The organism is Streptomyces lacaronensis (genome assembly GCF_047337785.1).
Classification (GTDB): domain Bacteria; phylum Actinomycetota; class Actinomycetes; order Streptomycetales; family Streptomycetaceae; genus Streptomyces; species Streptomyces lycopersici.
In genome coordinates, this window is record NZ_JBLHDK010000003.1 from 6,369,651 (window position 1) to 6,425,347 (window position 55,697).

Annotated in this window: 53 protein-coding genes (2 of these 53 cut by a window edge); 34 read left to right on the plus strand and 19 right to left on the minus strand. The window is 71.6% G+C overall.

From position 1 onward, the window contains the following. The 6 genes from ACMTAK_RS27850 to ACMTAK_RS27875 all read left to right on the plus strand — a co-directional run. A protein-coding gene (locus ACMTAK_RS27850) for an aldehyde dehydrogenase family protein (protein ID WP_413808715.1) crosses the window boundary here: on the plus strand, positions 1 to 364 show its 3' portion. The gene continues 1,094 nt to the left of window position 1, outside the view; only the last 364 of its 1,458 coding nucleotides appear in the window; its start codon lies off the left edge, out of view; it ends in the stop codon at positions 362 to 364. Positions 365 to 478: 114 nt separating this feature from the next. Next, positions 479 to 1,045 carry a DinB family protein gene (locus tag ACMTAK_RS27855; protein ID WP_413808716.1) on the plus strand — a complete coding sequence of 189 codons (567 nt, stop codon included), beginning with the start codon at positions 479 to 481 and terminating at the stop codon, positions 1,043 to 1,045. A gap of 70 nt (positions 1,046 to 1,115) precedes the next feature. Beyond that, positions 1,116 to 1,745 (plus strand): PadR family transcriptional regulator, encoded by a 630-nt coding sequence (locus tag ACMTAK_RS27860; protein WP_413808717.1) that lies wholly within the window; start codon positions 1,116 to 1,118, stop codon positions 1,743 to 1,745. Between the two features lie 148 nt (positions 1,746 to 1,893). Next, entirely contained in the window at positions 1,894 to 2,892 is a 999-nt protein-coding gene (locus ACMTAK_RS27865; protein WP_413808718.1) for an ATP-binding cassette domain-containing protein, read from the plus strand. Continuing rightward, the gene (locus ACMTAK_RS27870) at positions 2,889 to 3,674 is read left to right on the plus strand and encodes an ABC transporter permease (protein WP_413808719.1); all 786 of its coding nucleotides are present in this window, start codon (positions 2,889 to 2,891) and stop codon (positions 3,672 to 3,674) included. Before ACMTAK_RS27865 ends, ACMTAK_RS27870 begins: the two co-directional genes overlap by 4 nt. Positions 3,675 to 3,750: 76 nt before the next feature. Continuing rightward, positions 3,751 to 5,154 carry a hypothetical protein gene (locus tag ACMTAK_RS27875; RefSeq protein WP_413808720.1) on the plus strand — a complete coding sequence of 468 codons (1,404 nt, stop codon included), beginning with the start codon at positions 3,751 to 3,753 and terminating at the stop codon, positions 5,152 to 5,154. A 123-nt stretch (positions 5,155 to 5,277) separates the two neighbouring features. On the opposite strand, the gene ACMTAK_RS27880 is transcribed toward ACMTAK_RS27875, so the two are convergent. After that, positions 5,278 to 6,690: a glutamate decarboxylase gene (locus tag ACMTAK_RS27880; RefSeq protein WP_413808721.1), complete on the minus strand. Its 1,413-nt coding sequence runs from the start codon at positions 6,688 to 6,690 to the stop codon at positions 5,278 to 5,280. Between the two features lie 53 nt (positions 6,691 to 6,743). Then, on the minus strand, positions 6,744 to 7,424 hold the full coding sequence (gene leuE, locus ACMTAK_RS27885) for a leucine efflux protein LeuE (protein ID WP_413808722.1): 681 nt from the start codon (positions 7,422 to 7,424) through the stop codon (positions 6,744 to 6,746). Positions 7,425 to 7,548: 124 nt separating this feature from the next. Between leuE and ACMTAK_RS27890 the strand changes: the two genes are divergently transcribed. From ACMTAK_RS27890 to ACMTAK_RS27900, 3 genes are all read left to right on the plus strand, one after another. Next, a complete protein-coding gene (locus ACMTAK_RS27890; protein ID WP_413808723.1) occupies positions 7,549 to 8,328 on the plus strand; it encodes a MerR family transcriptional regulator in 780 nt (259 codons plus the stop codon). Between the two features lie 153 nt (positions 8,329 to 8,481). Further along, complete coding sequence (locus ACMTAK_RS27895; RefSeq protein WP_413808724.1) at positions 8,482 to 9,189, plus strand: DedA family protein; 708 nt, start codon at positions 8,482 to 8,484, stop codon at positions 9,187 to 9,189. A gap of 153 nt (positions 9,190 to 9,342) precedes the next feature. Continuing rightward, positions 9,343 to 11,049 (plus strand): threonine/serine exporter family protein, encoded by a 1,707-nt coding sequence (locus tag ACMTAK_RS27900; protein ID WP_413808725.1) that lies wholly within the window; start codon positions 9,343 to 9,345, stop codon positions 11,047 to 11,049. A gap of 111 nt (positions 11,050 to 11,160) precedes the next feature. On the opposite strand, the gene ACMTAK_RS27905 is transcribed toward ACMTAK_RS27900, so the two are convergent. Further along, positions 11,161 to 11,652: an inorganic diphosphatase gene (locus ACMTAK_RS27905; RefSeq protein ID WP_161560824.1), complete on the minus strand. Its 492-nt coding sequence runs from the start codon at positions 11,650 to 11,652 to the stop codon at positions 11,161 to 11,163. An 86-nt stretch (positions 11,653 to 11,738) separates the two neighbouring features. On the opposite strand from ACMTAK_RS27905, the gene dacB reads away from it, so the two are divergent. The 6 genes from dacB (at position 11,739) to folE (ending at position 19,538) form a co-directional block, all read left to right on the plus strand. Continuing rightward, entirely contained in the window at positions 11,739 to 13,367 is a 1,629-nt protein-coding gene (dacB, locus tag ACMTAK_RS27910) for a D-alanyl-D-alanine carboxypeptidase/D-alanyl-D-alanine endopeptidase (protein WP_413808726.1), read from the plus strand. An 87-nt stretch (positions 13,368 to 13,454) separates the two neighbouring features. Then, positions 13,455 to 14,594 (plus strand): zinc-dependent metalloprotease, encoded by a 1,140-nt coding sequence (locus ACMTAK_RS27915; RefSeq protein WP_413808727.1) that lies wholly within the window; start codon positions 13,455 to 13,457, stop codon positions 14,592 to 14,594. A gap of 208 nt (positions 14,595 to 14,802) precedes the next feature. After that, positions 14,803 to 15,915 (plus strand): tRNA lysidine(34) synthetase TilS, encoded by a 1,113-nt coding sequence (gene tilS / locus ACMTAK_RS27920; RefSeq protein ID WP_413808728.1) that lies wholly within the window; start codon positions 14,803 to 14,805, stop codon positions 15,913 to 15,915. Positions 15,916 to 15,975: 60 nt separating this feature from the next. Further along, positions 15,976 to 16,515, plus strand: a complete 540-nt coding sequence (gene hpt, locus ACMTAK_RS27925; RefSeq protein WP_262704810.1) for a hypoxanthine phosphoribosyltransferase — start codon at positions 15,976 to 15,978, stop codon at positions 16,513 to 16,515. 245 nt (positions 16,516 to 16,760) lie between these two features. Further along, positions 16,761 to 18,803 (plus strand): ATP-dependent zinc metalloprotease FtsH, encoded by a 2,043-nt coding sequence (ftsH, locus tag ACMTAK_RS27930; RefSeq protein ID WP_413808729.1) that lies wholly within the window; start codon positions 16,761 to 16,763, stop codon positions 18,801 to 18,803. A gap of 129 nt (positions 18,804 to 18,932) precedes the next feature. Further along, positions 18,933 to 19,538, plus strand: a complete 606-nt coding sequence (folE, locus tag ACMTAK_RS27935) for a GTP cyclohydrolase I FolE (protein ID WP_138915003.1) — start codon at positions 18,933 to 18,935, stop codon at positions 19,536 to 19,538. Positions 19,539 to 19,592: 54 nt separating this feature from the next. Here folE and ACMTAK_RS27940 read toward each other — a convergent pair whose 3' ends face one another. The 6 genes from ACMTAK_RS27940 to ACMTAK_RS27965 all read right to left on the minus strand — a co-directional run bounded on the left by ACMTAK_RS27940 (position 19,593) and on the right by ACMTAK_RS27965 (position 24,618). Beyond that, positions 19,593 to 20,093 carry a DUF3180 domain-containing protein gene (locus ACMTAK_RS27940; RefSeq protein WP_413808730.1) on the minus strand — a complete coding sequence of 167 codons (501 nt, stop codon included), beginning with the start codon at positions 20,091 to 20,093 and terminating at the stop codon, positions 19,593 to 19,595. Between the two features lie 62 nt (positions 20,094 to 20,155). Next, complete coding sequence (folK, locus tag ACMTAK_RS27945) at positions 20,156 to 20,749, minus strand: 2-amino-4-hydroxy-6-hydroxymethyldihydropteridine diphosphokinase (protein WP_413808731.1); 594 nt, start codon at positions 20,747 to 20,749, stop codon at positions 20,156 to 20,158. After that, positions 20,746 to 21,105, minus strand: a complete 360-nt coding sequence (gene folB, locus ACMTAK_RS27950) for a dihydroneopterin aldolase (protein ID WP_413808732.1) — start codon at positions 21,103 to 21,105, stop codon at positions 20,746 to 20,748. Before folB ends, folK begins: the two co-directional genes overlap by 4 nt. 204 nt (positions 21,106 to 21,309) lie before the next feature. Then, a complete protein-coding gene (locus tag ACMTAK_RS27955) occupies positions 21,310 to 21,795 on the minus strand; it encodes a nuclear transport factor 2 family protein (RefSeq protein ID WP_037964699.1) in 486 nt (161 codons plus the stop codon). Further along, entirely contained in the window at positions 21,792 to 22,670 is an 879-nt protein-coding gene (folP, locus tag ACMTAK_RS27960) for a dihydropteroate synthase (protein WP_063790945.1), read from the minus strand. Before folP ends, ACMTAK_RS27955 begins: the two co-directional genes overlap by 4 nt. Positions 22,671 to 22,785: 115 nt before the next feature. Continuing rightward, the gene (locus ACMTAK_RS27965) at positions 22,786 to 24,618 is read right to left on the minus strand and encodes a phosphatidylglycerol lysyltransferase domain-containing protein (protein ID WP_413808733.1); all 1,833 of its coding nucleotides are present in this window, start codon (positions 24,616 to 24,618) and stop codon (positions 22,786 to 22,788) included. Positions 24,619 to 24,787: 169 nt separating this feature from the next. On the opposite strand from ACMTAK_RS27965, the gene ACMTAK_RS27970 reads away from it, so the two are divergent. Next, positions 24,788 to 25,930: an alpha/beta hydrolase gene (locus ACMTAK_RS27970; protein ID WP_413808734.1), complete on the plus strand. Its 1,143-nt coding sequence runs from the start codon at positions 24,788 to 24,790 to the stop codon at positions 25,928 to 25,930. 145 nt (positions 25,931 to 26,075) lie between these two features. Here the strand turns inward: ACMTAK_RS27970 and ACMTAK_RS27975 are convergent, their stop codons facing one another. Then, on the minus strand, positions 26,076 to 27,233 hold the full coding sequence (locus ACMTAK_RS27975; RefSeq protein ID WP_413808735.1) for a betaine/proline/choline family ABC transporter ATP-binding protein: 1,158 nt from the start codon (positions 27,231 to 27,233) through the stop codon (positions 26,076 to 26,078). A 141-nt stretch (positions 27,234 to 27,374) separates the two neighbouring features. Between ACMTAK_RS27975 and ACMTAK_RS27980 the strand changes: the two genes are divergently transcribed. The 4 genes from ACMTAK_RS27980 (at position 27,375) to ACMTAK_RS27995 (ending at position 31,164) form a co-directional block, all read left to right on the plus strand. Continuing rightward, positions 27,375 to 28,058, plus strand: a complete 684-nt coding sequence (locus ACMTAK_RS27980) for an ABC transporter permease (protein ID WP_413808736.1) — start codon at positions 27,375 to 27,377, stop codon at positions 28,056 to 28,058. Continuing rightward, a complete protein-coding gene (locus tag ACMTAK_RS27985) occupies positions 28,058 to 28,795 on the plus strand; it encodes an ABC transporter permease (RefSeq protein ID WP_413813008.1) in 738 nt (245 codons plus the stop codon). Before ACMTAK_RS27980 ends, ACMTAK_RS27985 begins: the two co-directional genes overlap by 1 nt. A 176-nt stretch (positions 28,796 to 28,971) precedes the next feature. Next, the gene (locus tag ACMTAK_RS27990; protein WP_413808737.1) at positions 28,972 to 29,931 is read left to right on the plus strand and encodes an ABC transporter substrate-binding protein; all 960 of its coding nucleotides are present in this window, start codon (positions 28,972 to 28,974) and stop codon (positions 29,929 to 29,931) included. Positions 29,932 to 30,072: 141 nt separating this feature from the next. Beyond that, on the plus strand, positions 30,073 to 31,164 hold the full coding sequence (locus tag ACMTAK_RS27995) for a hypothetical protein (RefSeq protein ID WP_413808738.1): 1,092 nt from the start codon (positions 30,073 to 30,075) through the stop codon (positions 31,162 to 31,164). 46 nt (positions 31,165 to 31,210) lie between these two features. Here the strand turns inward: ACMTAK_RS27995 and ACMTAK_RS28000 are convergent, their stop codons facing one another. Beyond that, on the minus strand, positions 31,211 to 32,353 hold the full coding sequence (locus ACMTAK_RS28000) for an NADH-quinone oxidoreductase subunit D (RefSeq protein WP_413800026.1): 1,143 nt from the start codon (positions 32,351 to 32,353) through the stop codon (positions 31,211 to 31,213). A gap of 454 nt (positions 32,354 to 32,807) precedes the next feature. Beyond that, positions 32,808 to 33,893: an SAM-dependent methyltransferase gene (locus ACMTAK_RS28005; RefSeq protein ID WP_413808739.1), complete on the minus strand. Its 1,086-nt coding sequence runs from the start codon at positions 33,891 to 33,893 to the stop codon at positions 32,808 to 32,810. A 109-nt stretch (positions 33,894 to 34,002) separates the two neighbouring features. Between ACMTAK_RS28005 and ACMTAK_RS28010 the strand changes: the two genes are divergently transcribed. Further along, on the plus strand, positions 34,003 to 35,199 hold the full coding sequence (locus ACMTAK_RS28010) for a sensor histidine kinase (RefSeq protein WP_413813009.1): 1,197 nt from the start codon (positions 34,003 to 34,005) through the stop codon (positions 35,197 to 35,199). Between the two features lie 57 nt (positions 35,200 to 35,256). Continuing rightward, a complete protein-coding gene (locus ACMTAK_RS28015) occupies positions 35,257 to 35,946 on the plus strand; it encodes a response regulator transcription factor (RefSeq protein WP_413808740.1) in 690 nt (229 codons plus the stop codon). Positions 35,947 to 36,075: 129 nt separating this feature from the next. Here ACMTAK_RS28015 and ACMTAK_RS28020 read toward each other — a convergent pair whose 3' ends face one another. Together ACMTAK_RS28020 and ACMTAK_RS28025 are read right to left on the minus strand one after the other, a co-directional pair. After that, positions 36,076 to 36,423 (minus strand): ArsR/SmtB family transcription factor, encoded by a 348-nt coding sequence (locus ACMTAK_RS28020; RefSeq protein ID WP_413808741.1) that lies wholly within the window; start codon positions 36,421 to 36,423, stop codon positions 36,076 to 36,078. A 72-nt stretch (positions 36,424 to 36,495) separates the two neighbouring features. After that, complete coding sequence (locus ACMTAK_RS28025; protein WP_413808742.1) at positions 36,496 to 37,578, minus strand: DUF5937 family protein; 1,083 nt, start codon at positions 37,576 to 37,578, stop codon at positions 36,496 to 36,498. A 99-nt stretch (positions 37,579 to 37,677) separates the two neighbouring features. On the opposite strand from ACMTAK_RS28025, the gene ACMTAK_RS28030 reads away from it, so the two are divergent. Next, complete coding sequence (locus ACMTAK_RS28030) at positions 37,678 to 38,022, plus strand: hypothetical protein (RefSeq protein WP_413808743.1); 345 nt, start codon at positions 37,678 to 37,680, stop codon at positions 38,020 to 38,022. Here the strand turns inward: ACMTAK_RS28030 and ACMTAK_RS28035 are convergent. Beyond that, positions 37,912 to 39,138, minus strand: coding sequence for a threonine aldolase family protein (locus tag ACMTAK_RS28035; RefSeq protein ID WP_413808744.1), 1,227 nt, complete (start codon positions 39,136 to 39,138; stop codon positions 37,912 to 37,914). The two genes, ACMTAK_RS28030 and ACMTAK_RS28035, sit on opposite strands and share 111 nt — an antisense overlap. Before the next feature lie 146 nt (positions 39,139 to 39,284). Between ACMTAK_RS28035 and ACMTAK_RS28040 the strand changes: the two genes are divergently transcribed. The 10 genes from ACMTAK_RS28040 (at position 39,285) to ACMTAK_RS28085 (ending at position 47,907) form a co-directional block, all read left to right on the plus strand. Beyond that, the gene (locus ACMTAK_RS28040) at positions 39,285 to 40,220 is read left to right on the plus strand and encodes a Rossmann-like and DUF2520 domain-containing protein (RefSeq protein ID WP_413808745.1); all 936 of its coding nucleotides are present in this window, start codon (positions 39,285 to 39,287) and stop codon (positions 40,218 to 40,220) included. Next, complete coding sequence (gene panC, locus ACMTAK_RS28045) at positions 40,217 to 41,188, plus strand: pantoate--beta-alanine ligase (protein ID WP_413808746.1); 972 nt, start codon at positions 40,217 to 40,219, stop codon at positions 41,186 to 41,188. Before ACMTAK_RS28040 ends, panC begins: the two co-directional genes overlap by 4 nt. Next, a complete protein-coding gene (locus tag ACMTAK_RS28050; RefSeq protein ID WP_413808747.1) occupies positions 41,185 to 42,975 on the plus strand; it encodes an L-aspartate oxidase in 1,791 nt (596 codons plus the stop codon). Before panC ends, ACMTAK_RS28050 begins: the two co-directional genes overlap by 4 nt. Continuing rightward, positions 42,972 to 44,003 carry a carboxylating nicotinate-nucleotide diphosphorylase gene (nadC, locus tag ACMTAK_RS28055; protein WP_413808748.1) on the plus strand — a complete coding sequence of 344 codons (1,032 nt, stop codon included), beginning with the start codon at positions 42,972 to 42,974 and terminating at the stop codon, positions 44,001 to 44,003. The genes ACMTAK_RS28050 and nadC overlap by 4 nt, the downstream gene beginning before the upstream one ends. Positions 44,004 to 44,006: 3 nt before the next feature. Next, a complete protein-coding gene (locus tag ACMTAK_RS28060; protein WP_020870373.1) occupies positions 44,007 to 44,804 on the plus strand; it encodes a type III pantothenate kinase in 798 nt (265 codons plus the stop codon). Between the two features lie 378 nt (positions 44,805 to 45,182). Further along, a complete protein-coding gene (locus ACMTAK_RS28065) occupies positions 45,183 to 46,007 on the plus strand; it encodes a hypothetical protein (RefSeq protein ID WP_413808749.1) in 825 nt (274 codons plus the stop codon). A gap of 103 nt (positions 46,008 to 46,110) precedes the next feature. Beyond that, on the plus strand, positions 46,111 to 46,293 hold the full coding sequence (locus ACMTAK_RS28070) for a hypothetical protein (protein WP_044573347.1): 183 nt from the start codon (positions 46,111 to 46,113) through the stop codon (positions 46,291 to 46,293). 114 nt (positions 46,294 to 46,407) lie between these two features. After that, a complete protein-coding gene (locus ACMTAK_RS28075; protein ID WP_413808750.1) occupies positions 46,408 to 46,803 on the plus strand; it encodes a BlaI/MecI/CopY family transcriptional regulator in 396 nt (131 codons plus the stop codon). 22 nt (positions 46,804 to 46,825) lie between these two features. Beyond that, entirely contained in the window at positions 46,826 to 47,347 is a 522-nt protein-coding gene (locus ACMTAK_RS28080) for an amino-acid N-acetyltransferase (protein ID WP_191064449.1), read from the plus strand. Between the two features lie 221 nt (positions 47,348 to 47,568). After that, positions 47,569 to 47,907 (plus strand): histone-like nucleoid-structuring protein Lsr2, encoded by a 339-nt coding sequence (locus ACMTAK_RS28085; RefSeq protein ID WP_413808751.1) that lies wholly within the window; start codon positions 47,569 to 47,571, stop codon positions 47,905 to 47,907. A gap of 5 nt (positions 47,908 to 47,912) precedes the next feature. On the opposite strand, the gene ACMTAK_RS28090 is transcribed toward ACMTAK_RS28085, so the two are convergent. After that, a complete protein-coding gene (locus ACMTAK_RS28090) occupies positions 47,913 to 48,506 on the minus strand; it encodes an SCO3374 family protein (protein WP_413808752.1) in 594 nt (197 codons plus the stop codon). A gap of 507 nt (positions 48,507 to 49,013) precedes the next feature. On the opposite strand from ACMTAK_RS28090, the gene ACMTAK_RS28095 reads away from it, so the two are divergent. Then, positions 49,014 to 51,539, plus strand: coding sequence for an ATP-dependent Clp protease ATP-binding subunit (locus ACMTAK_RS28095; RefSeq protein WP_020870380.1), 2,526 nt, complete (start codon positions 49,014 to 49,016; stop codon positions 51,537 to 51,539). 204 nt (positions 51,540 to 51,743) lie between these two features. Here ACMTAK_RS28095 and ACMTAK_RS28100 read toward each other — a convergent pair whose 3' ends face one another. From ACMTAK_RS28100 to ACMTAK_RS28110, 3 genes are all read right to left on the minus strand, one after another. Continuing rightward, positions 51,744 to 54,200, minus strand: a complete 2,457-nt coding sequence (locus ACMTAK_RS28100) for an NACHT domain-containing protein (protein ID WP_413808753.1) — start codon at positions 54,198 to 54,200, stop codon at positions 51,744 to 51,746. 457 nt (positions 54,201 to 54,657) lie between these two features. Then, entirely contained in the window at positions 54,658 to 54,933 is a 276-nt protein-coding gene (locus ACMTAK_RS28105; protein ID WP_413808754.1) for a hypothetical protein, read from the minus strand. A 7-nt stretch (positions 54,934 to 54,940) separates the two neighbouring features. Further along, on the minus strand, positions 54,941 to 55,697 hold the 3' portion of the coding sequence (locus tag ACMTAK_RS28110) for a hypothetical protein (protein ID WP_413808755.1). The gene runs 23 nt beyond the window's last position; only the last 757 of its 780 coding nucleotides appear in the window; its start codon lies beyond the right edge, outside the window; it ends in the stop codon at positions 54,941 to 54,943.

Sequence of the window (55,697 nt, forward strand, 5' to 3'; positions counted from 1 at the left end):
GACCGTGCTCAGCGGGGTCCCGGAGGGCTCGGCGATCCTCGGCCAGGAGATCTTCGGCCCGGTGGTGACGCTGATTCCGTTCGACGGCGACGACGAGGCCGTACGGATCGCCAATGACACCGACTACGGGCTCAGCGGGGCCGTGCACACCGCCGATGTCGAGCGCGGGGTGCGGTTCGCCCAGCGGATCCGGACCGGCATGATCCATGTGAACGACAGCACGGTCCACGACGAGCCGATCGTGCCGTTCGGCGGGGAGAAGCACTCCGGTCTCGGCCGGCTCAACGGGGAGTCGATGATCGAGGACTTCACCACCACCAAGTGGATCTCCATCCAGCACGGCCGGAGCCAGTTCCCGTTCTGAGGCGGTCGGAGACGGGGATCGGCTCGCGGACAGAAGCTGACCGCAAGCCTTCCTAACGTGGGGTTCATCGAAGGGCGCCGGACCCGGGCGCCCTCCAGATGAGAGGCGGCAGCCATGCCCGTGATCGTGAACCCCGAGGCCTGTCAGAACGAGTGCGGCGCGCTGCTGGCGTACCTGGACGCACAGCGCGGCGGCATCCGGCGCTCGGTGCACGGCCTGACCGAGGAGCAGGCCCGCAGCGTCCCCAGCGCGAGCGCGCTCTCGCTGGCCGGGGTGCTCAAGCACGTGGTCACGGGCGAGCGCGGCTGGCTGCGCGTCCTCCAGGGCAAGGTGGGGGACCCCAGGGACGAGATGGCCCAATGGGAGCACACCTTCGAGCCCACCGAGGACGAGACGGTGGAGGCGCTGCTCGCCCTGTACGACGAGGTGGCCCGCGAGACCGAGGAGGCCGTACGGGCCCTGCCGTCGCTGGACGAGACGTTCGAGGCGCTCCGGCTCCCCTGGGACGAGGGCGGTACCCGCACCTGGCGCTGGGCGGTCCTCCACCTGATCGAGGAGGTGGCCCGGCACGCGGGTCACGCCGACGTCATCCGCGAGACGATCGACGGCAAGGGCGCCTTCGACCTCGTCTTCGAGACGGGGGCGATGCCGGAGCCCGACTGGTCGGTCCTGGAGCGGTGATCCGCCCGGCCCGCCGACCCCCTAGCCTGGTCACCGCGGGGGTCGGGACCAGGATGGAGACGAGCGGGCGATGTCAGCGATCCGGCTGCTGGTGCTGGGGGCCGTGCGCCAGCACGGGCGGGCGCACGGCTATCAGGTCCGTAACGACCTGGAGTTCTGGGGCGCGCACGAATGGTCCAACGCCAAACCCGGGTCCATCTACCACGCGCTGAAGCAGATGGCCAAGCAAGGGCTGATGCGCGCGCACGATGTCGCGCCGAGCACGGTCGGCGGGCCGCCGCGGACCGAGTACGAGCTGACCGAGGCGGGCGAGGAGGAGTACCTCCGGCTGCTGCGGGAGGCCCTGCTGCGCCATGACCAGAAGATCGACGAGCTGACGGCCGGGGTGGGTTTCATCGTGGACCTGCCCCGGGACGAGGCGATCGCCCTGCTCAAGCGGCGGGTGGCGGCGCTGGAGGAGTGGCGGGCCGAGGTGGCCCGGCACTGGACGCCACCGGACGGCACCCCCGAGGAGTGGGGCCATATCGGCGAGATCATGAAGTTCTGGGTGCACTCCGCGGACAGCGGCGCCGAGTGGACCCGTGGACTGATCGAGCGGCTCGAGGGCGGGGCGTATGTGATGGCGGGCGAGGGGGAGCGCTCGGTGGAGGTGCTGCCGGACGGCGTCACCAATCCGTACGCCGCGCCCGGCGCGGACTGAGGCGCCACCATGCGGATCGAGGGCGGCTGACGGTCGCCCCCTGGGTTAATCAAGTTTGACTAGTTAGAACCCGGGCAGTACTTTCCGGCGTGCGTAGTCAAACTTGACTACATGATGCGAAGAAGAGCATGAGGGAGAGGGGAAGACCTTGGCCGACAGCGATCCCGCGATCGTCGTCGAGGGGCTGCGGAAGACCTACCGGGACAAACAGGCCCTCGCCGGACTCGATCTGACCGTCCCGCAGGGCACCGTGCACGCCGTGCTCGGCCCCAACGGCGCGGGCAAGACCACCTGCGTACGGATCCTGGCCACCCTGCTGCGGCACGACGGCGGCCGGGCCGAGGTCGCCGGGTACGACGTGCTGCGCGACCCCGACGAGGTCCGCTACCGCGTCGGACTCGTCGGCCAGCACGCCGCGGTGGACGAGGAGCTGAGCGGACGGCAGAACCTGGAGATGTTCGGCCGCCTCTACCACCTGGGCGGCCGCCGGGCGGCGGCCCGCGCGGACGAGCTGCTGGAGCGGTTCGGCCTCGCCGGAACCGGCACCAAGGCGGTCAGCCAGTACAGCGGCGGGATGCGCCGCAGGCTGGACCTCGCGGCGAGCCTCATCATGCGGCCGCGGATCCTCTTCCTGGACGAGCCGACCACCGGGCTCGACCCCCGGGGCCGTACGGAGGTGTGGAACGCGGTCCGCTCGCTGGTGGACGGCGGTACGACCGTGCTGCTCACCACCCAGTACCTGGAGGAGGCGGACCAACTGGCCGACCGCGTCTGCGTGATCGACGGCGGACGGGCCATCGCCGACGGGACCGCCGACGAGCTCAAGGCCCGGCTCGGCGGGGACCGGATCGAGGTGGTGCTGCGCGACGCGGGCCAACTGACCGCCGCCGCCTCGGTCGTGGCCAAGGCGACCGGCGCCGCCGAGGTCGGGACCGACCCCGACCGGCGGCGGCTCGGCGCGCGGGTCACCGACCGGGTGGCCGCGCTGACGGAGACCGTGAGGGCGTTGGCGGCGCACGGGATCGAGGCGGAGGACATCGTGCTGCGCCGCCCCACGCTCGACGAGGTCTTTCTGCACCTCACCGGGGAGCCGAGCACGGTGGACACGGCCACGACGGACGCTGCCGGGGAGGAGACCCTCGTATGACCACCGCGACCCTCATCGACTCCTGGACCATGACCCGCCGCGGACTCGCCCACTGGGCCCGGCAGCCCGTCCAGGTGGCCGTTCAGCTGGCCTTCCCGGTGATGATGCTGGTGATGTTCGCCTACTTCCTCGGCGGCGGGATGACCGTCCCGGGCGGCGGCGACTACAAGGAGTACCTGGTGCCGGGCACGTTCGCGCTCACCATGGTGTTCGGCCTCGAAGGGACGATGCTCGCCATCACCCAGGATCTCAACAAGGGCGTCATCGACCGTTTCCGCTCGATGCCGATGGCCCGCTCGGCGGTCCTGGTCGGGCGCAGTGTGCTGGACATGCTCCAGTCGGCGCTCGGGCTGCTCGTCCTCCTCGGGGTCGGGCTCGCGATGGGCTGGCGCTGGCACGGCGGACTCGGCGACGCCCTGCTCGCCGTCGGGCTGCTGCTGTGGCTGCGCTTCGCGATGCTGTGGCTCGGCATCTTCCTGGGCATGGCCGCCGGGCGCCCGGAGATGGTGCAGGCCGTACAGATCCTGGTCTGGCCGGTGGGCTTCCTCTCCAACGTCTTCGCCTCGACCGAGACCATGCCCGGCTGGCTCGGCGCCGTGGCGGTCTGGAACCCGATGTCGGCGACGGCCACCGCGATCCGCGAGCTGTTCGGCGGCCCCGGGGGCGGCGGTGACTCCTGGGCCGCGGACCACGCCCAACTCCTCGCCGTCTGCTGGCCGCTGGCGCTGATCGCGGTCTTCCTCCCGGTCGCGGTGCGGCGTTACGGGCGGCTCAGCCGCTGACGGCGGCCCCCGGATCCGCGAGCCGCGCGGGGTCACACCTCCACCGGTCGTCGCCGGTTGCGGATACGGTGCGGGTATGGGGAACGACAGGTCGGGCACGGGGGCGCGGACGGTGAGCGGGCCCGGATACGCCCTGCTGCTCGCCGCCGGCCCGGTCGGCAAGCAGCGACTGATGGACGCGGCCGCCGCGCTGCCCCAGCTCGCCGCCGTATCCCCGGCGGCGCTGCTGGGCACGCCCGGCGGCGCCAGCGTCGTCCAACTCGTGGACCCGGTCGACCCGCAGACCGTATTGACGCATCTGCGGACCGCCGCCGCGCACCCGGGCCCGGTGCTGGTCCATCTCGCGGGCCAGCTCACCCTTGACGCCAAACAACGGCTGCCGCACCTGGCGTTGGCCCGTACGACGCCGAGGACCGCCCGCTACACGGCGCTGCCCTGGCACTGGCTGGCCGCCGAGCTCGGGCGGCGGCCGCCGGGCAGCACCGTCGTGGTCGCCGACCTGGTGGCCGACGAGACGGCCTGGCCACCGCTGAGCACCGCCGGCCCGTCCGCCCTCGCGGCCGGGCTGACCCTCTACGGCACGGTGGCACCCGCCCCGCCCAAGCGGCGGCTGGCGACGCCGGACTACAGCCGGGCGTTCGCCGGACTGCTGCGGTCGGCCGCGGAACGCCCACCACTCGCACTGCTCCACCAGCGCGCCGCCCTGGAGGCCGGGCTGGGCCCCGGCCCCGAACTGCTCCTGGACGGCGCCGGGCCGGGCGAGTCGTACGCGCCCCCGGACGCCGCTTCTGGCGTGGAGGCCGCCGCATGGTCCGGGCAGGCCGGGCAGACCACCGGAGAGATCCGGCCGACCGGGCGGACTGGGGCGACCGGGCAGGCCGGTCCGGGCGAGGCCACCGGATCGGCCGGACGGGCGGCGGCCTCGCCGCCGCCCGTGCCGCCCGGCCCTCCCGAATCGTTCCGCCCCGCCGATCAACCACCGGTGCCCCCGGCGCTACGTGCCCCCGCGCCCCCGCCGCCCGGGTGGAGGCCCGTGGCCGATCCGCTCGCCTCGACGCACGCGGCGATATTCGAGGCGGCCAACGCGGGGCGGCACAGCGAGGCGGCCTCGATGGCGGCCGCCTGGGAGCAGGAGGCGCTTCGGACGGCCGGTCCCCGGTCCGACGAGGCGATCCACTGGCTGGAGGTCCGCGCCGACCTCTCCCGTATCGCCGGGGACCCGGCCCGCGCCTGCGAGCTGTGGCTCGCGGTGGCCGACGCGCGGCTGGGCAACGGGGAACCGGCCGAGCACCCCGAGGTCGAGGGGGCCGTGGACCGGGCGCACCACCAGTGGCAGTTCGTGGCGGACCGGGTCAGGGCCGGTGCCCTCGCCCCGCAGCTGATCGAGCTGCGGGGCCGGGTGCCCGGCCGCAGACCGGGTGCGCTGGAGGCGGTACGGCGCCGGGCCGAACTGCTCCGGGCCCCGGCCCGCACGCGCTGACCGCCGTCACCCCCAGGACCGGAGGCGCCGGGCTCAGCGGCACCGGGCTCAGCGCCCCCAGGACCGGAGGCGCCGGGCTCAGCGGCGCCGGGCTGAGAGGCGCCGGGCTCAGCGGCACCGGGCTCAGTGGTGGAACGCCTTGACGGCCTTCCCCATGGGCGCGGGCTGTGACCGCAGCTCCGGCAGCAGCGACCCCAGGTCGCCCAGGAAGAGATCGGCGAGATCCTCCGAGAAGCCGTTGCGGCACACCACCCGCAGTACGGACAGGTCCTCCCGGTTGGGCGGGAAGGTGTACGCGGGCACCAGCCAGCCGCGTTCGCGCAGCCGCCGGGAGATGTCGTAGACGTCGAAGCCGCGGATCCCCTCCGCCGTGGTGAACGCGAACACCGGCAGCTGATCGCCGCGGCTGAGCATGGTGAAGTCGCCGAACGCCTCGATCCGCTCGGCGAGCGAGCGTGCCACATCGCGGGTCTGCTGCTGGACGGCGCGATAGCCCTCCCGGCCCAGCCGTACGAAGGTGTAGTACTGGGCGGCCACCTGGGAGCCGGGGCGGGAGAAGTTGAGCGAGAACGTGGGCATGTCGCCGCCGAGGTAGTCGACGTGGAAGACCAGCTCCTCGGGCAGCGCCTCCGCCGTACGCCACAGCGCCCATCCCACCCCGGGGTAGACCAGGCCGTACTTGTGGCCCGAGGTGTTGATGGACGCGACCCGCGGCAGCTGGAAGTCCCACACCAGGTCCGGGTCGAGGAACGGCGCGACCATCGCGCCCGAGGCGCCGTCCACATGCACCGGGATGTCCAGGCCCGTGCGCTCCTGGAGGTCGTCCAGCGCCCGGCACACCTCGGCGACGGGTTCGTAGGAGCCGTCGAAGGTGGAGCCGAGGACCGCGACGACCCCGATGGTGTTCTCGTCGCACAGCTCGGCGGCGGCCTGGGGATCGAGGTGGAACCGGTCGCCCTCCATGGGCACCTGCCGGGCCTCCACCTCCCAGAATGTGCAGAACTTCTCCCAGCACACCTGGACATTGGTGCCCATGACCAGATTGGGGCGGGCGGTGGCCGGATAGCTCACCGGGTTCCGCCTGGCCCAGCGCCGCTTGAAGGCCATTCCGGCCAGCATGCACGCCTCGCTCGACCCCGTGGTGGAGCAGCCCACGACCGCGTCCGGATCGGGGGCGTGCCACAGATGGCCGAGCATGGTCACGCATCGCCGCTCCAGTTCGGCGGTGCGCGGATACTCATCCTTGTCGATCATGTTCTTGGCGAAGCAGTCGGACATCAGCCTGCCCGCCTGCGGCTCCATCCACGTGGTGACGAAGGTGGCGAGATTCTGGCGGGCGTTGCCGTCCAGCATCAGCTCGTCATGGACGAACTGATACGCGGTCGTGGGCGCCATCGGCTCGTCCGGGAGGCAGTGGCGCGGAGGCCTGCCGGTCATTCCGCTGATCGGATTGGCCTCGCCGTAGAGCGGATTGACGGAGAACTCGGGGCTTTCGTCGAGGTCGCGTCGGCCGGGAGTGCCTTTGTGAAGTGCCATCTTCGCTAAATTAGGGGCATTTCACCGATAAACCCCGGCCCCGCGCCGCGCCCCTACCCCGCGCTGCTGAGCGACAGCTTCGCCGCGAAGCCGAGGAACGCCGTGCCCGCGGCCGCCGAGAGCCCCGCCCGCAGCCGCCGGCGCCGCCGGAAGGTGGCCGCCAGATACGTACCGCTGAAGATCAGCACCGACAGATAGGTGATGCTGAACAGCTGCGCCCAGGCGCCCAGCGCCACGAAGGACAGCGCGGGGTGGGCGTAGCCCGGATCCACGAACTGTACGAAGAAGGAGATGAAGAAGAGGATCGCCTTCGGGTTCAGCAGGCTGATGACCAGCGCCCGGCGGTACGGGCGCTCGCCCTCCGCGGACCCCGTGGCCGTATCCACGGCCCCGTCCGCGCCCCGCGCGGCCGCCTCCGCGGTCCCCGGGCGGCGGCGCCACAGCGCCCGCGCCCCGCGCAGCATGCCCACCGCCAACCAGGTCAGATAGCCCGCGCCCGCGAACTTGACCACCGAGAACAGCACCGGGCTGGCGTGCAGCAGCGAGGCCACCCCGCCCGCCGACAGCGCCATCAGCACGGTGTCGCCGCAGAGCACCCCGGCCGCCGCCCGATAGCCGGTACGGGGGCCGCGGCGGGCCGCGACCGAGACCACATACAGCGAATTGGGGCCCGGCAGCAGGATGATCAGCGCCAGACCGGCCAGATATGTCGAAAGATCGGTTATCCCCAGCACGATCGGCAGGATGACAGTGGTCCGCCGCGCCGCCCAGTCGATTTCGCCATCCGGACTTGCACCTCACGCGACGTGAGGGAGCACCGTGGAACCCGTACCGAACAGAAAGAGAGCGGATTCGGCCATGAGCTATTCCGTGGGGCAGGTGGCGGGCTTCGCCGGCGTCACGGTGCGCACGCTGCACCACTACGACGAGATCGGGCTGCTGCGCCCCGGCGCCCGCAGCGCGGCCGGGCACCGGCGTTACGACGACGCCGACCTCGACCGGCTGCAGCGGATCCTGTTCTACCGGGAGCTCGGCTTTCCGCTCGAAGAGGTGGCGGTGCTGCTCGACGACCCGGACATCGATCCGCGGGCCCACCTGCGGCGTCAGCACCAGCTGCTGTCCGACCGGATCGAGCGGCTGCGGAAGATGGCCGCCGCCGTCGAACGAGCCATGGAGGCGCGGAATATGGGCATCAATCTGACCCCCGAGGAGAAGTTCGAGGTCTTCGGGGACGACGACCCGGAGCAGTACCAGGAGGAGGTGGAGCAGCGCTGGGGGAACACCGAGGCGTACAAGGAGTCCCAGCGCAGGGCGGCCTCGTACACCAAGGAGGACTGGAAGCGGATCTTGGCGGAGGGGGAGGACATCAACAACGGCTTTGTCGCGCTGATGGGCGCGGGCACCCCGCCGGAGTCCGAGGAGGCGATGGACCTCGCGGAGGAGCACCGGCAGTGGATCAGCCGCAACCACTACGAGTGCGGCCATGAGTTGCACACCTGCCTGGGCCGGATGTATGTCTCGGACCACCGCTTCACGGAGAACTTCGACAAGGCCGCGCCGGGGCTGGCCATCTACCTCCGGGAGGCGATCCTCGCCAACGCGGAGCGGCACGGCTACGAGGCGTCCGACGGATCGTGACGCCTGCGGCGGGTCTCCTGGGCGGAGGGAACCAAGGGCACGCACACCGCGTTGATAGCTTTGGGCGGCACACTGCGAAGAACACTCAGTCCGCCCCAACCCTGCGGCCGGGCCTCGCACGAGCCTGCATTCCTCGACCCAGGAGCCTCCCCCGTGAACACCCTCGCGCTCGGCCCTCAGTGGCTGGACCCGGACTATCTGATCGAGACCTTCGGTCTGCTCGGCGTCCTGGCCATCGTTTTCGCGGAGTCCGGCCTGCTCATCGGCTTCTTCCTGCCGGGCGACTCGCTGCTGTTCACCACCGGCCTGCTGGTGACCACCAATGTGATCAAGCAGGATCTGTGGCTGGTGTGTGTGGCCGTGGCGGTCGCCGCGATCCTCGGTGACCAGGCCGGATATCTCTTCGGCCGGAAGGTGGGGCCGTCGCTGTTCCGGCGCCCCGACTCCAAGCTCTTCAAACAGGAGAACGTGGAGAAGGCGCATGAGTTCTTCGAGAAGCACGGGCCGAAGTCGCTGATCCTCGCCCGCTTCGTGCCCATCGTGCGGACGTTCACGCCGATCATCGCGGGCGTGAGCCGGATGAACTACCGCTCGTTCATCATCTTCAACGTCATCGGCGGTGTGCTGTGGGGCACCGGCGTCACGCTGCTCGGCTCGGCGCTCGGGAAGGTCGACTTCGTGCATCAGCACATCGAGCTGATGCTGATCGCGATCGTGCTGCTGTCGATCATCCCGATCGTGATCGAGTTCCTCCGGGCGCGCGGCAAGGCGAAGAAGGAGGCCGCCGCGCAGCCGGAGCCGCAGGGCCCGGCCGCGGGTTCCCCCTCCCAGGGGCCGCGCGGGCGCCACGCCAAGCGCTGAGCGGGCCCTTCACCGGGCTTCACATCCCGCACACACCGCCCCCACTTCCCACTCGGCGGTCACCGCCCCGCACAATGGGCTCCGGTGGCCGCCGATGTTGCATCCTTGGCTGCTGGGAAACATCCGGGGAGGGCTGGTGAGGAGCGAGGATACGTGAGGTCGGACCGTCAGCAGACGCCGCGTGCCGTGAGCGCGGCGGAGACGGACACGGGGGAGCAGCAGAAGCCGTTGTCCGACGAGGCGCACAGCGCCTTCACCCCGCCCCTGGGCATACCCCTTCCGCCGCCGCCCGAGGACGAGCACCCGACATCGGAGTTCGCCGTCCCCGACGGACTGACGGCGGAAGCCCCCGCCGAGCCCGAGGGCTCGGCGTTCGTGCCGCCCGCCGGGGTGAAGACACCCTCGAACAACCAGACCACCGGGGGCTTCCCCGTCATCACCCCGCCGAACGGCATCCCCGTCGTCCGGCTGACCAAGGACGCCCCCTGGCAGGACCGGATGCGCACGATGCTGCGCATGCCGATCAGCGACCGCCCGACGCCCGAGCGCGTGGAGCGGCAGGACGATACGGGCCCGGCCGTGCCGCGTGTGCTCGACCTCACTCTCCGCATCGCCGAGCTGCTGCTCGCGGGCGGTGAGGGGGCCGAGGACGTCGAGGCGGCGATGCTCGGCGTGGCGCACGCGTACGGGCTCGACCGCTGCGAGCCGACCGTCACCTTCACCCTGCTGTCGGTCAGCTACCAGCCCTCGCTGGTCGACGACCCGGTCACGGCCAGCCGGACCGTACGGCGCCGGGGCACCGACTACACCCGGCTGTCCGCGGTCTTCCGGCTCGTGGACGACATCACCTCGCGGGACGACTTCACGCTGGAGGAGGCGTACCGGCGGCTCGCCGAGATACGCCGTAACCGCCATCCGTACCCCGGCTGGGCGCTCACCGTGGCCGGCGGCGGGCTGGCCGGCGCGGCGAGCATGCTGGTCGGCGGCGACTGGCCGGTGTTCTTCGCGGCGGCCCTCGGCGCGATGCTCGGCGACCGGCTGGCGTGGCTGGCCTCCGGGCGCGGGCTTCCGGAGTTCTACCAGTTCGTGGCCGCGGCGATGCCGCCCGCCGCGATCGGGGTGGCGCTCAGCCTCGCCGACTCCGGGCTCCAGGCGTCCGCCGTGATCACCGGTGGACTGTTCGCGCTGATCCCGGGGCGGGCGCTGGTCGCGGGCGTCCAGGACGGGCTGACCGGCTACTACATCACCGCGGCGGCGCGCCTGCTGGAGGTCGGCTATCTGATCGTGGGCATCGTCTGCGGGGTGCTCACGGTGCTCTACGGGGGCCTCCAGCTCGACGCCAAGCTCAACCCGGAGGCGGCGCTGCGCCATGTGGAGCGGCCGTACATCCAGATCCTGGCGGCGATGCTGCTCGCGCTGACCTTCTGCATCCTGCTCCAGCAGGAACGTCACACCGTGCTGTTCGCCACGCTCAACGGCGGGGTCGCCTGGGTGGTCTACGGCGCGCTGGCCGACACCGCGGGCGTTCCGCCGGTGGCCGCCACGACCGTGGCCGCCGGGCTGGTCGGCCTCTTCGGCCAGCTGCTCTCGCGGTATCGATACGCCTCGGCGCTGCCGTACGTCACGGCGGCGATAGGCCCCCTGCTGCCCGGTAGCGCGACCTACTTCGGGCTGCTCGCGCTGGCCCAGGGCAACCTGGACCGCGGCATTCCGCACCTCACCCAGGCGGCGGCACTGGCCCTGGCGATCGCCATAGGGGTGAACCTGGGAGGCGAGGCGGCGCGCCTCTTCCTGAAGATGCCGGGCGCGGACACCGACCCCTCCGGCCGTCGCGCCGCCAAGCGCACACGGGGCTTCTGACCGGGCCCCGGGGCCGTCGTCCCGGGACCGGAGACCGCCGCCACCCCGGCCCGGAAACGCGGGAGGGCGGGGCACCCGTACGGTGCCCCGCCCTCCCGGCGTGATCAGGACTCAGTGGCCGCCGGCGGCCTCGAGACGCTTGACGGACGCCTCCACCTCGGCCTCGGCCTCGGCGCGGCCCACCCAGTTGGCCCCCTCGACCGACTTCCCCGGCTCCAGGTCCTTGTAGACCTCGAAGAAGTGCTGGATTTCCAGGCGGTCGAACTCTGAAACGTGGTGAATATCACGCAGGTGCTCCACCCGGGGGTCGGAGGCCGGTACGCAAAGCAGCTTGTCATCGCCGCCCGCCTCGTCGGTCATCCTGAACATGCCGATGGCACGGCACTTGATCAGGCAGCCGGGGAACGTCGGCTCGTCGAGAATGACCAGTGCGTCCAGCGGATCACCGTCCTCGCCGAGGGTGTTCTCGACGAAGCCGTAGTCCGCGGGGTAGCTGGTCGACGTGAAGAGTCGCCGGTCAAGGCGGATGCGACCCGTCTCGTGGTCCACCTCGTACTTGTTCCGCGAACCCTTCGGGATCTCGATGGTGACGTCGAACTCCACGGGTGGCTCCTCCATGATCAACACATACGTCTGGTGATTAAGTGTCCCCCACGCAGGTGTGTGGTGGCGAAAGGGGCTGGTCGGTCGTGCCTGAAGCCCGATCGTGGCAGGTCAGGGAGTGGCTGAGCCACCGGCTGAGCCGTGGGCGACGCGAGTTGGAGCGGATGCGCGGGCGTGGGCTGCGCGAGTTGGACCGAATGCGCGGGCGTGGGCTGCGCGAGTGGAACCGCGTGCGCGCCCGTGTCCGGCGCGAATGGCGCAGTACGCCCCGCGAGCAGCAGCGGACCTGGCAGCTGGTGGCGGTCTCCGCCGCGACCGGCCTGGCCGTCGCCGTGGTGTCGGTGCTGGTGGCCGGACCCTGGGACGGCGGCCGGCGGACGGCCGAACGCGCCCGCGCCGCCGAGGACGGTGTCCCGGGCGGGCGGCAGGGCGGCCCGGACCGCCCCGCGCCCAGCGCCGCGCCCGTCCTGGCGGCGCTCGGCACGCGCCCCGCGCCCCGATCGCCGGACAGCGGCGGCGACGCCGTGCCGCCGCCCACCGGGGCGGGGCTCGCCGACACGCTCGAACCGCTGCTGAAGGACCCCGCGTTGGGCGATGAGCGCTCGGTGGCGGTGATGGACGTGAACACCGGTCAGCAGGTGTTCGGCGCCAAGGCGGGCACGGCCGCCGTCCCCGCCTCCACGATCAAGCTCGCGACCGGCGCCGCGGCCCTCTCCGCCCTCGGCCCGGACCACCGCATCAGGACCAGCGTCGTGGCGGGCGCGGGCAGACACGACATCGTGCTGGTCGGCGGTGGTGACCCGACGCTCACCGCGCGCGCCGTCAAGGGGACCGACCACCCCGCCGCACTCCGCCAGTTGGCCGATGACACCGCCCGCGCCCTGAAGAAGCGCGGTGCGGGCCCCTACCGGCTCGGCTACGACACCTCGCTCTACTCCGGGCCCGAGCTCCACACCATCGGCCCCAACGAGAACCTCTCGCCCGTCGTCCCCCTGATGGCCGATGAGGGCCGTAAGGACGACAGCGATCACGGCCCGGCCCCGCGCGCCGAGGACCCGGCCGCCGACGCGGCCGGATCCTTCGCCGCGATGCTGCGCGATCGCGGCGTCGAGGTGAAGGACGGGCCCCGGGCCCGCGAGGCCGCCAAGGGCGCCCGTACGGTGGCCTCCGTCCGCTCCCAGCCGCTGTCCTCGCTCGTCGAGCGGATGCTGACCACCAGCGACAACGACATCGCCGAGGCCCTGGCCCGGCAGACCGCCCTCGCCGCGGGCGAGCCCGCCAGCTTCGAGGGCGGCGCGAGGGCCGTGACCCAGCGGCTGCGCAAGCTGGAGCTGCCCCTGGGCGGAGCCCGGATCGCGGACGGCAGCGGGCTCGACCGCGCCGACCACGTCTCCGCCGGGCTGCTCGCCCAGGTGCTGGTGCGCGCCGCCGACCGCGACCACCCCGAACTGCGGCCGCTGCTCACCGGGCTGCCGGTGGCCGGTTTCACCGGCACCCTGCGCACCCGCTACGCCAAGGACGCGGTCGGCCGGGGCGTGGTCCGCGCCAAGACCGGCACCCTCACCGGGGTCAACAGCCTCGCGGGCTCGGTCGTGGACGCGGACGGCCGGCTGCTGGTCTTCGCGTATCTGACCAACGGCACCACCGACGCCACCGGCGCCCAGCGCGCCCTGGACCGGATGGCCTCGGCCCTCGCCAACTGCGGTTGCCGCTGAGCGGAGGGGGGACCCGGACGCGGGGCGGCCGCCTGTGCGGCCCCCGGTGTCCTCCCGGATGGGGCGCGGGCCACGTACCGTGAAGCCATGACGAGCATCGGTGGTGTGGAGATGGTCGACTGGAATCTCGCGGTCGCGACCGCGACCCGGCTGGTGCGCCCAGGGCCCGAGGTGAGCCGCGAGGAGGCGCGCGCGGTCGTCGCGGAGCTGCGCCGGCACGCCAAGTCCTCGGAGGAGCACGTCCGCGCCTTCACCCGGATGGCCGTCTCCGGCGGCCCGGCCTCCGACACCCCCGTCCTCGTCGTGGACCGCGCGGGCTGGATCAGGGCGAACGTGGCGGGCTTCCGGCAGATCCTCAAACCGCTGCTCGGCAAGGTGCAGGACCGGCGCGGCGGACTGCCCGGCGGGGCGGTGCTGGGCGCGGTCGGCGGCAAGGTGACCGGGGTCGAGCTGGGGATGCTGCTGTCCTTCCTGGCCTCCCGGGTGCTCGGCCAGTACGAGACCTTCGCGCCCTCGACCCGCGAGCTGCCCGGCTCCCCGGGCGGCGGCCGGCTGCTGCTGGTGGCGCCCAACATCGTCCATGTCGAGCGCGAACTCGACGTGGCCCCGCATGACTTCCGGCTGTGGGTCGCGCTGCACGAGGAGACCCACCGCACCCAGTTCACCGCCGTGCCCTGGCTGCGCGACCACATCGAGTCCGAGATCCAGGCGTTCCTCGGCGAGACCGACGTGGACCCGGCCACCTTGCTGGAGCGGGTCCGCGAGGCCGTCCAGTCGCTGAGCGGCGGCCGTCCCGCCGACGAGGCGGACGAGGCGGACGGGCGGGGCGCGCCCAGCATCATCGAGCTGGTCCAGACCCCGGCCCAGCGGGAGATCCTGGCCCGGCTGACCGCGGTGATGTCGCTGCTGGAGGGGCACGCCGACTACGTGATGGACGGGGTGGGGCCGGAGGTCGTGCCGTCCGTGGCGGAGATCCGGGAGAAGTTCCAGAAGCGCCGGGCGAGCGGAGCCGGCCGGCTCGACCAGGCGCTGCGCAAGCTGCTGGGGCTCGACGCCAAGCTGCGGCAGTACCGTGACGGGGAGCGGTTCGTACGGTCGGTGGTGAACCAGGTCGGCATGGACGGCTTCAACCGGGTGTGGACCTCGCCCAACACCCTTCCGACCAAGGCGGAGATCAGCAAACCCGCCGACTGGGTCGCGCGGGTGCACCGCAAGGCGGAGTCCTAGAACCGGCACACCCCCGGCACACGCGGAAACGGACGAACGCCCCCTTTAATCACTCGTCCGAGGGACCGTTGGCGACGGGTAGGCGTGCGATGCTCGGGGAACAGCTCGCTTCTGTCACCATCGACATACGCAGCGTGACGAACGGCTCGTACCGCTCGTACTCCTCGCCCCCCGAGGCACCCCCTCGAATGACAGATGGGAAACGGACATGGGTCCCCATCCAGCGGTCGCCGCGATACGCCTCGCGGTCCGCCGCGTCCTCCACGACATCCTCGTCGCCCACTCGGCCGCGCCCTCGGCCGCCTCGTCGCCCTCCGCGCTCCCCTCCCTCTCCCCGGCGTCCTCCGCCCCCGGCCCCCGCGGCTCCGCCCCCCGGGACGACGCACCGCTGGTGCTCGCCGCCTGCTCGGGCGGCGCCGACTCCATGGCACTCGCCTCCGCCCTCGCCTTCGAGGCCCCGCGGGCCGGGCTGCGCGCCGGCGGGGTCACCGTCGACCACGGTCTCCAGCAGGGGTCCGACGTCCGCGCCGCCGAGGTCACCGACCGGATGCGGGCCCTGGGCCTGGCGCCGGTCGAGGCGATCGCCGTGTCCGTCGGCCGGAGCGGCGGCCCCGAGGCCGCCGCCCGGGACGCCCGCTACACCGCGCTGGACGCCGCCGCCGAGCGCCACGGCGCCGCCGCCGTGCTGCTCGGCCACACCCGTGACGACCAGGCCGAGACGGTTCTGCTGGGCCTCGCCCGCGGCTCCGGCACCCGCTCGCTGTCCGGTATGGCCTGGGTCTCCGGCGCCGGCGGCCGCTACCGCCGCCCCTTCCTCCAGCTGGACCGGCACACCGTCCGCGAGGCGTGCCTGGCCCAGTCGCTGCCCGTCTGGGACGACCCGCACAACGTGGACCCCTCCTACACCCGCTCCCGGGTCCGCCACGAGGCGCTGCCCATCCTGGAGAAGGCGCTCGGCAAGGGCGTCGTCGAGGCGCTCGCCCGCACCGCCCAGCTCTCCCGTGACGACGCCGACGCCCTCGACGCCTGGGCCGCCCGCGCCGAGGCCGATGTGATGACCACCGCACCGGCGGCGGCCGGTGGCGCGCAGGCCGTGCACCTCGACGCCGTAGGCCTGCACGGACTGCCCACCGCCGTCCGCCGCCGGGTGCTGCGCCGGGCCGCCATCGCCGCGGGTGCGCCCGCCGGTTCGCTCTTCGCCCGCCATATCGAAGAAGTGGACCGGCTGATCACCGGCTGGCGGGGGCAGCGGGCCATCAACCTGCCCGGCCGCGTCGAAGTCCGCCGGGAGGGTGGCAGACTGGTCATCCGGCAGGGCTGATCCGCCCGAGCCAGTTGAGCCGGTAGTCGAACGAGAGTGGCGCGGGTGGACGACAAGGACATGGGCACCGACCTCAAGTCGGTCCTCATCACCGAGCAAGAGATCGACGCGAAGCTGGCCGAGCTGGCCGCCGCCATCGACGAGGAGTACGCGGACAAGGATCTGCTGATCATCGGCGTGCTCAAGGGCGCGGTGATGGTCATGGCGGATCTGGCGCGTGCCCTCTCCACGCCCGTCACCATGGACTGGATGGCCGTGTCGTCCTACGGCGCGGGCACCCAGTCCTCCGGGGTGGTGCGTATCCTGAAGGACCTGGACACCGACATCAAGGGCAAACACGTCCTGATCGTCGAGGACATCATCGACTCCGGACTGACGCTGTCGTGGCTGCTGTCGAACCTGGGCTCGCGCGAGCCGGCCTCGCTGAACGTCTGCACCCTGCTGCGCAAGCCGGAGGCGGCCAAGGTCGCCATCGAGGTGAAGTGGGTCGGCTTCGACATCCCCAATGAGTTCGTCGTCGGCTACGGCCTGGACTACGCCGAGAAGTACCGGAACCTTCGGTTCGTCGGCACCCTGGCCCCTCACGTCTACGGCGGCTGACGGGCGCCGCCGCCCCCTGGGAACCTGGCGGGGTTTTCCGCCGTTGGAGCTGGGGAAGGCGGTTTTGTTAACAGTCCACGGCGGCGTCGGGTGACAATGCTGGGGTACCGTCCGAAGGTCAGTCTTTTTCGAGACTGAGGATTACACAGCTCATACACCGCAAATACACCGCACGCACAGGCGCCCCTCCAGGGCTGCCGTGCCTCACTGTGGCAGGAGGGACGGGGCGGCTTCGCCCCGTATGGATGGACGTGAAGCGCTACTTCCGTGGGCCGGTCATGTGGATCGTGCTGGCCGTCCTCGCCGTGGTCGTGTTGATGCAGGTCGTCGGCTCGTCCGGCGGCTACAAGTCGGTGGACACCAGTCAGGTCGTCAAGGCGATCAACCAGAACCAGGTCCAGTCCGCCGAGCTGACGACCGGCGACGAGCACAAGGTAAAGATCAAGCTCAAGGAGAACGTCGCCAAGATCTCGGGCAGCGACAAGCTCCAGGCCACCTACATCGGTGACCAGGGCGTCGATCTCGCCAAGACTCTGCAGGCCAACGCCCAGAAGCAGGGCGGGATCCCCGACGGGTACAACGTCTCGACGTCGAAGCAGAACCCCTTCGTCGGGATCCTGCTCTCGCTGCTCCCGTTCGTGCTGATCGTCGTGGTCTTCCTGTTCCTGATGAATCAGATGCAGGGCGGCGGCTCCCGGGTGATGAACTTCGGCAAGTCGAAGGCCAAGCTCATCACCAAGGACACGCCGAAGACGACCTTCACCGATGTGGCGGGGGCCGACGAGGCGGTCGAGGAGCTCCAGGAGATCAAGGAGTTCCTCCAGGAGCCGGCGAAGTTCCAGGCCGTGGGCGCCAAGATCCCCAAGGGCGTGCTGCTCTACGGGCCGCCCGGTACGGGTAAGACGCTGCTCGCGCGCGCCGTCGCGGGCGAGGCGGGTGTCCCCTTCTACTCGATCTCCGGCTCCGACTTCGTCGAGATGTTCGTGGGTGTGGGTGCCTCCCGCGTCCGCGACCTGTTCGAGCAGGCCAAGGCCAACGCCCCGGCCATCGTCTTCGTCGACGAGATCGACGCCGTCGGCCGGCACCGCGGCGCGGGCATGGGCGGCGGCCATGACGAGCGCGAGCAGACGCTGAACCAGCTGCTCGTCGAGATGGACGGCTTCGATGTGAAGGGCGGGGTCATCCTGATCGCCGCCACCAACCGGCCCGACATCCTCGACCCGGCGCTGCTGCGCCCGGGCCGCTTCGACCGGCAGATCGCGGTCGACCGCCCGGATATGCAGGGCCGGCTGGAGATCCTCAAGGTCCACCAGAAGGGCAAGCCGGTCGCCCCGGACGTCGACCTGTCGGCCGTCGCCCGCCGCACCCCCGGCTTCACCGGTGCCGATCTGTCGAATGTGCTGAACGAGGCCGCCCTGCTGACGGCCCGCAGCGACAAGAAGCTGATCGACAACCACTTCCTGGACGAGGCGATCGACCGAGTCGTGGCCGGTCCGCAGAAGCGGACCCGGATCATGAGCGACAAGGAGAAGAAGATCACCGCGTACCACGAGGGCGGTCACGCCCTGGTCGCGGCGGCGTCTCCGAACAGCGATCCGGTGCACAAGGTCACCATCCTCTCCAGAGGCCGGGCCCTGGGCTACACCATGGTCCTGCCCGACGAGGACAAGTACTCGACCACGCGCAACGAGATGCTGGACCAGCTCGCCTACATGATGGGCGGCCGGGCCGCGGAGGAACTCGTCTTCCACGACCCGACCACGGGCGCGTCCAACGACATCGAGAAGGCCACCACCACGGCCCGCGCGATGGTCACGCAGTACGGCATGACCGAGCGGCTCGGCGCGATCAAGTTCGGCTCCGACAACTCCGAGCCGTTCCTCGGCCGTGAGATGGCTCACCAGCGCGACTACTCGGAAGAGGTCGCCGCACTGGTGGACGAGGAGGTCAAGAAGCTCATCGAGGCCGCGCACAACGAGGCGTGGGAGATCCTCGTCGAGAACCGGGACGTCCTGGACAACCTGGTGCTGGCGCTGCTGGAGAAGGAGACGCTGAACAAGGAGGAGATCGCCGAGATCTTCGCCCCGATCGTGAAGCGTCCGGCCCGCCCGGCGTGGACCGGATCCTCGCGGCGTACGCCCTCCACCCGCCCGCCGGTGCTCTCCCCCCGGGAGCTCGCCCCGGCGAACGGTGCCCAGCCCACCTCGGCGGCCTCGCTCACCAAGGCCACGGCGCCGGAGGACGGCGCCGAGCGGCCCGAGGAGTCGGACTCCGGCTCGGAGAACTGACCCTCGCCACCGGGGCGGCTTCCGTCCCTCGGTGGCCCCGGAATGAATGCCGCGTCCATCAGGTTCTAGCCTGGTGGGCGCGGCATTTTCGCGTTCGTTGTGCGTGTATGTGAGGAACGAGGCAGCTCCATGACCGACCCGGTGACGCTGGACGGCGAGAGCCCCATTGGCGTGTTCGACGAGAAGCGCGCCGAGAACGCGATCCGCGAGCTGCTGATCGCCGTCGGCGAGGACCCCGACCGGGAGGGGCTGCGCGAGACGCCGGGCCGGGTGGCCCGTGCGTACAAGGAGATCTTCGCGGGGCTGCGCCAGGAGCCCGAGGACGTCCTGACCACCACCTTCGACCTGGGCCACGATGAGATGGTGCTGGTCAAGGACATCGAGGTGATGTCCTCCTGCGAGCACCACCTGGTGCCGTTCGTGGGCGTGGCCCATGTGGGCTATATCCCGTCCCACGAGGGCAAGATCACCGGGCTGTCCAAGCTGGCCCGGCTGGTCGATGTCTACGCCCGCCGCCCCCAGGTCCAGGAGCGGCTGACCACTCAGATCGCCGACTCCCTGATGCGGATACTGGAACCGCGCGGGGTGATCGTGGTGGTCGAGTGCGAGCACATGTGCATGACCATGCGCGGGGTGCGCAAGCCCGGCGCCAAGACCCTCACCTCGGCCGTCCGCGGCCAGCTGCGCGACCCGGCCACCCGGGCGGAGGCGATGAGCCTCATCATGGCCCGCTGAGCGGCTCTCCGGGCTCCCCGCACACCCGGCGGGCCCCTGGGTTCCGGGTGCGCCTCAGGCGCGGGCCGCCGCGCTCGGGCCGTTGCCGTTGCCGTCGTCGTCGTCCTCGGGGAGCTTGAGCACCCGCTCCAGGAAGAACGCGGCCGCCACCACCCCCGCGCCCGCCAGGACCGAGCCCCCGGCGTAGAACGCCTGATCGCGGCGGGCGGGCACATCGAGCTGCTCCATGGCCAGGAAGACGCCCACCCCGCCGTACATCCCCGCGATCAGCGCCGCCACCAGCGCGCTGGCCTGTCCGAAGACCACCGCACGGGCGGCCACCATCGGGTCCACGCCCTTGGCGTCGGGCTGCCGCTCCCGCTGGGCGCGCAGCCGGGCCCGCAGCGACAGCGCGGTGGCGGTCAGCACCACCGCGATCAGGGCCAGCACGATCGGCGCGGCCACCGGGACGCTCGGCAGCGACCCGAAGGTGTCCCACAGCCGGGCTCCCGCCCACGACACCACACCGGCCACGGCGAACAGCCCGACCAGCACCCCGATCCGAAGTTGCTTCACCGAGCGGTCGCCCCTCAATCCAGTACGTGCCAGCGTCTCCCGGAACCTATCCGGATCAACGTCTACTCGGGCAGTCGCAGTTCCAGATCGGCGCGGACCCGGACCCCTTCCTGGCCCACCGCCGCCAGCAGCCCCGCGACCGACCCGCGCCCGGGTACCTCGGCCTGGGGATCCACGTCGTTCCACGGCACCAGGACGAAGGCGCGCTCATGGGCGCGCGGATGCGGCAGGGTCAGCTGCGGGTCGTCGGAGACCACGTCCTGGTACGCCACGATGTCCACGTCGATGGTGCGCGGGCCCCAGCGCTGGTCCCGCACCCGCTCGAACGCCTCCTCGATGGCGTGGCCGCGCTCCAGCAGCGAGGACGGCGGCAGCGTCGTCTTGATCAGCACCACCGCGTTGAAGTACGTGGCCTGGGTGCCGGGCTCCACGCCCCACGGATCCGTCTCGTACACCGGCGACACGGCCTTGACCCGCAGACCCGGGGTGTCCTCCAGCGCGTCGATCGCTCCCTGGAGGGTCTCCAGGCGGTTGCCCAGGTTGCTGCCGAGCGAGATCACCGCTCGTTTGGGGTTGCTCAACGTCACATCGGCGGCGTCCACCTGCTCCACCACGGAGGCGGGAACGGGCTGCACGGTCGGGTCGCTGCTGCTCATACTCGGCTCCGGGTGATGGTGATGGTCACGTCGTCAAAGGGCACGGTGATCGGGGCCTGCGGCTTGTGCACCACGACCTCGACCTCCCGCACCACGTCGTGCTCGAGGCACCGGTCCGCGATCCGTTCGGCCAGCGTCTCGATCAGATCGACCGGCTCACCCCGTACCACGTCCACGACCTCCTCCGCCACCACGCCGTAGTGGACGGTCCTGCCGAGGTCGTCGTCGGCCGCGGCGGGCCGAGTGTCCAGGCCCAGCACGAGGTCCACGACGAACTCCTGGCCCTCCTCGCGCTCATGGGGCAGCACACCGTGGTGCCCGCGAGCCCTCAGGCCGCGCAGCGCGACACGATCCACCTGAACCACTCCTGCTGGTCGTCGGTACGCGGGTGCGTCCCAGCCGGAACGCACCACCCGTCCCCTGCCTCATGCGGGGGTACCTGCCTCGAATCTACCTGCGAGCTCCGGCGGCACTCGCCCATGGGGTGGGCGGCACTCGCTGCCGACGCTCCGCGCCACAGCCTCCTACCCCCACCTCGCGGGGCTCGAACAGGGTGGGGTTCAGCCCGGCAGCAGTCCGTCGTCGGCGGGGCCTTCGGGGCCGCCCGGCTCCTCGTCGTCACTCTCCGCGAGCACCGGCGAGCCGTGGTGCGCCCAGACCTTCCAGCCGTCCTCCGTCCGGCGGAACACGTTCGTGGCCACGACCAGCTGGCCCACCAGCGGGCCGAGCTGGCCCTCCTCCTCCGCGGGGGCGCCGCTGAGGATGTTCTCGGTGCAGGTCACCATGGCGGTGTCGGCCATCACCGACACCTCGACATCCGTCAGAAAGAACTGGATGTAGTCCGTGTTGGCCATGATCAGGGCGTATGAGCGGAGCACCTCGCCCCGGCCGCGCAGCACCGGCCAGCCCGGGTGGACACAGGACACCTCGGTGTCGGGGGAGTCCAGCCAGAGCCGCTGCAGCGTGGCGTGGTCGCCCTGCTCCATGGCGTCGTACAGCGCGGTGTTCACCAGCGCCACACGCTCGTTGTCCGTAAGGGAAGTCACAGCGCTCCCGCCGTGGTCTCGGCCGCTTCGATGGCCCGCGCCACGCGCACCGCGTCCGCGCTGGCCCGTACCTCGTGCACCCGGACGGCCCAGGCGCCCTCGCGCGCCGCGAGCGCGGAGACCGCCGCCGTGGCGGCGTCCCGCTCCCGGGCGGGCGGCGGGCTGCCCCCGTCACCGGCCAGGACCCGTCCCAGGAACCGCTTGCGGGAGGCCGCCACCAGCAGCGGCCGGCCCAGCTCCCGCAGCGCGGACAGACGGGCCACCAGCGCCAGGTCGTGGTCGGCGTCCTTGGCGAAGCCCAGGCCCGGGTCGACCACGATCCGCTCCGGGTCGACACCGCCCGCGACCGCCCGCTCCAGACCGGCCCGCAGTTCGGCGACGACCTCGCCGACCACGTCCGCGTACACCGCCCGGTTGTTCATGTCGATCGACTGGCCGCGCCAGTGCATCACCACGAACGGCACCCCCGCCGCGGCCACCATGGGCACCATCGCGGGGTCGGCGCCGCCGCCGCTGACGTCGTTGACCAGCCGGGCCCCGGCCGCGACGGCCCGCTCGGCCACCGCGGCCCGCATGGTGTCCACGCTGATCACGGCCCCGGCCGCGGCCAGCTCCCGGACCACGGGGATCACCCGGCGCAGCTCCTCGGCCTCGTCGACGCGCGCCGCGCCCGGCCGGGTCGACTCACCGCCGACGTCCACCAGGTCGGCCCCGGCGGCGACCAGATCGAGACCGTGCTTGACGGCCAGATCGGTGTCAAACCACTTCCCGCCGTCGGAGAAGGAGTCGGGTGTGACGTTCACCACGCCCATCACCGCGCACCGGTCCCACTCCGGCAGTCCGGCCACCCGTCCCCGCCCATGCAACGTGCTCATGTGCCCAGCCTAGGCGTAGGCCCTGTCCGGCGGATCTACGCGGGCCCCACGGCGTCAGCCGCTGATGTCACCGGCGCGAAGATCCACCGGACAGGGCCCGGGGGTGGGTTCTGGATCAGGCCGCCTGCTGGAGCTCCCGGCCCTCGGTCAGGTGCCGATGGGCGCAGGGCCGGCGCTCGGGGCGGCGGCCGCGGCGCAGCAGCCGGGGCAGGGCGAGCGAGACGAACCCCTCGGCCTGCATCGCGGCCAGGCCGATCCGCGGCAGGTCGCGGGTGTTGCGGAAGACCACGAAGCGCGGCTCCCAGCGCGGCTGGAACTTCGCGTTGAACTTGTACAGCGACTCGATCTGGAACCAGCGGGAGAGGAACACCAGCAGCGCCCGCCAGCCGCGCAGCACCGGGCCCGCGCCCAGCTTCTCGCCGCGCGCCAGCGCCGAGCGGAACATCGCGAAGTTCAGCGACACCCGCTCCACGCCCAGCTCGGGAGCGGCCCGCAGCGCGGCCACGATCAGCAGCTCGTTCATGCCCGGGTCGGCGCTCCGGTCGCGCCGCATCAGCTCCAGCGACATCCCGTCCCGGCCCCACGGCACAAAGTGCAGCACGGCCTTGAGATCCCCGTACGGGCCCTCCTGCGCGCCCTCGCCGGCGGCCTTGTGGGCGGTGGCGATGACCGCGTCCCCGTCCGCCTGGTCGCCGATCCGGCCCAGCGCCATCGAGAATCCGCGCTCGGTGTCGGTGCCCCGCCAGTCGGCGGCGGCGCGCCGGATGGCCTCCAGCTCCCCGGGGCTCAGCTCGGTGGCGCGCCGTACCCGGGTCTGGTAGCCGGCCCGCTCGATCCGCTTGACCATCTGGCGCACATTGCGCATGGCGCGCCCGGAGAGGGTGAAGTCCGCCACATCGACGATGGCCTCGTCGCCGAGCTCCAGCGCGTCCAGGCCGGTCTCGCGGGTCCACACCTCGCCGCCGGTCTCGCTGCACCCCATCACCGCCGGGGTCCAGGAGTGGGCCCGCGCCTCCTCCATGAAGCGGGCGATCGCGCCGGGCCACGCCTCCACGTCGCCGACCGGGTCGCCGCTGGCGAGCATCACCCCGGAGACCACGCGGTAGCAGACCGCGGCCTTGCCGGTGGGGGAGAAGACCACGGCCTTGTCGCGGCGGAGCGCGAAGTGGCCGAGCGAGTCGCGGCGCCCGTGGGCGGCGAGCAGGCCCCGCAGCCGCTCCTCGTCCTCGGCGGTGAGGCGGGCGGCGGGGTGCTCGGGGCGGAAGGCGAGATAGGCGGTGGTGGCCACGGTCAGCAGGCCCAGCGCGCCGAGGGAGTAGCCGACGGTGTAGTCCGCGCCGTGGCGGTAGTCGACCGGCCCCTCGAAGCCGAACAGGCCCCACAGGACGTGCTCCAGCTGCTCGCCGAGCGACGGACGCCCCTGAATGGCGTCCGGGTGCGAACGGACGATGAGCAGCCCCACGGTGACGCTGACCGCGCCCATCACCACGAAGTTGGCCAGCGCCATCCAGCGGCTGCGCGGGTCCGGCAGCGCCGCGAACTCGGCGCGGTAGCGGATCAGCACCCCCATCAGTACGAGGGAGAGGACCATGCCGATGACCGAGTGCCGGTAGAGCAGCTGTGCGGCGGCGCCGACCGGCAGCAGCCCCACGGCCGCGACCCAGGCCCGCCGCTTACGCCGTTTGAGGCCGTGGGCCAGCATCAGCAGCAGCAGACCGACCACGATCGAGGCGGCGGCCGCCAGGGAGCTCACGGCGCCCGGCAGCAGCTCGGCCAGCGCGTGCACCCTGCTGTGCCGCAGCCGGGGGAAGACGATGTCCATCAGCCCGATCAGCGTGCACGCGGTGCCGACGGCGGTGGGCACCGCCTCCGGCCTGGGACCGCGCGGCAGGCGCCGTATCCGGGTGGGAACCTTCCCGGATGTTTCGGCATCTTGACTCTCAGACATCTGTATTCCCGTCGCTTCGGTCAAGAGGATCTTCGGTTCTGTTGCGCGGCATCCGCACCATTTGCGCCCAGTAAGACGGCGTTTGAAGGAGTGGGGTTCACTCCCCGGCCACGGCCGGGAGGTTCCCCAGGCGGCACGGGGGGGCCGGCCGCCCGGCAGAAAGATAGTGATGGGTCTCACGAGCAACAACATCGTGATCGCGGCAGCCGTCGCGGCGTTGCTGCTGTTCGCGGCCACGATATGGCTGTGGCCCCGGCTGGCCGGGCGCGGCATGGCTCCCGTGCTCGGCCGGTTCGGCATGCTACTGGGCACGCAACTGACCGTGTTCATGGCGTTCGGACTGTTCGCCAATCAGTCCTTCGGATTCTACGGATCCTGGTCCGACCTCTTCGGTACGCAGGACGAGCCGGGTGTCGTAGTGGACCACGACACCCCGGGCACCCGGGTGCGGGTCACCGAGACCCGCCACCTGGCCATCGACGGCGGCTCCTCGCCCAGGATCGCCGGGCGCATCGAGAAGGTGAAGATCCAGGGGCCGGTCTCCGGGATCGCCAGCCCGGCGTACATCTATCTGCCGCCGGAGTACTTCCGGCCCGAGTACGCCCGGCGGACCTTTCCCGCCGCGCTGGTGCTGACCGGGTATCCGGGCACCACCGAGGCCCTCATCAATGGCCTGAAATATCCACAGCACTCGCACAAGCTGGTCAAGGCGGGGAGGATGCAGCCCCTCGTCCTGGTGATGATGCGGCCCACCGTCGCGCCGCCGCGCGACACCGAGTGCGTGGACGTGCCCGGCGGGCCGCGGGCCGAGACGTTCTTCACCAAGGACCTGCCCAAGGCGGTCGGCGACCACTACCGCGTGGGCAAACGGGCCCGCAACTGGGGTGTCATCGGAAATTCCACCGGCGGCTACTGCGCCCTGAAGATGGCGATGCGCCACCCCGACGCGTTCTCGGCGGCGGCCGGGCTCTCCCCCTCGTACAAGGCCCCGATCGACGCGACCACGGGCGATCTCTTCGGCGGCAGCGAGCGGCTGGAGCGGGAGAACGACCTGATGTGGCGGCTGGACCACAAACCGGCGCCGCCGGTGTCGCTGCTGGTGTCCAGCAGCGAGCACGGTGAGCGGAACTACAAGGACACCGTGCGCTTCGTGAACAAGGTGAAGCGGCTCAACCGGCGCGGGGAGCCGACCCGGATCTCGTCGATCATCCTCGGCACCGGCGGCCACAACTTCAACACCTGGAAGCGGGAGGTCCCCGCAGCCCTGGAGTGGCTGGGCGGCCGCCTCAGCGCTCCGCTGGAAGTGCCCTGAGCCGCCGTCGATCGTCTGCGGCGCCGTCGTGGCCGGTCGCGCCCGCGCGGCGGAGCCGCATATCGACACAGCCCCGCGCTTCTTCGGGGCGCCTCCACCGCAGCCGACTTTCCGATCTGCTCAGCCTCCGGGGCCCGGGGCGGACCTACACGTCGGCGACGGTCTGGAGCTGGACGTCGCCGCGGGCGATGCCGCCCGCGTCGGCGTCGATCGAGCGGCGCAGCGCCTCGTGGAGCCGGGCCGGGGTGAGGACGCCGAGGAAGCGGTCGTCGTCCAGCACCGCGATCCAGCCCGCGTCGTGCTGGAGCATCGTGCTGAACGCCTGCTTGAGCGGCGCCCCCACCGGCAGCCACGCCTCCATCCGGCGCGCGTGGTCCCGTACGGTGCCCCGCGCGCCGTCGGCCGCCTCCGCCGGGATCCAGCCGTGCAGCCGCTCCGCGTCGTCCAGGACGACGGCCCAGCGCGCCCCGTCCGCGGCCAGCTTGGCGGCCGCCTTCGTGAGCGGGTCGTCCAGGTGGACCACGGGCGGCTGGGTCAGGTCGCCGGGCTCGATGGGGGTGACCGACAGCCGCTTCAGCCCCCGGTCCGCGCCGACGAAGTCGGCCACATACGGGGTGGCGGGCGCGCCCAGCACCGTGGCCGGGGTGTCGAACTGCTCGATCCGCCCCGAGCCGTAGACCGCGATGCGGTCGCCGAGCCGGACCGCCTCCTCGATGTCATGGGTGACGAAGAGCACGGTCTTTCGCACCTGTGACTGAAGTCGCAGGAATTCGGTCTGGAGATGTTCGCGGACGACCGGGTCGACCGCGCCGAACGGCTCGTCCATCAGCAGCACCGGCGGATCCGCGGCCAGCGCGCGGGCCACGCCGACGCGCTGCCGCTGACCGCCGGAGAGCTGGTCGGGGTAGCGGTCGCCGTAGACGGACGGGTCGAGGCCGACCAGGTCCAGCAGCTCGGCGGCGCGCTCCCGCCCCTTCTTCCGCTGCCAGCCCAGCAGATGCGGCACGGTCGAGGTGTTCTCCAGCACGGTCTTGTGCGGGAAGAGCCCGACCTGCTGGATGACGTAGCCGATACGGCGGCGCAGGGCGACCGGATCCGCCTCGGCGATGTCCTCGCCGTCCACCAGGATCCGCCCCGACGTCGGCTCGATGAGCCGGTTGACCATCTTCATCGTCGTCGTCTTGCCGCAGCCCGAGGGGCCGACGAGGGTGACCAACTCGCCCTCCGACACCTCGAAGGAGAGGTCGTCCACGGCCGTCGTGCCATCGGCGTAGCGCTTGGTGACATGCTCGAAACGGATCATGGCTCCCCATTGTTGCCGCATTCGTGGCAGACATTGTTGCTGTTGTGTGGCGATCGGACGAGATTGTCATCTCCCGGGGTTAGGGTCACCCAGGAATTGTGATGAGCAACCGGCCCGCGACCCGACGGGGGAGGTGAGCGTATGGCCGACGGAAACTGTCTGATCAGTAACGAGTGGATATGCGGTGAGTATGTACGCACACGCGGTCAAGAGCTGACGGATGCGACGCTCGAGCACGTAGGGATCACGCTCGCCTCGGTGGCGATCGGCCTTCTGGTCGCCTTTCCGCTGGCGCTGCTGGCCCGCCGCTGGCGGCTGGTGGCGGGGCCGGTGCTGGGGCTGACCACGATCCTCTACACGGTGCCGTCGCTGGCGATGTTCTCGCTGCTGCTGCCCGTGTTCGGAGTATCGGCGGCGGTGGTGATCACCGGGCTGGTGCTCTATTCGCTCACGATCCTGGTGCGCAACATCATGGCCGGTCTCGCCTCGGTGCCCGAGGAGGCGCGGGAGGCGGCCCGGGGCATGGGGTACGGCCCGCTGCGGCTGCTCTTCGGCGTGGAGCTGCCCCTCGCGCTGCCCGCGCTGATGGCCGGGCTGCGGATCACCACCGTCTCCACGGTCTCGCTCACCACGGTGGGCGCGATCATAGGTTACGGCGGCCTCGGCAACCTCATCTACGAGGGCATGCGCAGCTTCTTCAAGGCCGAGGTGCTCACCGCCTCTGTGCTGTGCGTGGCGCTGGCGGTGGTGGCGGATCTGCTGCTGCTCGGCCTCCAGCGGCTGCTGACGCCGTGGGCACGCAAGAGTCGGAAGGGCACCACCTGATGGACGTCGTCGCCAAGGCGTGGACCTGGCTGGCCACCGGGTCGCACTGGGCGGGCCCCGACGGGGTGTGGCACCGGCTGGGCCAGCATCTGTTCCTGACCTTCGTCTGCCTGGCGATCGCCTGCGCGGTGGCGCTGCCGATCGCCGTGGCCCTCGGCCACATCGGCAAGGGCGGCGCGCTCGCGGTGAACATCTCCAACGCGGGGCGCGCCGTGCCCACCTTCGCCGTACTGGTGCTGTTGCTGCTCAGCCCGCTGGGGACGCACGGCCAGTGGCCCACGATCATCGCGCTGGTGCTGTTCGCCATCCCGCCGCTGCTCACCAACGCCTATGTCGGGGTGAGCGAGGCGGACCGGGAGGTCGTGGAGGCGGCCCGCGGCATGGGGATGACCGGCGGCCAGCTGATCCGCCGGGTCGAGCTGCCGCTGGCGTTCCCGCTCATCATGACGGGCGTACGGACGGCCGCGGTGCAGGTCGTGGCCACCGCGACGCTGGCCGCGCTGCCCGGCGGCGGCGGTCTCGGGCGGATCATCACGGCGGGCTTCCGGCTCACCGACACCCCGCAGGTGGTGGCCGGTGCGGTGCTGGTCGCGTCCCTCGCGCTGGTGGTCGAGGGCGTCTTCGTACTGCTGGGCCTGGTGCTCGACCCGATGCGGCGCAGGACGGGGCGGCGGTCGACCGCGGCCCGGCGCCCGCCCGCCGACCAGGCGCCGGCCTCACCGGCGCTCACGACGTAGAACCCGCGGGCCGAGCCCTCCCGCGACCGGGCGCGAAGGCGTGCGGACACCCAGGGCGGACAGCGCGGAGAGCGCGGATGACGCATAGATCGCGGATGACGCGGAAAGCGCGGATGACGCGGAATGCGCCGACAACGCGGCCACACAACCGCGGCCACAACAACGGATGGGGAACCATGGATAAGATCAATCGGGCGGCGGCCGCCGTGGCGGGGGTCGCGGCGCTGGCGGTCGGGCTGACCGCCTGCGGCGGGGACAGCCTGGAGAAGTCGAGCGGCGGCGACAGCTCCGGTAAACCGGGCAAGGGTTCGCTGGTGATCGGGTCCGCCTCCTTCTCCGAGTCGAAGATCCTCGCGGAGCTGTACGCGGGGGTTCTGAAGGACACCGGCTATTCCACTTCGATCAAGACGGTGGACGCCCGTGAGCTGTATGAACCGGCCCTGGAGAAGGGCCAGATGGATGTCGTGCCGGAGTACGCGGCGACGCTGGCCGAATTCCTCAACCAGAAGAAGAACGGGTCGAATGCCGCCCCGGTGGCCTCCTCGGACGTGACCAAGACGGTCGCGGCGCTGAAGAAGCTCGCCGAACCGCGCGGGCTGAAGGTGCTGGAGCCCGGCAAGGCCGTGGACCAGAACGCCTTCGCGGTCAGCGCCGACTTCGCCAGGAAACACGGTCTCAAGACGCTCTCCGACCTCGGGAAGTCCAAGCAGAAGGTCACCCTGGCGGCGGGCGACGAATGCCCCAAGCGGCCCTTCTGCCAGCCGGGTCTGGAGAAGAAGTACGGCGTCGACATCGCCGGGATCGATCCGCTGGACATCGGCAGCGTCCAGGCCAAGCAGGCCGTCAAGGACGGCAAGGACCAGATGGTCCTGACCACGACCACGGACAGCACACTGGATCAGTTCGGGCTCGTGCTGCTCCGCGACGACAAAAATCTGCAGAATGCCGACAACGTACTTCCTGTGGTGAATGCGAAGTCCGCCGGCTCACAGAAGATCGCGGACTCGCTGAACAAGCTCACCAAGGTGCTGACGACCGCCGATCTCAGGGAACTCAACAAGAAAGTTGACGCCGAGCGGCTCAAGCCGGCGGATGTCGCCGACGACTACCTGCGGGACAAGGGGCTGGTGAAGTAGGATCAAATCCCCGCTCGGGAGGGCTTGGCAAGGCTCGGCAAGGGATCTCGGCCGCGCAACCGCCGCATTTGCCAACGGATTGACAACAGATCTGGCCCGGCGGGCACCCAAGCGACCCCTTTGCACGGTAAGTTTCGGGCCATGCCACGTGGACGCCACCGCCAATCCCCACCCCTGCACAGGCTCCTCCCCTCCGCTTCGGTCGCAGTCGCGTCAATAGCCTGCGCCGCCGGTGCCTGGCTGGTCGGCGACGCGGTCGTGATCCGTGGGCTGGCCGCGACCGCGGCCGGCGCCGCGGTCGTCGGCGCCGTCCTGATGCGCCGTTGGGACCGCTCGGCCGGCCGCCGGGTCGCGGAGGCCGCGAGCGAGACCGCGCGCCAGGAGATGAAGTACGAGGAGCGGATCGCGGAGCTCGAGGCGGACGCCGAGAAGGCGAGCGAGCTCCGCGGCGCGCTCAACACCCGGCTGCGCGCCAAGCGCGCCGAACTCGCCCGGCTGCGCAACGAGCACGCGGAGCTGCTGCGCCGCTACGCCACGGCCGAGACCGAGCGGGCCAGCGCCCTGGAGGGCCGCCGTCGGCTCGCGCTGGAGGCCGCGTCCCCGGCGAAGGAGCTGGAGGCCGCCGGGTCGGCCGGGTCGGCCGGGTCCGTCGAGTCCGGCGACGAGCGGGACGAGCTCCTCACCGGGCTGCCGTCGGCCGCCGCGTACGCCAAGGCCGACGAGGCGCTGAGCCGGCTCAGGGAGAGCGCCCGACGGCAGAAGGAGCGGCGGGAGCAGGCAGCCGCCGCGGCCGCCCGGACCGAGGCTTCGGAGCGGGACCCGGAGCAGAACGCGGATCAGGACGACCGTAAGGGCCCGCGCGAGAGCCGGGGCAAGGACGGTGCCGCCACGCTGGGGAAGCCCCCGGCGGCCGGCGGGCAGGACGGCGACGGCCCGCAGGAGCCGCGCGCCCACGCCCGTACGGCCGCCTCGGCGGTGGTGCCGTATGCCGCGGCCCGCCGGGCCGCCTCCCGTTCGGAGAGCGGCTTCGACTACTTCGGCACCCAGAAGAAGCAATCGAAGAAGCAGAAGCGGGAGCCCGAACCGGCCGCCGAGGAGGATCTCGCGGATGTGATCGGCGACGAGACCCTGGCGGAGACCACGAAGGGTGCGGTGGGCGAGGTCATCGACCTGACCGAGCACGACGAGACGGAGCAGATCGACCTCGGGGAGCTGCGCAGCGCGATCTCATGAGGGATCGCCCGCGCGGCTCGCTCGCCCGCTCGTCGGCCTCGCTGAGCTACTTGTCGATGTCGCCGACGACGAAGAAGAGCGACCCCAGGATCGCCACCATGTCGGCGACGAGAGTGCCCGGCAGCAGCTCGGTGAGCGCCTGGATGTTGTTGTACGACGCCGAGCGGAGCTTCAGCCGGTACGGTGTCTTCTCGCCCTTGGAGACGAGGTAGTAGCCGTTGAGGCCGAGCGGGTTCTCGGTCCAGGCGTAGGTGTGGCCCTCGGGCGCCTTGAGCACCTTCGGCAGCCGCTGGTTGATCGGCCCCGGCGGAAGCTCGTCCAGCCGGTCCAGGCAGGCGTCGGCCAGCGCCAGTGAGGCGTGCGTCTGCTCCAGCAGGCATTCGAACCGGGCGAGGCAGTCGCCCTCCTCGCGGATGGCGACCTCGAGGACGTCCCTCAGCTCGGCGTAGGCCAGATACGGCTCGTCGCGCCGCAGATCGAAGTCGACGCCCGAGGCCCGGGCGATGGGGCCGCTGACCCCGTACGCGTGCACCGTCTCGCGGGCCAGGACGCCGACGCCGCGGGTGCGGCCCCGGAAGATCTCGTTGCCGAGCACCAGATCGTCGTACACGCCCATCCGCGAGCGCACCTCGGCCACGGCCTGCCGGGCCCGGCCAAGCCAGCCCGCCGGGAGGTCGTCCTTGAGGCCGCCGACCCGGTTGAACATGTAGTGCATCCGGCCGCCGGAGATCTCCTCCATGACGTGCTGGAGATCCTCGCGCTCCCGGAACGCGTAGAAGATCGGCGTGATGCCGCCCAGTTCCAGGGGGTAGGAGCCGAGGAACATCAGATGGTTCAGAACCCGATTGAGCTCGGCGAGGAGCGTACGGGTCCACACCGCGCGCTCGGGGACCTCCATGCCCAGCATCCGCTCTACGGCGAGCACGACGCCGAGTTCGTTGGAGAAGGCGGAGAGCCAGTCGTGACGGTTGGCGAGCATGATGATCTGGCGGTAGTCACGCGCCTCGAAGAGCTTCTCCGCGCCCCGGTGCATATAGCCGATCACCGGCTCGGCGCTCTGGATCCGCTCCCCGTCGAGGACCAGCCGCAGCCGTAGCACTCCGTGGGTGGAGGGGTGCTGTGGGCCGATGTTGAGCACCATGTCCGTGCTCTCGGCGGCGCCGCCGATGCCGACTGTCGTCTCCGTCATGCGTACCAGTCTCTCAGCTGCCCGGCGGGCCTTTCCCCTCCCCGCACCCTTCTATATGCGGCTCCGCCGCGTGGCAGGGGCTGCGCCCCTGGACCCCGGGGTCTGGGCGCAGCCTGCCCCCATGCGGCGGTGTCGCACATCGGTGTTTCCCCTCCCCGCCCCTTCCCGTTACCAGGGGCTTCGCCCCTGGACCCCGGGGTCTGGGCGCAGCCCCCATGCGGCTGAGCGGCACATTGCTGCCGCCTTCGCCCCTGGACCCCGGGGTCTGGGCGTAGCGCCCATGGGGCGGTGCCGCATGCCGATGCTTTCCTCTGCCCGCCCTTTTCCGGGCGGCCTCGATGTGCGGCTTCGCCGGGTGGCAGTGGGCCCCGGGGTCTGGGGCGGAGCCCCAGTTTCGGGAAGGGGCGGGGAGGGGAACGGCCCGCCGCAGGCGCCAAGCTCCGCCGGACACCGCCTACGGCCGGAGCACGTCGTGGGGCAGGTTCACCGGGTGGCGGAGCCAGGTGAAGGCGCCCAACCCCGCGGGGTCGGTCAGCTCCGCGGCCTCGCCCGCCGCGCTGAGGGCCCGGACGTAGGCGGTGGGGTCGGTGGAGGCCAGGGCGAGCGGGGGCCGGCGGGCGTCGAGACCCAGGGCGCGCAGCGCCTCGCGCTGGGTCATCAGCCCGGCGCCGGGCCCGGCCGCGGCGGCGGACGCGTCCATCGCGGTGCCGGACGCGTCCATCGCGGTGCCGGAAACGTCCATCGCCGCGGCGCACGCGTCCATCGCGACATGCGCCGTCAGATCGCAGGACCCGTCGGGGACGGGCCGGACCTCGCGCCCCTCGCGGAAGCCGGTGAGCGTGCCGAAGGGGGGCCGGGTGGCGCGTTCATGGGCGTAGTCGACGGCGACCGCGAGGCCCGCCCGCAGGGAGCCGACGGCCCGCGCCCAGGCCGCCTCGCGCGGATGGCCGATCTCGGCGCGCAGCCCCGGTTCGGCGCCCGCCAGGGGCCACCAGCGGGCCAGCCACGCCGCGTCCTCGCCGTCCACCGGGTCGCCCAGCCGCTCGGTGCCGTCCAGGGACACGAGATCCACCTCGACCCGGCGGGGCACGCCGTCCGCGTCGGTCTCGGCCACGTCCACGGGCACGTTGTCGAGCCACTCATTGGCGAACAGCAGCCCCGTGCACCCCTCCGGCGGGGCGTCGCGCCAGGCGATCCGCCCGTCCAGGCCCGTCGGCCGCTCCGCCCGCTCCACCGCGTAGGGACGCAGCCGCCGGCCCAGCCCGTGCGGTAGGCCGGGGGCCAGGGCGAGCACCCGTGTGAGCAGTTCGCCGCGGCCGGCGCCCAGGTCCACCAGCGCCACCTCGGCGGGGTGCCCCAGCGCCTCGTCCACCCGGCACAGCAGCTCCGCGACCGCCCGCGCGAAAAGCGGTGAGGCATGCACCGACGTGCGGAAATGCCCTGCCGGGCCCTCCGGGCGGCGGAAGAAGCCGCCCGCTCCGTACAGCGCGCGTTCGGCCGCCGTACGCCATCCGCTCCACTCATGCTTCTCACTCGCCACACCGCCACGCTATGCGGAGTGGTCTCCACCTTGGGGAGTAGGGCCAGGGGTTTCGGATCGCCCCTCGGGCTGACCCGGGAGGGGTCCGGCGATGCCTACGCTGGGTGACGTGCAGCGCCTCTACGAATTTCTCCGCAGGCATCCGACAGGGGTGGACACCTTCTGGGCCGTCCTCCTTGTCGCTTCCGGGTTCCTGTGGCTCGTGGAGGCGTCGGTGGGCCGCGGCTCCCGCCTCGCGGGCGTGCCGATCGTGCTGGCGCTGGGGGCGACGATCGCGCTGCGCCGCCGCGCCCCCGAGAAGATGCTGATGCTGGCCATCCTGTGCGGTCTCGTGCAGATGGCCACGAACGTCCGGCCCAATGTGGCCGACTTCGCCATGCTCGTGATCGTCTACACGGTGGCGGTCGCCTCCTCGCGCCCGGCCTCCCGCTTCGCGCTGGGCGTGGCGATCAGCGCGGCCCCCCTCGCCACCCTCCGCTGGCCGCACTCCCAGCAGGGCTGGTGGGAGGACGTGGTCTCGGCGGTCTTCGTCTCCATCCCCTTCGTGCTGGCCTGGGTGCTCGGCGACTCGATCCGCACCCGCCGCGCCTACTACGCGCAGCTCGAGGAGCGGGCCGCCCGGCTGGAGAAGGAGCGCGAGGCGCAGTCGAAGGTCGCGGTGGCCGCCGAGCGCGCCCGGATCGCGCGGGAGCTGCACGACGTCGTGGCGCACAACGTGTCGGTGATGGTGGTGCAGGCGGACGGCGCCGCGTACGTCCTGGACTCCTCGCCCGAACAGACCCGGCAGGCGCTGGAGACGATCTCCGGCACCGGCCGCCAGGCGCTCGCCGAGATGCGGCGGCTGCTGGGCGTGCTGCGCACCGGGGAGCCGGGCGAGGAGAACGACTACGTACCGCAGCCGGATGTCGAGCAGATCGACGAGCTCGTGGAGCAGGTGCGGGGCGCCGGGCTCCCGGTGGACTTCAAGGTCGTGGGCAGCCCGCGCCAGCTCCCCAGCGGGGTCGAGCTGACCGCGTACCGCATCGTGCAGGAGGCGCTCACCAACACCCGTAAGCACGGCGGCCCGGACGTGGGCGCGAGTGTCCGCCTCACCTACTTCGACGACGGGCTCGGCCTGCTGGTCGAGGACGACGGGCGGGGCGCGCAGCGCGAGATGTACGAGGACGGCGGCGCCGACGGCAGCGGCCATGGTCTGATCGGGATGCGGGAGCGCGTCGGCATGGTGGGCGGCACGCTCGACGCGGGCCCGCGACCGGGCGGCGGCTTCCGGATCAGCGCGCTGCTGCCGCTGAAGCCGGTTCGTTGAGCCATCTGATACGTGCTGTAGGCCGGCTGTCAGGCCAGAGGGAAGGGACTGTCCGGGATGTCGATCCGCGTCATGCTCGTCGATGACCAAGTGCTGCTGCGCACCGGCTTCCGGATGGTGCTCGCGGCCCAGCCCGATATGGAGGTCGTCGCCGAGGCGGGCGACGGGGTGGAGGCGCTCCAGGTGCTGCGCTCCACGGAGGTGGACGTCGTCCTCATGGACGTCCGGATGCCCAAGCTGGACGGGGTGGAGGCGACCCGGCGGATATGTGAGCGGGACGGGGCGCCGAAGGTCATCATCCTGACCACGTTCGACCTGGACGAGTACGCCTTCTCCGCGCTCAAGGCCGGGGCGGGCGGCTTCATGCTCAAGGACGTGCCGCCGGGCGAGCTGCTCGCGGCGATCCGCGCGGTGCACAGTGGCGACGCGGTGGTCGCGCCCAGTACGACGCGCCGGCTGCTGGACCGGTTCGCGCCGATGCTGCCGGGCAGCGGGGCCGGTGGGGGCCGGGCCCGTCCGGAGCTGGACCGGCTCACCGACCGGGAACGCGAGGTGGTGCTGCTGGTCGCGCAGGGGCTGTCGAACGGCGAGATCGCGGCGCGGCTGGTGCTGTCCGAGGCGACCGTGAAGACCCATGTCGGCCGCGTCCTCACCAAGTTGGAGCTGCGGGACCGGGTGCAGGTGGTGGTGATGGCCTACGAGACCGGACTGGTCCGCGCCGGGGGGCCGACCGGACCGGCCCACTGAGGCGGCGTCCTTACGGCTGAGGCGCGTCCTTACGGTTGCGATTGCCTCCTTACGGTTGAAGCGGCGTCCTTACGATCGGCACGGCCGTCTTACGGCTGAAGCCGTCGCCTTGCCGTTCGCGCGGCCGTCCTACCGTGCGTCCTCGCCGTTCTGCGGGCGCTCGCGGAGCACCAGGTCGAGCAGTCCGGGGAAGCGCTGGTCGAACTCGGGGCGGCGCAACCGGTTGACGCGCTTGGGGCCCAGGTCGCGCTGCTCGATCAGACCGGCCGCGCGCAGCACCGAGAAGTGGTGGCTGAGGGCCGCCTTGCCCACAGGGACGTCGAAGGTGCCGCAGGTGTGCTCCCAGTCGGCCGCCCTGGCGAGTTCGCGGACCAACTGGAGCCGTACGGGGTCGGCGAGCGCCGCGAGCGCGGCCCGCACGGGGACGTCGTCGGGGTGGGTGTGGTGCGGCGCGGACCGGTGGCTTCGGTTGCTCATCGCCGCTCCTACGCCGCTCGCCGTTCCGACCGCGTTCACTGTGCGGTGAACATTTTAGGCGCGGCCGGCGCCCTACCGCAGAACGCTCTCCAGGAAGTCGCTGCCCAGCCTGGCCACCGACGGCAGATCGAGCTGGTGCAGCACATAGCGGCCGCGGCGGCGGGTGGTGAGCAGACCGGCCTTCTTCAGCACGGCGATATGGCGCGAGACCTCCGGGGGCGTGATGCCGTACGACTCGGAGAGCTCACCGGTGGTGTGCGGGCCGCGGGCCAGGGTGCGGCACAGCCGCATCCGCATCGGGTGGGCCAGGGCCTCGAGGCGGCGCTGGACGAGCTCCAGGGCGGCGGGCGGGGGCAGCTCGGGGGTGCCGACCGGGTACTGGATCACCGGGCGCCAGCCGGGGGCGTGCAGGATGACGAGATGCGGCCAGCCGAAGGCGGTCGGGATGAAGGTGACGCCGTCGCCGTACGCCGTCGTACGGCCGCCCGCCAGCTTGTCGGCCAGGATGCTCTCCCCGTCCTCCGACAGCGACAGCGCGGCGGATGCCGACGCCAGCGCCTCCGCGAGCCCCTTGCGCTGTAGCAGCTCGGCCTTGTGGCGGGCGTCGGCGGCCAGCTGGATCCGCGTCCGCCGCCAGGTGTCGGCGAAGAACGCCTGGTCGCAGTCCTCCAGCAGCCGCCGCAACCAGACCCGCAGCCCGTCCGGGTCCTCCAGCATGCGGTCGGTGAAGTCGGCCTGCCGCGGTCCCCGGGCGGCGGCCATTTCGCGGACCCGGGCCCGTTCGCCCGCGTCGACCAGCGGCGAGGGGGTGTGCCGGGCGTACGAGGGGGAGCAGGCGATCTCGAAGGCGGCCGCCACGAACGTCTCGTCGTCGATCCGGTCCAGCGCGTCCAGCTCCTCGGCGAGCGTCGCCCCGGGGACGGCCGGGAGCAGCAGGTCGGAGCGGGCGGTGCGCCACAGGAAGTCCGCCTCGCAGAGCCGGTCCGCGAGGTCCGGCTTGAGCGCCGAGGCGGTGGCGGTGGCCCAGCCGTGCAGCCCGGGGTGGTGGCCGGGCTCGGACAGCACATGGAGCGCGGCGCCCAGCTCGGCGAGCGGGGACGGGCTGAAGACGATGCGCTCGGGCGGCAGCCCGGCGATGTCGATGACATTGGCCATGGACCCATGGTGCGGGAGCCCGGCCGCGGCGCCGCCCTCGTTTGACGCCCATCGTCAAACGGCGTGACCGGCGCCCGGGTACGGGCGGACCGTCGAGTCATGTCCCTCACCGTGAGTTACGTACTCGACCTGTACCGGGCCGCCCAGCGCGGCGAGCCCGCCCCGCCGGCACCGGGCCCGCACGACTGGCGCACCCTCCGGGAGCTGCGGGAGTACCGCGACTTCCGGGCCGTGACGGCCGGGCGCCCGGCCCGCCGCCGCGGCCGCCATGGCCGCCTTACGGACGCCCTGCGCTCCGTAAGGGCGGTCGGGGAGGTGTTCGCGCGGCGCCGGTCAGCCGTCCCCGTCCGGGAACTCCCGGCCCTCCATGAGCTCCCGGACCCGGGCGAGGAAGGCGTCGGCCGCGGCCGTGACGTCGTCGGCCGTCCAGTCGAGTGCGGATGAGGCGACCGTCAGCTCCGTCATGGCCAGGCCGGGCGGCCCCGGTTCCCGCCAGCGACGGAACAGCACCGTCCGGGTCTCCTCCGCCAGCCGCACCCCCGCCTCGTCCAGCACCGCCGCCGGATACGGCAGCCACACCTGGAACTGGTGGGTGTGCGGCACCTCCGGGTGCACCCGGGACCAGCCCACCCCCGCGGCCGTGAACGCCGTCCGCAGCGCCTCGGCCACGACCCGCGCGTGCGCCACGTACGACGGCAGCCTCGGCAGCTCGCGGTCCAGGCCGTCCAGCGCGGCCAGCGCCACCGGCCACTGCTGGAAGAGCTGGCCGCCGTACCGGTGGCGCCACGCCCTGGCCTCGGTCACCAGGGTCTCGGGCCCGGCCAGCGCCGCTCCCGAGAGGCCGCCGAGCGACTTGTAGAAGGACACATAGACGGAGTCCGCCAGGGCGGCGATCTCCGGCAGCTCCCGGCCGAAGTGCGCCGTGCACTCCCACAGCCGCGCCCCGTCGAAGTGCACCACCGCGTCCCGCTCCCGGGCCGCCTCCACGGCCGCGACCAGCTCGTCCCACTCGGGCAGTACGAATCCGGCATCGCGCAGCGGGAGTTCGAGGGCCAGGGTGCCGAACGGCTCGTCCAGGCCCTGGATCTCCTCGGCCGTCGGCGGCCGCGGCTCGCTCGTCGGACGCACCGCGCGCAGCCCGCTCACCGTCAGATACGCGTCCCGCTCGTGCATGTCCAGATGGGCCAGCGGATGCAGCGCCACCACCGGACTGCCGGTGCGCCCCGCCCAGCAGCGCAGCGCGACCTGCTGCGCCATGGTGCCGGTGGGGAAGAACGCCGCGGCCTCCATGCCGAGCAGCTCGGCGACCCGCCGCTCGAGCTCCTCGACGATGCCGTCGCCGTAGATGTCCACCCAGCCGTCCCCGTCGTACGACGCGGTGTCGGCCGTAAGGCCGGTCGTGAGGGCGGCCAGCCGTTCGGCGATCCGTACCTCGGCGGGCCCGCGCGCGAGCGTCCGCTCGGCGCCGTGCCAGGCCGCGAGGCGGCGCGTCCGAGCGGACCGCTCCGTCCCGCCGCCCGGGTCGTCCATCTCGTCTGCCTCGTCCGTCCCGTCCGTCATGGGCTGATCATGTCGCACGCCTGTCCATCGGACCACAGAGTTGTCCACAGGCCCGGGCGGGCGGCCAAACCCCCCGGAAACACTCGCGTAGCATGGCGGGGAATCGTCCGGTACCCCTGAGGACTGGAACGGAAGGCCGTTGCCGCGTGAACGCTCAACCACTGCCTGAGCCGCAGGACCGACCTGCCCGGCTCACCGTCGGGGTCGTCGGCGCGGGCCGCGTCGGCCCGGCCCTCGCCGCCTCGCTGAGACTCGCCGGGCACCGCCCGGTCGCCGCCTCCGGTGTCTCCGACGCCTCCGTGCGCCGGGCCGCCGCCCTGCTTCCCGAAGTCCCCGTCGTGCCGCCCTCCGAGGTGCTGGCGCGGGCCGAGCTGGTGCTGCTCACCGTCCCCGACGACGCGCTGCCCGAGCTGGTCGGCGGCCTCGCCGAAACCGGCGCGGTGCGCCCCGGCCAGCTGCTGGTGCACACCTCGGGCCGCTACGGCGTCAGCGTGCTGGAGCCCGCGCTGCGGGCCGGTGCGCTGCCGCTCGCACTGCACCCCGTCATGACCTTCACCGGCACCTCGGTGGACGTCCCCAGGCTGGCCGGCTGCTCCTTCGGCGTCACCGCGCCCGAGGAGCTGCGGCTGGCGGCCGAGGCGCTGGTCATCGAGATGGGCGGGGAGCCCGAGTGGATCGCGGAGGAGTCCCGTCCGCTCTATCACGCCGCCCTCGCCATCGGCGCCAACCACCTCACCACGCTGGTCGCCCAGTCCCTGGAGCTGCTGCGCGCGTCCGGGGTCGAGGCCCCCGACCGGATGCTCGGACCCCTCCTCGGCGCCGCCCTGGACAACGCGCTGCGCAGCGGCGACGCCGCGCTCACCGGTCCGGTGGCGCGCGGCGACGCGGGCACGGTCGCCGCCCATGTCGCCGAGTTGCGGCGGCACGCCCCGCACGCCGTCGCCGGTTATCTGGCCATGGCCCGTACGACCGCCGACCGGGCGCTCGCGCACGGTCTGCTCAAGCCGGAGCTCGCCGAGGACCTGCTGGGCGTGCTCTCGGATGTGACCGACGCGCGGGGCCGGGGAGGTAGTGAGGCATGAGCCCGAGGCTGTGGACCAAGGCGCTTCCAGGGGAGCCGGATGTGGAGCTGTTCCGTCATCGCCCGGATCTGGACGCGGCGCTCGCCCTCTTCGCCGTGCCGGGGCGCACGGCCGTCGTGATGACCATGGGCGCGCTGCACGACGGGCACGCCTCGCTCATCCGCGCCGCCCGCGCCCGGGTGGGCGCCAAGGGCATGGTGACCGTCACCGTCTTCGTCAATCCGCTGCAGTTCGGCGCGGGCGAGGATCTCGACCGCTATCCGCGCACCCTCGACGCCGACCTCGAGGTGGCGGCCGAGGCGGGTGCTGACATCGTCTTCGCCCCCACCGCCGAGGAGGTGTACCCGTACGGTGAGCCGGGGGTCCGGATCACCGCCGGGACCCTGGGCGAGCGCTACGAGGGCGCCTCGCGCCCCGGCCACTTCGACGGGATGCTCACCGTCGTCGCCAAGCTGCTCCATCTCACCCGCCCCGATATCGCCTTCTTCGGCGAGAAGGACGCCCAGCAGCTGTCGCTGGTCCGCCGGATGGTCCGCGACCTGAACTTTCCCGTGGAGATCGTCGGCGTCCCCACCGTCCGGGAGGGCGACGGGCTCGCCCTCTCCAGCCGTAACCGCTATCTGACGGCCCAGGAGCGGGACACCGCGCTGACCCTGTCCCGGGCGCTGTTCGCCGGGCGCGACGCGGGGCTGCTGGCGGCCGGGGAGGGCCCGGCCGGGTCCGAGGAGCACGAGCTCATACGGGTCGCGTCGCCCGCCGCGGTGCGGTCAGCGGCGCGGGCGGTGCTCGACGAGGCGGCGGGGCTCGAACCGCCGCTCGTCCTGGACTATCTGGCCCTGGTCGACCCCGCCGACTTCACCGAGGTCTCCGACGGACACACCGGCGAGGCAGTGCTGGCCGTCGCCGCCAAGGTCGGCGCCACCCGCCTGATAGACAACATCCGCCTGTGGATCGGAGCCGCCCGATGACCCGTCCCGCCGGGCGCCCGGCGGCCGAGGCCGCCGCCCCCGCCACCGCCCTGCGCGCCCCCGCCCCCGGCTGGGCCACCGAGGCCGATGTCGTGGTCGTCGGCTCCGGGGTCGCCGGGCTGACCGTCGCGCTGCGCTGCGCCGCGGCCGGGGCCAAGGCCACCGTGGTCACCAAGGCCCGTCTGGACGACGGCTCCACGCGCTGGGCCCAGGGCGGCATAGCCGCCGCCCTCGGCGAGGGCGACACCCCCGAGCAGCACCTGGACGACACGCTGGTGGCCGGTGCCGGGCTCTGCGACGAGCGGGCCGTACGGGCGCTGGTCACCGAGGGCCCCGACGCGGTGCGCCGGCTCATCGCCACCGGAGCCCGCTTCGACGCCGACGACGCCACGGGCGAGATCCTGCTGACCCGTGAGGGCGGCCACCACCGCCGCCGGATCGCCCACGCGGGCGGCGACGCGACCGGCGCGGAGATCTCCCGGGCCCTGGTCGGGGCGGTCCGCGCGGCCGGTATCGAGACCGTGGAGAACGCCCTGGTGCTCGATCTGCTCAAGGACGGCTCCGGCCGGGCCGCCGGGGTCACCCTGCACGTCATGGGCGAGGGCCAGCGGGACGGCGTGGGCGCGGTTTCGGCGGACGCGGTCGTGCTCGCCACGGGCGGCATGGGCCAGATCTTCTCCGCCACCACCAACCCCGCCGTCTCCACCGGCGACGGGGTCGCGCTCGCGCTGCGCGCCGGGGCCGAGGTCAGCGATCTGGAATTCGTGCAGTTCCATCCCACGGTGCTGTGGCTGGGGCCGGAGGCGGAGGGCCAGCAGCCGCTGGTCTCGGAGGCGGTGCGCGGCGAGGGCGCCCATCTCGTGGACGCCGACGGGGTGCGGTTCATGCGCGGGCAGCACGAGCTGGCCGAGCTGGCGCCCCGTGACATCGTCGCCAAGGGCATCATGCGGCGGATGCGGGAGCGCGGCGCCGAGCACATGTACCTGGACGCCCGTCACTTCGGGGCCCGGATGTGGGAGCGGCGCTTCCCGACCATCCTCGCCGCGTGCCGCGCCCACGGTATCGACCCGGTGACCGAGCCCATCCCGGTCGCCCCGGCCGCGCACTACGCGAGCGGTGGGGTCCGCACCGATCTGCGCGGCCGCACCAGTGTCCCCGGTCTCTACGCCTGCGGGGAGGTCGCCTGCACCGGCGTCCACGGCGCCAACCGCCTGGCCTCCAACTCCCTTCTGGAGGGCCTGGTCTTCGCGGAGCGCATCGCGGAGGACATCACCGCCGGGGCGGAGTTCGCCGGGGCCGGGGGACGCGAGCGGCCCGCGGGGCAGACCGGGCCATCGGCTCCCGCGGCTTCTCCCGCCGCTTCCGGTGACGCGCCCCTGCTCGCCTCCGAGGCCCGCTACGAGATCCAGCACATCATGACCCACGGCGCCGGGGTGCTCCGCTCCGCCGAGAGCCTGGCCCGCGCCGCCGACCGGCTGGAGCGCGTCCAGGACGACGCCGTGGCGCAGCTGCGGCGGGACGGCAAGACGGCCGAGCCCGGGGTCGAGACCTGGGAGGCCACCAACCTCCATCTCGTCGCCCGGGTCCTGGTGGCCGCCGCGCTCCGCCGCGAGGAGACCCGCGGCTGCCACTGGCGTGAGGACCGCCCCGAGCGGGACGACGCCGCCTGGCGCCGCCACCTGCTGGTCACCCTCCGTCCGGACGGCGCCCTCGAGGTCCGTTCCACGGACTCCGAAGCGTTTCCCCCATCGACCACCCCCCGAGCCGAGACGGAGTCCCGCCCGTGAGCAGCAGCACTTCCGAAGACCGTCAGCCACCCGTGTCCCTGCCGCTGCTCCAGATCGGCGGACCCGGTGACGGGGGCGGCTGCGGCGACGCCTGCGGCTGCGGCGGTGACGACGGTGAACTCGACCCGATGGAGTGCGGTCTGGACCCCGACCTGGCCGAGCTGCTGATCCGCGCGGGACTCGACCCCATCCAGGTCGAGGACATCGCCCACATGGCCATCGAGGAGGATCTCGACCAGGGCGTGGACGTCACCACCGTGGCCACCGTCCCCGAGGACGCCTTCGCCACCGGCGACTTCACGGCCCGTGAGGCGGGCACCGTCGCGGGGCTGCGGATCGCCGAGGCGATCCTGTCCGTGGTCTGCACGGACGAGTTCGAGGTCGAACGGCATGTGGAGGACGGCGACCGGGTGGAGCCCGGCCAGAAGCTGCTCAGCGTCCGCACCCGCGCCCGCGACCTGCTCACCGGCGAGCGCAGCGCGCTCAACCTGCTGTGCCGGCTCTCCGGTATCGCGACCGCGACCCGCGCGTGGGCCGACGCCCTGGAGGGGACGAAGACCAGGGTCCGTGACACCCGTAAGACCACTCCGGGGCTGCGCGCCCTGGAGAAGTACGCGGTGCGCTGCGGCGGTGGGGTCAACCACCGGATGTCGCTCTCGGACGCCGCGCTGGTCAAGGACAACCACGTGATCGCGGCGGGCGGGGTCGCGGAGGCGTTCGGCGCCGTACGGGCCGAGTTCCCGGATGTGCCGATCGAGGTGGAGGTCGACACCCTGGAGCAGATCCCGCCGATTCTGGAGGCGGGCGCGGATCTCATCCTGCTGGACAACTTCACCCCGGAACGGACCCGCGAGGCCGTCGAGCTGGTCGCCGGGCGCGCCGCGCTGGAGTCCTCGGGACGGCTGACGCTCGCAAGCGCCCGTACGTACGCGGAGACGGGCGTCGACTATCTGGCGGTCGGCGCGCTCACCCACTCCTCCCCGATCCTGGACATCGGCCTGGACCTGCGCGAGGCCGGGGAGAAGTAAGCGATGCTCCTGACCATCGACGTCGGCAACACTCACACTGTGCTCGGCCTCTTCGACGGCGACGAGATCGTCGAGCACTGGCGGATCTCCACCGACGCCCGCCGCACCGCCGATGAACTCGCCGTCCTGCTGCAGGGCCTGATGGGCATGCACCCACTGCTCGGCGAGGAGCTGGGTGACGGCATCGCGGGCATCTCCATCTGCTCCACCGTCCCCTCCGTCCTCCACGAGCTGCGCGAGGTGACCCGCCGCTACTACGGCGATGTGCCGTCCGTTCTGGTCGAGCCGGGTGTGAAGACCGGTGTGCCGATCCTGGTGGACAACCCCAAGGAGGTCGGCGCCGACCGGATCATCAACGCGCTGGCCGCCGTCGAGCTGTACGAGGGCCCGTGCGTGGTGGTCGACTTCGGCACCGCGACGACCTTCGACGCGGTGAGCGCGCGCGGGGAGTACGTGGGCGGGGTGATCGCGCCGGGCATCGAGATCTCGGTCGAGGCGCTGGGCGTACGCGGGGCGCAATTGCGCAAGATCGAGCTGGCCCGCCCGCGCAGCGTGATCGGGAAGAACACGGTGGAGGCCATGCAGTCCGGCATCCTCTACGGCTTCGCGGGCCAGGTGGACGGAATCGTCCGCCGTATGGCGCGCGAGCTCGCCCAGGACCCGGAGGACGTCACCGTGATCGCCACCGGTGGGCTGGCGCCCATGGTGCTAGGAGAATCCTCAGTGATCGATGAGCATGAGCCCTGGTTGACCCTGATTGGCCTCAGACTGGTCTACGAGCGGAACGTCTCGCGCGGCTGAGCACCGGCGATCAGCTCTCCACCTGCTCTTCACCAGGGTGCTCGACCGCATTGACGGCATTCCGAAACGAATTCCCGCACTCGGGATTCGTCCTGCGCGACTGATCGCTCTTCGCCAATGGGCAAGGGGTGGTCAAGGGAAAGACGGCACATCGAATTCCGTATTGACAAGCGGAACGGCCGTCGACCATGTACACCGGCACCCGGATGCGACGGTCCGCCCCCGGGTGCCGGGTCCGGACGGGACCGCCTCGGCGCGGTCCCGTCCGGCGCTTCCTCCATATGGCGGCTCGGCGTCCGTATGGCCCCTCGCGTCCGCAACGCGCCGCACCGTCCGACGCTCAGCGAAATTTGTCCGCTTAGCACTTAAAGTCGCCCCATGCCCACGCCATATGGATCCCGCGGCGGAATGGCGTTCAGTGCGGATGAGCTGCGTGTGCTCCGACGCGCCCTCGCCATCGCCCTCCAACCCGACCCCGTCATCCCCTCTGCCGGCCCCCTCGGCCCGGACCGGGCGGAGGAGGTCCAGGACTGTCTCCGGCTCGCCGAGGCCGTGGACGAAGCGGTCCGCGAGGGCGGGCGGCTGCGAGCGTTCCTGCTCGACGAGCTCGCCCGCTACCGCGCCGCCCTGCCCGGCGCCGCCGTCGGCTATCTCGAGCAGCTCCAGGGCGCCCTCGCGGCCGGTTACGAGCCGCTGGCCGAGGATCTGGCCGCGCTCCGCGCGCTGTGCGGGTCGGCCGCCGGGGGCGGTGAGGCGACGCGCCGGAGCGCGCTGCTGAGCCACTGCGAGCGCCTTGCCGAGCGGGGCGTGCGCGCCCGGCTCGCGGAGCGCGCCGGTGCCGTAGGTGCCGTCGTAGAGCCCCGCACGCGCCCCGTGGCGCCCCGGCTGCGCGCCCTGCCCGGCGGGGTCTCGGCGGCGCCCGGGACGGCCGCACAGGGGCCCGCCCGGCAAGGGCCCGAGGCCGCGCGGGAGGCCGTGCGCCAGTCCGACGAGCAGAAGCGTGAGCCCCGTAAGAAGCCCACGCCGCCGGAGCACGGCGACCGTGAGGAGCCGAAGCGGAGGGAGCCGGGCCGCCGGGCGCCGCGCCCGGGGCGTCCGGTGCCCACGCCGGCGGAGGTCTTCCCGCCCAAGCGCCGCCGCCCCTCGCCGCCCCCGGAACACGAGTCGAGGCTCGCGCCCGGTGCCGGGGTCCGCTCCGCCTGACCTGCCGACCCCGGGGCGCCCCGCCCGGGACCGGTGCCCGGCTCCGGGAGGCCGCGGCGCGCCGCGTAATCTGGTGGTCTCGAGCAAAAGGAGGCCGAGAGCCATGGATTACGTCTCCGCGCTGGTCCCGCCCGTGGTGATGGCCGTGGCCTTCACCGCGCTCATCGTGACGATGGTGAAGAGCCAGGGCGGCGCCAACAAGTCCAAGGAGGACGCGGCGGTGGACGCCGCGCTGGCGGCCCGCGCCGAGGCCGAGCGCCCGGCGCCGGAGCGCGAGACCTCCTGATCGGACCGATCTGCGCCGAACCACGCCCCGCGGACGCGTCGCGTCCGCGGGGCGTACGGCATTTCCCGCCCAACCCTCCCGACATTCGGGACATCTCCCACTATTATTCTCGGTGTGCCTCGGCCATTGGGAGATCTCGAAGACGCGGTCATGACGCGGGTGTGGAAGTGGAACCGCCCGGTCACGGTCCGGGAAGTCCTGGAAGACCTTCAGCGGGAACGCTCGATCGCCTACACGACGGTCATGACCGTAATGGACAACCTGCATCACAAGGGCTGGCTGCGCCGTGAGGTGGAAGGCCGCGCCTATCGATATGCCGCGGTCTCCACGCGCGCCGCCTACTCGGCCGCACTGATGAACGAAGCGTGGTCGACCAGTGACAACCCCGCGGCCGCACTCGTCGCGTTCTTCGGGATGATGTCCGAAGAGCAGCGCGACGCACTACGGGATGCCATGCGTGTCGCACAACTGGGGGAGCGGGGGGAGAGCCCCGGTGAGTCGGGGCGATGACCCGGGGCGATAGCGTCCGCACATGTCCTCCCCACTATCAAAAGTAGTCACCGTCCGCCGTGCCCGGACCAGCGATGTTCGGGCGGTGCGTCGCCTCATCGACTCGTACGTGGACGATCGCATCCTGCTCGACAAAGCCACCGTGACGCTTTACGAGGACATCCAGGAGTTCTGGGTCGCCGAGCGCGACGAGGACGCTGAGGTCATTGGCTGCGGAGCGCTGCACGTCATGTGGGAAGACCTCGCGGAGGTCCGCACTCTCGCCGTCGATCGGACTCTCAAGGGCACCGGTGTAGGGCATCTGGTGCTTGACAAGCTGCTGCAGACCGCACGCTGGCTGGGCGTGCGGCGAATTTTCTGCCTCACCTTCGAAGTCGACTTCTTCACCAAGCACGGCTTCGTGGAGATCGGCGAGACGCCGGTCGACGGCGATGTCTACAGCGAGCTCCTGCGTTCCTATGACGAGGGTGTCGCCGAGTTCCTGGGTCTCGAACGGGTGAAGCCGAACACCCTTGGCAACAGCCGGATGCTTCTGCAACTGTGATCGCGGGCCCTATGTCCGAATCGCTCCCCTATCACATAGCTCCGGAACATGACCTTCCATGAGCCTTCCCGCTTGGTGGATCGGTCGAACCCTCGCGAGGGGTTTGTGTTTTTCCGGGAAAAGCGGTTTCCTATTCTCTCGTAGTGTAATTACCTGGGGGGTGAGTCATCAGCGGCTAAGGCCGCTCCCCCGAGCCCCCCGTTTTCCCTGAAAGGAACCCCATGGCACAGAAGGTTCAGGTCCTTCTTGTCGACGACCTCGACGGCGGCGAGGCGGACGAGACAGTGACGTTCGCTCTGGACGGCAAGAGCTACGAGATCGACCTCACCACCTCCAACGCGGACAAGCTCCGTGACGCCCTGGAGCCGTACACCAAGGGCGGCCGGCGCACCGGTGGCCGGGCCTCCGGCGGCCGGGGCAAGGCGCGGGCGGCGGCGGGTGGCGCCGGTCAGGACACCGCGAAGATCCGCGCCTGGGCGAAGGAGAACGGCTACGAGGTCAACGACCGCGGCCGTGTTCCGGCGACCGTCCGTGAGGCGTACGAGAAGGCCAACGGCTGAGCGCGTCAGCCTTCCCCGGCCCGCCGCTGCCTGGGCAGTGGCAGGGCGCGCACCAACCGGGCTCGGTGGCACTCCGTGGCCGCCGCGCTCACGAGCCGTACGAGATCGGGGGCGCCCCCATCGCCCCCGAAGCCTGTCCTCGGCAGCGTCGGCTCCACCCCGCCCTTCGCGTCGGGAGGTCGCAGCCATACAGCGGCCTCCTGCGGGCATCGCTCACCGGGCGCCCCGGCGGCCAGGGACGGTGGCCAGGAGCGGGCGGGGCATGGCGCGGTGATCCGGCCTCCGGCGCCGATCGCGCCCAGGTCCAGGGCCACACCGCCCCACTCCAGCCAGTCGAGCAGCCCCGGAAGCTCGTCCGCGCTGCCGACGGCCACCAGGAGCCGCATCCAGGCGCCCTCCACCGCGACCGGACCGGTCCGCGGTACGCGCCGCAGCATCGCGATACCGGCCACGGCCGGCAGTTCGATGACGTCGAAGGCCACCCCCGTGAGCAATTCGACGGGATCGCTGCCGGCCGTCGGCCAGCCCAGCTCCCGCTCGTACCAGCGTGACCGGGCGGCCGGTGCGGACGGCTCCGCGCCGTGGGCCCTGAGGATCATGCCCAGCAGAACTCCCCGCCCGCCCGCTTGGTTACGCGGACGGTGCCGTTCGTACGTGATGATCTCCGTACGCGATGACGTTACGTATCGGTCCGTGCGCACCTCGTACTCATAAGGGGTGCTGCAGGGCCGGTGAGCGGGCGCAAGGTTGTTCGCCCATAGCGGATGGAACCGGCCCCCACGGCATGGAGTATCTGTGCTTGCGGGTAAGACATCCCTAGTGGGGAGGGGCGGTCCGCGGGTTGGGAGGAAGCGGCGTTCGCCATCGGCGTACTGACGGTGGGCGTAGATGCCTGGCCTGCGGGAACATCGTCTCGCACCATCGGGTTGAAGCAGTTGTCGGCTGTTCGGGCAGGAGGCCAGAGCTGTTTGCCCCGCGCCAGCGGGGGTGATCCGGACGGTTGTCGGCAGTTGGAATGAGCTGTCCCGGGTTGCGGGACTAGCATGCGGAAGGACAGGGAGGGGATCGTCCCCGATCTTTCTGACCGCTCTGAGGAGCGATTAACGATGTTCGAGAGGTTCACCGACCGTGCGCGGCGGGTTGTCGTCCTGGCTCAGGAAGAAGCCCGGATGCTCAACCACAACTACATCGGCACCGAACACATCCTCCTGGGCCTGATCCACGAGGGTGAGGGTGTCGCCGCTAAGGCCCTGGAGAGCCTCGGGATTTCGCTCGAGGCGGTCCGCCAGCAGGTGGAGGAGATCATCGGGCAGGGCCAGCAGGCCCCGTCCGGGCACATCCCCTTCACCCCCCGTGCCAAGAAGGTCCTGGAGCTGTCGCTCCGCGAGGCCCTTCAGCTCGGCCACAACTACATCGGTACGGAGCACATTCTGCTCGGCCTGATCCGCGAGGGCGAGGGCGTCGCCGCCCAGGTCCTCGTGAAGCTCGGCGCCGATCTGAACCGGGTGCGGCAGCAGGTCATCCAGCTGCTCTCCGGCTACCAGGGCAAGGAGGCCGCCACCGCCGGCGGCCCGGCGGAGGGCACTCCCTCCACCTCGCTCGTCCTGGACCAGTTCGGCCGCAATCTCACCCAGGCCGCCCGCGAATCCAAGCTCGACCCGGTCATCGGGCGCGAGAAGGAGATCGAGCGGGTCATGCAGGTGCTCTCGCGCCGCACCAAGAACAACCCGGTCCTCATCGGGGAGCCCGGCGTCGGTAAGACGGCGGTCGTCGAGGGACTGGCCCAGGCCATCGTCAAGGGCGAGGTGCCCGAGACCCTCAAGGACAAGCACCTCTACACCCTGGACCTGGGCGCCCTGGTCGCCGGCTCCCGCTACCGCGGTGACTTCGAGGAGCGCCTGAAGAAGGTGCTCAAGGAGATCCGCACCCGCGGCGACATCATCCTGTTCATCGACGAGCTCCACACCCTGGTGGGTGCGGGTGCCGCCGAGGGCGCGATCGATGCCGCGAGCATCCTGAAGCCGATGCTGGCGCGGGGCGAGCTCCAGACCATCGGCGCGACCACGCTCGACGAGTACCGCAAGTACCTGGAGAAGGACGCGGCCCTGGAGCGCCGTTTCCAGCCCATCCAGGTCGCCGAGCCGTCGCTGCCGCACACCATCGAGATCCTCAAGGGCCTGCGGGACCGCTACGAGGCGCACCACCGCGTCTCGATCACGGACTCGGCCCTGGTCGCGGCCGCCACCCTGGCCGACCGCTACATCTCGGACCGCTTCCTGCCGGACAAGGCGATCGACCTGATCGACGAGGCCGGTTCCCGGATGCGGATCCGCCGGATGACCGCACCGCCGGACCTGCGCGAATTCGACGAGAAGATCGCCGATGTGCGCCGGGAGAAGGAGTCCGCGATCGACTCGCAGGACTTCGAGATGGCCGCGGGCCTGCGCGACAAGGAGAAGCAGCTCCTGGCCGCCAAGGCGAAGCGGGAGAAGGAGTGGAAGGCCGGCGACATGGACGTCGTCGCCGAGGTCGACGAGGAGCTGATCGCCGAGGTCCTGGCCACGGCCACCGGCATCCCGGTCTTCAAGCTCACCGAGGAGGAGTCCTCCCGGCTGCTGCGCATGGAGGACGAGCTGCACAAGCGCGTCATCGGCCAGAAGGACGCCATCAAGGCGCTCTCCCAGGCCATCCGGCGCACGCGTGCGGGTCTCAAGGACCCCAAGCGCCCCGGTGGCTCGTTCATCTTCGCGGGCCCGTCCGGTGTCGGTAAGACCGAGCTCAGCAAGACCCTCGCCGAGTTCCTCTTCGGCGACGAGGACGCGATGATCTCGCTCGACATGTCGGAGTTCAGCGAGAAGCACACCGTCTCGCGGCTCTTCGGCTCCCCGCCCGGATACGTGGGCTACGAGGAGGGCGGTCAGCTCACCGAGAAGGTGCGCCGCAAGCCGTTCTCCGTGGTCCTCTTCGACGAGGTCGAGAAGGCCCACCCGGACATCTTCAACTCGCTGCTGCAGATCCTGGAGGACGGTCGGCTGACCGACTCCCAGGGCCGGGTCGTGGACTTCAAGAACACGGTGATCATCATGACCACCAACCTCGGCACCCGGGACATCTCCAAGGGCTTCAACCTGGGCTTCGCCGCCCAGGGCGATGTGAAGACCGGCTACGAGCGGATGAAGAACAAGGTCAACGAGGAGCTGAAGCAGCACTTCCGCCCCGAGTTCCTCAACCGTGTCGATGACACCGTGGTCTTCCACCAGCTCACCGAGGAAGACATCATCCAGATCGTCGACCTCATGATCACCAAGGTGGACGAGCGGCTCAAGGACCGCGACATGGGCATCGAGCTCAGTGGCGTCGCCAAGAAGCTGCTGGCCAAGCGGGGCTACGACCCCGTGCTGGGCGCCCGGCCGCTGCGCCGGACGATCCAGCGCGAGATCGAGGACGTGCTCTCGGAGAAGATCCTCTTCGGCGAGCTGCGTCCGGGCCACATCGTGGTCGTGGACACCGAGGGCGAGGGTGAGGAGAAGAAGTTCACCTTCCGTGGCGAGGAGAAGTCGGCGCTGCCGGACACCCCGCCGATCGAGTCCGCCGCCGGTGGCGCGGGCCCGAACCTCAGCAAGGAGGCGTGAGGCGGTACCTCGCCGAGTGCCTTGGGGCCGCCCCGGACCGTTTCCCGGTCCGGGGCGGCCCCCTTTTGTGTGGGTGGCGCCTTTGCGCGGTGGCGCCTTTGTGCGGGTGCCGGGCAGGCGCGCTCTGAGGGGCCCTGTGACGCCCCGGAAGGCCCTGTGACGCCCCGGGCGGCCTGGCAATGCCCATCCCCTCCGGGGCTCCCCTCACGCGCCCGCCACGATGACCTGGACGCCCTCCGGGACCCCGGTCACCTCCGCGTTGCGGTGGCTCAGCCGCAGGATCTCCAGCCGCGGGAAGCCGGCCAGCCAGCTCAGGTCCAGGTCCGCGCCCAGGTCGTAGGCGAGCCACAGCTCGGTCAGCCGCTCGGCCACCAGGCCCTCGGTCAGCTGCTCCGGGGTGAACGCCCCGGCTATCTGGACGCAGGGACGGCCGCCGAGCCGGCGCAGCGCCCGCAGCTCCTCCAGGTCCGACACCGGAAAGTCGAGTTCCCGCTCATCGAGATGGGCGATGATTTCCTCGGCGTAACGGTCGGTGTCATATCGCCGCCAGGCGGCCGCGAGCTGCGCCCGTACCGCCCAGGAGGCGCGGTCTCGCAGCCGGACCAGATAGTCGATCGCGCGGTCGTCGGCTATCGAGGTGGCGGTGACGGCCAGCCGATGGGCTTCCTCATCGGATACCGCGCTGGGATCGGGCAGCATTTCCAGCACGATAGGTCCGATCCAGCCCAGCGCACGGGCTCCTTCCAGCGAGGTCGGGCGTACCAGATCACGGGTATAGCGATGCACCCGGGAACGCACCTCGGGGTCCAGCTCCGTAGCGTGTTCCAGACATGCGGCCGCCAGGAGTTTGCGATGGCGAGCATGGACCGGGCGGGCGTCTTTACGGGCCGCCAGCAGCCCCTCCAGGAGGTAGGCGCATTCATCGGGACGGGCGAGGGAGACGGACATTCTGATCACTTCTTCCCAGTCGTCCAGGTGCGCGTGGTCGATCAAGAAGTCAAAATCGTGCCGTTCGACGACCGCTCTCGCGCTGAGATAGTCCTGGAACGTTCGGTGCACGAAATCGACCGAACCGGGTGTGGGCTCGCGCAATAGACCGGTCCGGTTGAGCAGATGGCGGTAGATCTCCTCCGGTCCGCCCTGCCGCGCCGCGTGCGGAATGGCCGGGATGTAGCGGCCGAGCGTCTCGAGGGCGGTGGCCCGGTCCATTTCGGACCGGCCGTTGACGAGCATCCAGTGCGCCAGCTTCTGCAGCAGCTGGATCTTCGGTTCCTGGGGGAGGTCGATTCCATCCGGCGGCAGCATGGCGCGCTCGCGGTCGCGCCGTTCCAGGAGCATGGAAAGGGCCGCGTCATAGAGGGCTTTCCGGCCGCGTGGCAGATAGCCGCGACGGTCCCGGTGCAGTGCGCACAGCAGACCGCACATCAGTGGATTGGTGGCCAGCCGCCCGAGGTCCCGGGTAATCCTTACGGCGTCCAGCAGCGTTTCCTCGTAACTGCCGAGTCGGTCCAGATCGGCCCCGTCGGTGATGTCCTGGCGGGCCGCCGCATGCCAGCGCCGGATGAACGCGGTGACGCCCTCGCGGCTGAGCGGGGAGAGTTTCAGCTCGGTGAAGCGCTCCGAGGCGAGCCAGTTCTCCCGTACGGCTGAGGGGCGTGAGGTGACCAGCCAGACATTTCCCGGATAGCGCGCGGGAAGTTCGCGCAGCGCCTCCCGCAGCCGCTCCCGCTCGTCCTCCGGCGCCTCGTCCACGCCGTCCACGAGCAGCAGCCCGCGCCCGCGCGACAGCACCCGTTCGGCCCAGCCCGGCGGCTGTGCGGCGGCGTGCGGATAGCGGACGGCGGACAGGAAGCCGTCCGGCTCGGGGAAGCCGTCGCGGCGGAACCGGCGCACGGGGAGCACGAACGGCACCCGCCCGCGCAGCCCCTCCAGCGGGGCCGGGAGGTCGCCGCGCGCCACGGACACCGCGAGCCGCTGCACCAGCGTGGTCTTGCCCGACCCCGCCACGCCCCACAGCAGTACCCGGGTGCGTCCCGCGAGGGCCTGCTCGGCGGGGGCACTGGGGCCGCTGCCGTCGGTCTCGGTCTCCAGGCTGAGATAGGCGGCGTCCAGCGGCCAGCTGTCGGGGGAGTGGGTCAGATCGATGCCGTAGATCGTCAGATGGTCGTGGGCGGCCACGATGTCCCGGGCGTAGCGCTCCTCGAACCCGGCGTCCTCGGCGGCCGCGACGAACGGGGAACGGATGGTGAGGTAGCGCAGGATGTGCGCGCATACGGCCTCGCGTAGCGCGGCGTGCGTATGGGCGTCCGCCGGGTCCAGTTCCTCGTCGGCGTCGGGGGCGGCGACGGCGAGGTGGCGGGCGAAGGCCTCGGGGCCGAGGCGGACGGCCCGTAGGTCATCCAGGTCGACGGTGCCGAGGGAGTGGAGGGTGCGGGCGAGCGCGTCGGTGAGCGCGGGGCGCGCCTGATCCGTGGTCTCTTCGTCGATCTCTTTCGCGATGTCCTCGACGAGCGCGGAGGCGATCCGGGGCAGGTCCCGTTCGGTGAGCGTGCGGTGGTCGCCCTGGAAGGCGACGAGGGAGGCGATGCGGACGGGCCGGTCCACCGGCCCGTCGGCGATGAAGAGTTCCTGGACCAGTGTGGCTATGGCTGCGGGATCCATGAGGCCCCGTCCCCCCGGTGACTGTTGTTCGCCGTATCGAAGAAGTCACCAGGGTAGGCGGGGTCGGCCCGGGGGTGGTGGGGGTTCGGCGTGGGTTCCGGGGGCGGCCGGTGGCACGGGGCGGGTGCGCGGTGCGGTGGGCGGTGGTCGCTGGGGTGCGCGGTGGGGTGCGCGGTCGGTTGGGTGGTGGGTGCCGGGGGCGGGGCCTCCGGGGCGGCGCGTGTGGGGTGCGCCTGCTGTGCGTGGTGGGTGCCGGGGGCGGGGCCTCCGGGGCGGCGCCCTGGACCGTATATTTACGGCGCCATTGGCCGGGGACTTGCGTGGGCCGGAGATCGGCGCCACAAATACACGTAAGCGTCCAGGACACCACCCCTCCGACCCCACCCCCTCCCGCCTCGTTCGCGGCTGTCCGCCGGTGGTCCCGGCCCCTGGCTCGGTCCCGGCCCCGCCCGGTGACCTACCGGTCCGGCTCCTCCACCTCGAAGAGCTCGTCCAACAGCTCGTCTGCCTGGGAGACGGTGAACGCACGGTCGAGCCAGTGCCGCAGGGTGTCGCGGTAGGTGCATTCGCTGATGCGGCGGCGTGTCTCGGACCGGACGCCGATCCCCCGATGTTCGAGGATGCGCAGGACTCCCTCGGCAAGCGCTGCCGCCTCCCCGTGGGCCTGGCCCTTGAGGAACGTCTGCTCGATGAGGGTTCCCCGGCCGGGGAAGTAGCTACCTACTACGGCCATGGTGTCGTCAGCCGTCCTCGGTGAAGAGCTCGTTGGCGGTGGAGACGGTCATGGCACGGTCGAGCCAGTGGTCCAGTGTCTTGATGTCGGTGCAGTCGGTGATGCGCTCGCGGATCTCCGCCGAGGTGCGGATCCCCCTGTTTTCCAGGGTGCGCAGCACGGCGCGCGCACCCCCCACAGCCTCACCCACGGCCTTGCCCTTGAGGAAGGTCTCTTCGACAAGGGTGCCGCGACCAGGGAAGTAGCTACCTACCACGCTCATCAGTTTCCTCCAGACGTCTCGTGCTGGGGTATTCCCCAGGCCGATCTCCAGTAGCTCCGAGTAGTACGGGCGGGACTCCGGGTCGGCCTTGGCGAGGGCCTGAGCCAGTGTTTTCAGTATGGCCGGAGCATTTGGGTCGCGCCCATGTGTCAAGGCCGAGAAGGCAGCCAAGGTCAGATCCTGGGACGCCTCCTCGGGGTCGAGGATCACTGGGACGTTTCCGGGGCCCAGCACCAGCGGGTGTACGGACAGTGCTGTCCACCCCTCCACGCCGATCCGATAGGGCCCCGCCGCCCAGTCGGCGGTTTTCTTGTCCTGGCAGACTACGAGTAGCAGCACCGGAAGCTCGTGCTTCGCTGCCATGTACGAGAGGTAGTACGCCCAGCTGACCGCCTTGTCCGGGTCGCGGCGCCCCTGTGCCTCGATGGCCAGGAGGAAGCCGCCGCCGTCAGGCGGAACCACGCGCAACACGCTGTCCACGCGCCGTTCCAACGGACGGATC

Excerpts from the sequence above, each read along its gene's own strand:
- ACMTAK_RS27855 (WP_413808716.1), top strand. The coding sequence starts at position 479 with ATGCCCGTGATCGTGAACCCCGAGGCCTGTCAGAACGAGTGCGGCGCG.
- ACMTAK_RS27860 (WP_413808717.1), top strand. The coding sequence starts at position 1,116 with ATGTCAGCGATCCGGCTGCTGGTGCTGGGGGCCGTGCGCCAGCACGGG.
- ACMTAK_RS27870 (WP_413808719.1), top strand. The coding sequence starts at position 2,889 with ATGACCACCGCGACCCTCATCGACTCCTGGACCATGACCCGCCGCGGA.
- ACMTAK_RS27875 (WP_413808720.1), top strand. The coding sequence starts at position 3,751 with ATGGGGAACGACAGGTCGGGCACGGGGGCGCGGACGGTGAGCGGGCCC.
- ACMTAK_RS27880 (WP_413808721.1), bottom strand. The coding sequence starts at position 6,690 with ATGGCACTTCACAAAGGCACTCCCGGCCGACGCGACCTCGACGAAAGC.
- ACMTAK_RS27890 (WP_413808723.1), top strand. The coding sequence starts at position 7,549 with ATGAGCTATTCCGTGGGGCAGGTGGCGGGCTTCGCCGGCGTCACGGTG.
- ACMTAK_RS27915 (WP_413808727.1), top strand. The coding sequence starts at position 13,455 with ATGACGAGCATCGGTGGTGTGGAGATGGTCGACTGGAATCTCGCGGTC.
- tilS (WP_413808728.1), top strand. The coding sequence starts at position 14,803 with ATGGGTCCCCATCCAGCGGTCGCCGCGATACGCCTCGCGGTCCGCCGC.
- hpt (WP_262704810.1), top strand. The coding sequence starts at position 15,976 with ATGGGCACCGACCTCAAGTCGGTCCTCATCACCGAGCAAGAGATCGAC.
- ftsH (WP_413808729.1), top strand. The coding sequence starts at position 16,761 with ATGGACGTGAAGCGCTACTTCCGTGGGCCGGTCATGTGGATCGTGCTG.
- folE (WP_138915003.1), top strand. The coding sequence starts at position 18,933 with ATGACCGACCCGGTGACGCTGGACGGCGAGAGCCCCATTGGCGTGTTC.
- folK (WP_413808731.1), bottom strand. The coding sequence starts at position 20,749 with ATGAGCAGCAGCGACCCGACCGTGCAGCCCGTTCCCGCCTCCGTGGTG.
- folP (WP_063790945.1), bottom strand. The coding sequence starts at position 22,670 with ATGAGCACGTTGCATGGGCGGGGACGGGTGGCCGGACTGCCGGAGTGG.
- ACMTAK_RS27965 (WP_413808733.1), bottom strand. The coding sequence starts at position 24,618 with ATGTCTGAGAGTCAAGATGCCGAAACATCCGGGAAGGTTCCCACCCGG.
- ACMTAK_RS27970 (WP_413808734.1), top strand. The coding sequence starts at position 24,788 with ATGGGTCTCACGAGCAACAACATCGTGATCGCGGCAGCCGTCGCGGCG.
- ACMTAK_RS27975 (WP_413808735.1), bottom strand. The coding sequence starts at position 27,233 with ATGATCCGTTTCGAGCATGTCACCAAGCGCTACGCCGATGGCACGACG.
- ACMTAK_RS27980 (WP_413808736.1), top strand. The coding sequence starts at position 27,375 with ATGGCCGACGGAAACTGTCTGATCAGTAACGAGTGGATATGCGGTGAG.
- ACMTAK_RS27985 (WP_413813008.1), top strand. The coding sequence starts at position 28,058 with ATGGACGTCGTCGCCAAGGCGTGGACCTGGCTGGCCACCGGGTCGCAC.
- ACMTAK_RS27990 (WP_413808737.1), top strand. The coding sequence starts at position 28,972 with ATGGATAAGATCAATCGGGCGGCGGCCGCCGTGGCGGGGGTCGCGGCG.
- ACMTAK_RS27995 (WP_413808738.1), top strand. The coding sequence starts at position 30,073 with ATGCCACGTGGACGCCACCGCCAATCCCCACCCCTGCACAGGCTCCTC.
- ACMTAK_RS28000 (WP_413800026.1), bottom strand. The coding sequence starts at position 32,353 with ATGACGGAGACGACAGTCGGCATCGGCGGCGCCGCCGAGAGCACGGAC.
- ACMTAK_RS28015 (WP_413808740.1), top strand. The coding sequence starts at position 35,257 with ATGTCGATCCGCGTCATGCTCGTCGATGACCAAGTGCTGCTGCGCACC.
- ACMTAK_RS28020 (WP_413808741.1), bottom strand. The coding sequence starts at position 36,423 with ATGAGCAACCGAAGCCACCGGTCCGCGCCGCACCACACCCACCCCGAC.
- ACMTAK_RS28025 (WP_413808742.1), bottom strand. The coding sequence starts at position 37,578 with ATGGCCAATGTCATCGACATCGCCGGGCTGCCGCCCGAGCGCATCGTC.
- ACMTAK_RS28030 (WP_413808743.1), top strand. The coding sequence starts at position 37,678 with ATGTCCCTCACCGTGAGTTACGTACTCGACCTGTACCGGGCCGCCCAG.
- ACMTAK_RS28035 (WP_413808744.1), bottom strand. The coding sequence starts at position 39,138 with ATGACGGACGGGACGGACGAGGCAGACGAGATGGACGACCCGGGCGGC.
- panC (WP_413808746.1), top strand. The coding sequence starts at position 40,217 with ATGAGCCCGAGGCTGTGGACCAAGGCGCTTCCAGGGGAGCCGGATGTG.
- ACMTAK_RS28050 (WP_413808747.1), top strand. The coding sequence starts at position 41,185 with ATGACCCGTCCCGCCGGGCGCCCGGCGGCCGAGGCCGCCGCCCCCGCC.
- ACMTAK_RS28060 (WP_020870373.1), top strand. The coding sequence starts at position 44,007 with ATGCTCCTGACCATCGACGTCGGCAACACTCACACTGTGCTCGGCCTC.
- ACMTAK_RS28065 (WP_413808749.1), top strand. The coding sequence starts at position 45,183 with ATGCCCACGCCATATGGATCCCGCGGCGGAATGGCGTTCAGTGCGGAT.
- ACMTAK_RS28070 (WP_044573347.1), top strand. The coding sequence starts at position 46,111 with ATGGATTACGTCTCCGCGCTGGTCCCGCCCGTGGTGATGGCCGTGGCC.
- ACMTAK_RS28080 (WP_191064449.1), top strand. The coding sequence starts at position 46,826 with ATGTCCTCCCCACTATCAAAAGTAGTCACCGTCCGCCGTGCCCGGACC.
- ACMTAK_RS28085 (WP_413808751.1), top strand. The coding sequence starts at position 47,569 with ATGGCACAGAAGGTTCAGGTCCTTCTTGTCGACGACCTCGACGGCGGC.
- ACMTAK_RS28090 (WP_413808752.1), bottom strand. The coding sequence starts at position 48,506 with ATGATCCTCAGGGCCCACGGCGCGGAGCCGTCCGCACCGGCCGCCCGG.
- ACMTAK_RS28095 (WP_020870380.1), top strand. The coding sequence starts at position 49,014 with ATGTTCGAGAGGTTCACCGACCGTGCGCGGCGGGTTGTCGTCCTGGCT.
- ACMTAK_RS28100 (WP_413808753.1), bottom strand. The coding sequence starts at position 54,200 with ATGGATCCCGCAGCCATAGCCACACTGGTCCAGGAACTCTTCATCGCC.
- ACMTAK_RS28105 (WP_413808754.1), bottom strand. The coding sequence starts at position 54,933 with ATGGCCGTAGTAGGTAGCTACTTCCCCGGCCGGGGAACCCTCATCGAG.